This window comes from Paenibacillus sp. NPDC056722 (genome assembly GCF_042790635.1).
Taxonomy (GTDB): domain Bacteria; phylum Bacillota; class Bacilli; order Paenibacillales; family Paenibacillaceae; genus Paenibacillus_AQ; species Paenibacillus_AQ agri.
This window is the reverse complement of record NZ_JBHTYV010000013.1, coordinates 27417-85087: the sequence shown is the minus strand read 5'-3', so window position 1 is coordinate 85087 and position 57671 is coordinate 27417. Positions and strand designations below refer to the sequence as shown.

Here is a 57671-nt window from a genome sequence, read left to right as displayed (position 1 = left end):
AGTTCATCCAGAGAATAGTTGCTACGCTGTGGCTCCAGCCATCTAGCCAGCATCATCGTATCCAGTACACGATGGGTTAGCTGAACCTTGGAGGTTTTCCACAGGGCTGCATTTAGAAAAGCTTTGTCATGCGCACTGGCATGAGCCACCAGCACCCGCTGCCCTACAAAGGACATGAAGTTATGAAGCCCCTCCATCAGAGGCGGCGCTGTCTTAGTCATTTCCTCCGAGATTCCTGTTAGCTCTGTAATGTTACCCGGAATGGACGTCTGACAGTTGACCAAGGTATAGAAGGATTCCTCCTCCTTGATCTCCTCCCCTACTACCCGAATCGCGCCGAAGGACATAATCTCGTCACCATGCTGGTGAGAAAAGCCTGTTGTCTCCAGATCAAAAATCACCGTTTCCAGCTGTGACAGCGGAGTATGCAGCACCTCAGGCCGCCGTTTCTCCCGCATCAGAGAGCGGATAAAAGCCATCTGCTGGGCGGTCTGCTGCGCCGTTTCTCCGCCCCGCATGGAAGCAATGGCGGACGGCATTCCACCCTGTCTCAAGTTGCTCCAGAATCCGCCGCCCTTATTCGGCTCCTTCATGACTGTCTCCTCTCCGCTGCTCTGAGCTGTCTTTGCAAGGCACGGTGAATACGCCTGACCAATAGCAGACTTCCACGCAGCTCCGACATTAACTGTTTGTTCTTCAGGTCCTGCTCCGAAATATAATCACTGCTAAGCAACAACCCATCCTGGTTGATATAAGGTGTATTCGAACGCATTCGTAGTGCTGTCAGGAAGGCTGTACGGATATCAACAAGATAATCATACTGCCCAAGTTGCTCCAGTTCCGTAAGCCGATTCAAAGTAGCACTCTCCTGAATTCCGTGCGACAAAGACAAATGTCTTACACTGTTAACCAGCGGGATATACATCCCGTATTTAATGTCGAATCCTCCGGCATAGTCCCCGAAACGTTCAGTAAGCACTTGACCCAGCAGATTAAGCGTCGCCTTGTGACGGACTGTGTTGCGCAATACGGCAGTGCTGAGTTTCTCATTGTCAATGAATCCTTCATGATAGGCCTTCAGCCATTGTGCCGACAATTCAGCGTTCCCGGCAACATGACGCATATCTGATGCAATGATGAGATAGCGGACTGGCTCCCATTCCAGCTGGCTTCTCCATCCTTCGAGCTGTTCCTTCCATTCCTGGAGTGTCTTGCGCCACATTGGCTCGGAACACATGACCTTGCCTTCGCATTTCTCATACCCTGCTTCCTCCAGCACATCGGATAGCAGCGTACCGAAGACTTCAAAATACCGATTCTTGGCCCCATCCGGTTCCCCATCCACAATTAAACCGTTATCCTGGTCGCTCCATAAAGTAGCTTCCTGTCGGCCCGCACTGCCGAATACGATAAAAGAATAAGCGCAGGGAGGCGGGCCGTAGCCCGCCTCTCTCATCTGCGCCTCGCATATTTGCACTGCGGCCTTGGCAATGAGGTCATGCATGGCATTCACGCGTGACAGCCATTCCCCAATCGGAATCATGTTCAACTGCTGGAGAAGCACATTTTGACAGGCGATGCGCCTTATCTTAAGTTCATGCGGCGAACCGGCCGTTGCGATGGAAGTATAGTAGTTCTCATTGACCCATCCTGCAGACTCCATCGAAGCCACTCGGTTCGCCTCCCTTATAAGTGAAGTTATATTAATGCTTGGCAGAATTGGATTCCGAATCTGTAATCAACTTCATTTGCTCAGGGTAGCCATAGGTACCATGCTCACTGATATCCAGTCCCATCAACTCTTCCTCTTCCGTTACGCGGATTCCATTCACCAATTTCATAACATACAAGATGATGAAGGACAGCACAGCTACGAAGACGAATGTTCCAACTACGCCAAGGATTTGAACACCCAGCTGATGGAAGCCACCGCCGTAGAACAAGCCCGCTTGACCAACACCCACCGTCTCAGCCAATTCAGGTGTTGCGAACAAACCAGTGGATACCGCCCCCCACACTCCGGCGAGGCCGTGAACAGAGAAAGCATAGATCGGATCATCCAAACCTGCACGCTCCAGCCATTGTGCTGTCATGAAAGTAAATGCTCCCGCTACAAAACCGATCAGAATTGCAGCCCAAGGCTCAACGAAAGCACATGCTCCTGTAATAGCTACCAATGCTGCCAACACACCGTTCAGCATCGCTGGAATATCCGATTTACCGAAATACAGCCAGGAAGCAATCAGCGCTGCAAGACCGCCTGCTGCCGCTGCAATGTTTGTAGTCACTGCTACGTGTCCGAAGAAACCACCCATTGGTGACAGAGCACTACCAGGGTTAAAGCCGAACCAGCCGAACCAGAGAATGATAACGCCCAGGACAGTAAAAACTTGGTTATGGCCCGGGATGATGACCGGTTTGCCTTCTTTATTGAATTTGCCAAGTCGCGGCTTCAGCAATATTGTAGCCACTAATGCCGCAGTTGCGCCCGTCAGATGGACTACAGTGGAACCTGCATAATCTTGCATTCCCAGGGAGGACAACCAGCCACCGCCCCATACCCAGTGGGCAACTACCGGATAAATGACTACCGAGAAAATAATACCGAAGATAATATATACGCTAAGTTTAGCACGTTCAGCCATACCACCAGATACGATAGCCAGCGATACCGCTGCAAAGGCCATTTGGAACAGGAATTTAATATTCAAAGTTACATCAGAGCCAGCCAGGGAATCAAAGGAAGCTGCTGTGCTGTCTCCTCCATAAAGGAAGCCCGTTGTACCGAAGAACCCGTTACCATTTCCGAAACCGAGTCCGAAGCCGACAGCCCAGAAGCAAAGGCTTGCGATCGCCAGCGTCAATACCGTTTTACCAGCAACGTGACCCGCGTTCTTCATTCTTACCGAACCAGCCTCCAGCAGTGCAAAACCGGCTTGCATAAAGAAAACCAGAATAAAGGCTAAGAAGGTAAATGCTGTGTCGAGCCCGATTTGCAATTGCGGACTAGTCGGACCATCCGCTGCAAACGCGCTTACCGGATAAATCATCAGTGTTATCATGGCTAACACCAAAACCAGCCATTTCTTTCTCATTGTTCCCCACTCCCCTAATGTTATATTTTCTAACAAGTTGTGAAACTCTTAATGTCATTATAAGCAGGAGTAAGGTAAATTGACAAGGGTATTTTTAAACTTTTCATTATTTATTTTAGAACCGGCTTTTAATGCGCTAACTTAAGATATGGAGATCACGCAACCAATAATGTTTTAGAATAACGCGAAATATACATTCGTCTTTAATGTAACCGCATCCAGTAAATTGCTGTGTCTGATCAACAATTGAAGTGTTTTTAATGAATATCACGATTAATAAATCTGCATTGTTCGTGTTTATATATCCACCCCCTATGACGTTCATCACCTAACATATCATGTTACATTAACACTGTTTCTATACATTTCTATAGAAGTAAGCGATGCATCCCTTCTCTTCCTTCAAAGCTGACATAAGAAGAATTGAACAGCTCACCGCTTTATTCATGTCAGGTATTTTCGTCTCACGGCACGCATATACTTTAGGTAAGCATCACGTTTGACTGTACGGTTTACAGTTTGTTATCATTGTAGAGACAGGTTTGAGATTGCCAAATATAAGGAATGACTGCCACAACACGGTTGTCTGATTCCCAGCAGCGAGGTGAGTTAACATTGGGGATATGACCCTGTATCGAATTGGAGAGTTGGCCAAATTTGCCGGCATCAGTGAACGTACGATTGATTATTACACCAAGTTAGGGCTTATTTCTCCGGAGTCGCGGAGCATGAAGAATTATCGTTTATACAGTCATGAAACCTTGGCCGCTTTGGAACGTATTAATCAATTGAAGCATGACAAGTATACATTGGAAGAGATCAAGATCATGATGAGCAAATGGAAAACGGCCGCTCCAGAAGCGGATGTATCCGATAAGCTTGTTGAGCTAGAGCTTCACATGCAGCAGCTAGAACGCGAAGTCAAAGCCCTTGAACCAATGATCAGTGGATTGAAGCCCGGGCAGGCGAACAGAGCGTTGTCCGCACTTCTCCCGCAGGGCGTGGCCTGTATTGAAGCAATACGACTCCTTCTGACCCACGGACCGCCAATGTAAGTAGCTTGTTCACACAACACTCTGGAGGAATGACATATGATGATGTACTTATTAGTAATTGTTGCTTTTCTATTCTCGTTATGGGCCCAGTTCAGGGTCAAAGGCACATTCAACAAATGGTCTAAGGTGGCTACCTCCAACGGAATGACAGGATACGATGCCGCGCGCCATATGCTGGATTCCAATGGACTCAGCGATGTTCCTATCGAACCTGTACGCGGCGCTCTATCCGACCATTATGATCCGATCAACCGCGTTGTGCGTCTGTCGGAACCTGTATACTATGAAAGCTCAATCTCCGCCGTATCGGTGGCTTGCCACGAGGTTGGCCATGCGATCCAGCATAAAGTGCACTATCCGATGCTAGCCTTGCGTCACCGGATTTTCCCGGTAGTTAACTTTGCTTCCGGCATCGCTCCTTTCATGCTGATCGCCGGTTTCCTCTTCAGCTCTTTCAATCTGATTGGACTTGGCATCATTTTCTTCTCGGCTTCCGTAGCTTTTCAATTGATCACCTTGCCGGTCGAATTCAACGCCAGCAACCGCGCCCGTCAAGTCATGGTCGAGCAAGGCTACATCCGTAACGATGAGGAACACGGCGTTGCTAAGGTTCTAAACGCCGCAGCTTTAACGTATGTGGCGGCAGCACTGGTCTCCCTGCTTGAATTGTTCCGCTTGATCACTGTCTTCCTCGGCAATCGTGACTAATATCTGATCTGCCATCCTTTTAAGGGGTGTCCCAAATACCGCATTCGCGGTAGGGGGCACCCCTTAATTATGTTTATCAACACACAAAAACCTCTCTTGTGAAATGGTGCGTCATCAACCATTTTCTAAAGAGAGGTTTCTTTAATTCTTCTATACTACTCAAGATACAAAATCAGCCTACTGGCGCTCCCGAATGCTTCAGCCTAAAATAGGATAGCAAGAAGGTACGGAAGGAGCGAGCCACAAGCGGCAGCTTGCCGTCAGTCCGGTGAATCAGGCCGACTGTTCTAGTAACAACGGGTTCAACCACCTTCACCTGTGCCGGCTGAAGCGGATTCGTCTGGAAGAGCGCCATCTCCGGAAGCAGACTCACACCCATTCCAGCCGCGACAAGACCGCGTATAGTGTCCGTCTCACCACCCTCAAAGGCTATCTGCGGCTTGAACCCTGCCTGAAGGCATGCCTGCCAGACAATTGGCCGTAGAGAGTACCCCTGACTGAACAGAACGAACTTGTCATCCTTCAGCTGATCCAGCCGAATGACCGATTCCCCGGCAAGCGGATGATTTTGCGGAAGAATCGCGAACAACTCCTCCGTCATTACGATATCTCCTGCCAGATGGTCATTGCTCTCCGGGAAAGGCGAGATAAAGGCCAGATCCACTTCACCCATCAGCACATCCTTGATTAGCGACGGGTACGTCCCCTGCTTAAAACGAAACTTGACATGGGGATAATGCTTGCGGAACTCCGCTACAATACTCGGGATAAGATGCGTGCCCAGGCTATGTGGAAATCCTATACGAATCTCGCCCCGCTCCGGATCCAAAAACTCGTGCACCTCCGCCACCGAACGCTCCAGCTCCTTGAGTACGACCTCTACCCTCTTGCAGAATAACTGGCCCACCGGCGTTAGCTGCAGGTTGCGCCCTTTCTGCATGAACAAGTCCACACCCAATTCCTGCTCCAGCTGATGAATCTGGCGGCTGACCGCAGATTGAGCCACATGTAGCTCTTCCGCCGCGCGGGTGACGTGCTCCTTTTGAGCAACCTTGAGAAAATATTGCAGCTGTCTAAGCTCCACGCTTGTCATCTCTCCTGTCTTCGGCTTCTTTTAAATACGCGAATAATCAGTCCATAGAGGAAAAAGCCGGCGACCAAACCGCCGATATGCGCGACCCAATCTATCTTAGGAACCGCAAACGTCATAATAAGACCCGTCAGCAGAAGCCCATAGAGCGTCTTACGCGATCCTTCATCCATCATTGTTCGCTGCATAAGGGCAATGTAGAGAAATGCCCCATATACAGCGTAGATTGCGCCTGAGGCCCCCACGGAGACTCGCCACACATTGTCATTGGAACTGCTCAGTACGATCGACATTACATTGGCCAATACACCTCCGCCTAAATAAAGCAGCGCATACCGCCACCAGCCAAGTAGCCGTTCCAGTGGAGGAGCAAACACCAGCAATGCAAAACTGTTAAAGAATAAATGAGAAAAACCGTTGTGCAGGAAAATCGCAGCTCCGTAACGCCACCACTCTTCCCTGTAAGGTCCATTATCCACGATTGCTCCATAATGCACCAGGGTATCCAGATTCGTTGATCCCCCATTAGCTGTTAAAACTATGAACATGACTACATTCGCCAGAAGCAAAAGCGTAGTCACCGGATAATACCGGATATAGCTTCGCCAATTCTCATACCGTATGAAAATCATAACCATCCATCCTTTTATACAAGTTATCCTGTTGGACATTCTCCCTTTAAAAAGATTATAATTTATTGTGGCAGTAACATTCCAATATGCCCATTCGAGGAGGAAACAAGGATATGACGCAAGAAAGAACAGGCGTGGCCACTTTAAAGGGCAGCCCCATCACACTTATCGGACCCGCACTGAAAGCCGGCGATCAAGCACCGGACTTTGTACTCAGCAAGAATCTTCTAGAAGAGGTATCCCTCAGTGATTATGCTGGCAAAATCAAGCTAATCAGCGTTGTCCCTTCTCTGGACACTGGTGTGTGCGATGCACAGACCCGCCGGTTCAATACGGAAGCCGCTGAACTTGGCGATGATGTCGTCATTCTCACTGTCAGCGTAGATCTTCCATTTGCCCAAGCCCGCTGGTGCGGCGCTGCTGGTATTGATCGTGTAATCACGCTTTCCGATCACAAGACTGCTTCATTTGGTGAAGCTTATGGCGTTCTCATTAAGGAACTCCGTTTGGACATGCGTTCCATCTTCGTGATCGACCATAACGATAAGTTAACTTATGTAGAATACCTGAGCGAAATGGGCGAGCATCCAAACTATGAAGCTGCTATCGCCGCTGTTAAAGAGCTTCTGTAAAGCTTAGCGCAGGACTAACGCACGTATGCACTTTATTATTTGTGAAAAAAGCGGCAGAAGGCCTCCCTTCTTCCGCTTTTCTTATGCGAGTATCTCTCGAAAACGCATACAATCCCCAAATGGAATTGTTATTCGGCTATGCCGCTGTTCTCAATCCACTTTATATTTGCCAAGCTTCTTGTCCAGCGATCCATAAAGGCGCTGAATTACGCGGTAATTGCCGCCGAGGTCACCCAGAGAACCTCTGGAAGCGGAATATATATCAACTGCACAGCGCACCGGCGTCGTATTGAGTACCGAGACGGTGATATCAAGCGTACGGCCTAAAGCTGTTTTTTTCTCTAAAATAATTTCTCCGACGGACTCCACCTCATGCAGCACTTTATAACCCGGAATTTTTTTTAGTGTTGCAGATACTTCTTCCCAAGCCTTGTCCTTCTGCAAATTGTAGTAACGCGTCTTCAATGCCGGATCTTTTGCGCGGTCGCTTGTTCCATCATGGCTGCGGAACAAGCCGACCAAGGTTCTTTTCAACGACAAAATACTTCCCCCTCTTCAAGTCCCATGTTCATTAGTATAAGTGTAACACTCTTGCCTCAGGAACAAAAGAGCAATACTCACTTTCTGAATGTTCGCACAAGACAAGAAGGCGCCCTATCCGCAAAATACGGAAAATAGGGCGCCTGTCATAACCATTGGAAAACCCGCCTATGCCGTCCGGCCACAGTGTCTTCTGAACCTGCTAGAGCAGGTGGGTGATCGCAGAACTCGCTTTTGAATTCCCCAGGCCATATAGGCGGGGCCTTTCAGCCACGTTTCAATTTTGATCTCCCGAGACATTGTCATTGGTTCAAAACAACGAGCAGCCATAACGTACATCGCAGGATTTAGAACTATTATATTGCGTTTTGACGAAAATGTAAACCTGTATGCGCTTTAAATTATAATGGTTTAGAAATTTCGCCAGTTTTCCGCAGCGTTAAGCGATATTGACTTAGATCCGTTTGGTATCTCTATCGTCTTCGTCATCAAGCTTATCTGCCCCGGATTCGCCCTCTTCTTCAAGCTTACGGGCTTCTTCCGCTTCTTGCTCCTTCAGCTTACTCTGCTCAACTTGCATTTGCAGCTTGTTATAGGTTGCATAGAAGTTAAAGAAAGCAAGCATGGCTATTAGCGTAGGAATAGCAATAAAGTACAATGCAGGATACTTCAGACCTATATAAGCCAGTAACCCCGCTCCGATCAAAGTCATGAACACACGAATCGGACGAGCGACGGTCAGCAAAAACGAGTTGATGACAACTTGTTTGAAGGTCATTTGGTAGTGAACTACGATTGAGAAGAAATTAAACATGGACACAAACAAAATAATCATCAGCACCAGCATCAAAATGCCCACAATTTTGAAGTTGGACATTTGCGTCATGTATACGGTCACATCAACGTACATAATGACGATCAGCAGCGTATAGATCAGGCCGCCGAGCATGCTTTTTACATAATTCTCTTTATAACCCTGGAAGAACGTACGGAAAGTGCTGACATCCGTATTTCCCATTACCCATTTGCGCACAACCGTGAATAATGCGGCCGTAGCCGGAAACACAGTAAACGGTGCGAAAATGCCCATTGCCCAATTCAAGGTCAGCTGTTCATTGGGACCGCCTGTGCCAGTACCCAACATAATAATTTTCATAACAGCTGCAAACAGAAACGGAATTGAACAGAACGCCCATAAAATATTACTGAACGCAATCCGTGAAATCCATTCTGTGATGCGGTATAAACCACCCATTGCTCCTTTAAACTCCAATTTCCCTTCCTCCTGTCTGTCTCGCGCATACTGCGTATCTTAACTATACCCTATTTGCCCCGTTCTTTTCCAGCGCCCAAGTTTTTGATTGATAGGTTATGGTCTATACCTTCAAGGTAATAAGTCCATATATTAGAGACGTAACCAATTTAATCAACATTTCAAAGGAGGTATTCCTATGTCCTCACCTGTTGGCTACGGCGGCTGGACTTCCACCGGCACAATTCTGGTTTTGTTCATTCTGCTCGTCATCATCACTCGCACATTCATCTAACCTGTGCCAGTTGATTCCTTGGAGCGTCTATTTCGTCTAGCGGACAAATAGCCGTTCTCCTAACAACGATAAACAATCCATTACCACAAAACTCTTGCTTATACAAAAAAGACGGGACCCGCGTAGCGGTGTCCCGTCTTCTTCATATATTCAGTCATCAGCGGTTGCTGGTGACCTGGTCAGCTTAAGCGTCAAAGGAAGAATCCTCACGTTTTACAGCTGGACGTGTGCTGGTAGTGCTGCTGCTTGGACGAGTAGAAGGTCTGCGCTCACCGCTGCGGGATGCCGAGGAATCACGGCCTGCTGCGTTGTCGCGGTTGCCTTTGTAGCCGCCGCCGTAGCCGCCATTGCCACTACCGTAGTTACTGCTGTAGCCACCACGGCTGCTTCCGCCGCCGTTGTTGTCACGGTTGCCACGGTATCCACCGCCGCCGCCGGAACCACCACCGTAACCGCCACGGTTGCCGTAGCCACCGTTAGGCTTGCGTCCGCTGCGAATATCGTTCTTGCCACCGCGACGTTTCACGCGGATCGGATCTTCCGGAGTCAATTCGATTTCGGAATCCTTCTTCTCTCCAGTCAGAAGCTTCATTGCTGCAGACAACAATTGTACGGAATCGTATTGCTCCAACAATTGAATAGCAATGCCTTTATATTCATTCAGCTCCCCATTCTCCACCATATGAAGTAGACGCTCTGCAGTAATGCGTTGCTTACCTTCAATTGCCTCAGCCATAGTTGGCAATGGCTTGCGGGTAATACGGTGACGAGTAACACGCTCAATCAGGTGCAGGTGATCCATTTCGCGTGGAGTCACGAAAGACCATGCTGTACCTTCCTTACCTGCGCGACCAGTACGGCCGATACGGTGTACATAGCTCTCAGGATCTTGTGGAAGGTCAAAGTTGATTACATGGGTTACGCCGGATACATCGAGACCACGTGCTGCCACGTCTGTAGCTACCAGTACATCAATGCTTCCGTCACGGAATTTACGCATAACGGCATCACGTTGATTCTGGGAAAGGTCACCGTGAAGTCCATCAGCGGAATATCCGCGCTTCTGGAGAGCTTCAGCCAATTCATCAACCCGGCGCTTCGTGCGTCCGAATACGATAGCAAGGTCAGGAGACTCCATATCGATCAAGCGGCTTAGCGCTTCGAACTTTTGACGTTCAGGAACTTCGATGTAGGCCTGATCGATCAGCGGTGCGCTGATTTGCTTAGGAATAACCGACACGTGCTGCGGATTCTTCAGGAATTGCTGAGCAAGACGTTGGATGTTCGGGGGCATAGTAGCAGAGAACAGCATAGTTTGACGCTCTTCCGGAACAAGCTTGAGGATGGACTGGATGTCCTCCATGAAGCCCATGTCCAGCATTTCATCTGCTTCGTCAAGGACAACAGTCTGTACATCGTCCAGACGGATGGTTTTGCGGTTAATGTGGTCCAGGAGACGTCCTGGGGTACCGATAATGATCTGAGGTTTCTTCTTCAGCCCACGGATTTGACGGCCGATATCTTGTCCGCCATAGATCGCCAGGGAACGAAGTCCTTTGAAGCGGGTCAGTTTGCCGATTTCCTCAGCTACCTGGATAGCCAGTTCCCGCGTCGGGGTCATTACAAGTGCGAGAATCTTCTCGTCTTCACGGTTGATCTTGGAAATGAGGGGAATACCAAATGCAGCAGTCTTACCAGTACCTGTTTGTGCTTGACCAATTAGGTCCGATCCGGTCAATGCCAGGGGAATCGACTGTGCTTGAATAGGTGTTGCTTCCTCAAATCCTAGCTCTGTGATTGCCTGGAGAACTTTTGGCTCCAGGCCGAATTCTGCGAATGTTTTCAAATTATTCATGCTCCTTCTATACAGTGGACATTCCACATGCTTGTCTGTATTCTTAAGTAGCGGTAAACACATTTATAGGCTGTCCAATCATGCCAGAATCTCTGCATGGTTAACGCGTACCTGGGACGAAAAGCCGTCCTATCATCAGGCGCTTCAAAATCACCTGAGCAATTGTAGCTTCACATCCGAAGCAATGCAAAAGTACCATTGTAACGTCCTACTCAAGAATATCCTATACATTATATCACAAACATAAAGGGGAATACCAGTGTATTCCTTTCTTTCATGGTTTACAATACACACCAGAGGTGAATTTGCTTGTTAAAACGTATTGGGAGTTATGCAACAGTCATATTTGGATCTGCATTGATCGCCAGCGGCTTCAATCTTTTTTTGATACCGCACCGTTTGCTAAGCGGCGGCGTGTCAGGTCTGTCGATGCTCGTGGGGTATTTCACCCCATTGAACATCAGTCTGCTGTATCTTTTGTTCAACATTCCGCTGCTTGTGGCAGGATGGTTTCAGCTCGGACGACGATTCATCGTTCTCAGCATCCTCTCTGTCGCCTCCACCACATGGATGATGACACTGATTCCAGTAAGAGTGGTACCTTCGGATATGCTGCTTGCTTCTGTATTTGGCGGCGTGATGGTGGGCATCGGGAGCGGGATTTCCTTCCGTGCTGGCGGCTCGTCCGGCGGCTTCGATATTCTGGGCTCCATCATTACCCGCTACCGTGATTTTCCGGTAGGCACTATTATCGCGGGAATGAACGGTCTGGTCATTCTGGCCGCAGCTTATTTTGACAACAATTGGAACCTCGCTTTGGCATCCATGGTTTCGATCTATGTTACCGGCAAGGTGGTCGACATGATTCACATCAGCCATATCAAGGTAACCGTATATATTGTAACCAATCGTACGGAAGAGCTACTCAAGCAGTTGCTCGTTCTGCAGCGCGGAGTTACGAAGATTCGCACCGAGGGCGCTTATTCTCACGTGGAAAAGGACATGCTAATGACAGTAACTACACGGTATGAACTTGCAGAGCTGAAACGCATCATCAAAACAACGGACCCGCAAGCTTTTGTTAATATCGTGGAGACTGTAGGCGTCATGGGTTCATTCCGCAAGAGGTAAATTGAGAAACAATGCACATGCTTTAAATCTGTGGTATATTATAGTCACGCAGGACCCTTTATAATTTCATGAAGATTGTGCTTTACCTTCTTACTTCCAAGCATCTCGTTTTTCTGGGTGAACCCTGAATTCAAGTTCAGTACCATTCGAAAAAGGAAGGGTGATTGTTGTGGAAATGGAAACGGTAAAATTGTCAGCAATCGTCATGAGATGGTATCCCGATATGATGCCGTTTCTCAAGCAGGACGAACTGAATTCGGTGATCGTGCTGCGCGACGGACTAAGTATTTTGGAACCGGCAGATGCCATGGACATCATCCATTACAGCATCTGTGAGCATCAGAACTCTGCGTATCTTCACTAAGCAAGCCGCAAGAACATTTTCTTGATTGTTGCCGCTCTGGATTTGGCCATGTGCTGAACCCGGGCGGCATTTACTTTTTAATCTTCCGTTTAAAATTAGTGCATCCCGTTTATAAACAGAAAAGGGTCACTGCACTAGGAACACATTGTCAGCAAGTTTATGACAAGTCTGTTCTTTTTGGGAGCAGTTGTTCCTGTATAATTCTAAGGAACGTACATAAAGGGAGAGAATGAAGAATGAACATCACCTGGGCTCTATTGATGATGACACTGGGAAGCGTAGGCATTCAGCAGGACCAGCATTCAGCCAATGTGACAGCCGCTTTGCAGGCCGCAGCTAAGAATCCTGCCATCATTGCACAAAACAGCACCAATCCGAGCCAGAATACCACAGGCGGAGACAGCGTTGCCGCGTCGGCTACACCAGCACCACAGACCGGTGGCCAGAATAGCGCCCCCCTTGCTGATCCTCAACCGGATGCGCCTAAGGTGAAAGGCATATATGTCACTGCTTACAGTGCGGGCGGCGCCCGTATGGAGCAGTTGCTTAACCTGATTGATTCCACGGAGCTTAATTCCATGGTTATTGATATCAAGGATGATGCCGGGTATATCACTTACAAGACGGACAACCCGGAGCTTCAGCAAATGGGCGAGCCTAAGCCATTCATCGGAGATATCAACAAACTCATGGAGCGGCTGAAGCAGCACCAGGTCTATCCGATTGCGCGGATCGTTGTATTCAAGGATACCGTGCTCGCCAAGAAACACCCGGAACTGTCTTTTGTGAATCCGGACGGCACCATCTGGAAGAACAAGGGCGGCGACAGCTTCGTTAACCCTTACAATGAAAACGTGTGGAAATACAACGTGGATATTGCAAAGGAAGCAGTTAAGCTAGGTTTCAAGGAAATCCAGTTCGACTATGTCCGTTTCCCCGAAGGCTTTGAGAAGCGTGCCGACACGCTGAAATACACCAAGAGCGATAAGGCGCGCATTGATATCATTGCGGATTTTGTAAAATATGCCAAGGCAGAGCTTAACCCGCTTGGTGTTCGCGTCTCTGTTGATATCTTCGGCTATGCCGCTTCCGTCCCTGCAGCGGAAGGCATCGGTCAGGACTTTGTGAAGATCTCCAAGAATGTCGATGTTATCAGTCCGATGGTCTACCCAAGCCATTATACGACCGGTTGGTTTAGTGTTAAGGACCCGGACAAAGACCCTTATGCAACTATCAAGGGTTCTATGGTGGATACACATAAGAAGCTGGATCCGCTGGGAAGTTACAAGCCTGTGATCCGGCCGTGGATTCAGGATTTCACAGCCAGCTGGCTTGGAAGCGGCCACTATGTGAAGTACGGCAAGCAGCAGGTAGAGGATCAGGTACGTGCCTTAAAAGATCAGAATGTTGATGAATTCCTGCTCTGGAATGCCAACAACCGCTACACCGCTGATGTAAATTACGGAAAATAAGCTTACGGCCATTATTTTTTTATACGGAATCTGAATCAATTTTATAATGCGGATTTCAATCCGAAATGGATTTATGAAATTGACTCAATCTGATAGTATATTCTTATTAAGGGACCCGGCATCCGCCGGGTCTTTTGCCGGGCAGTTTGGCAAAATTAACCAAAAAAATTATAGAACCCGAGGCAAATAACAATGATTCAAAGTAATTCTATCAAGCAAAAAATGGGACAATTCCTGCACATTCTGTTTCCGATTCTGGTCACCCAGATTGCGTTGTCCGCCATTACCTTCTTTGACACAAACATGTCCGGCAAGTTCGGTACAGCCGACCTGGCAGGCGTTGCTATCGGCACAAGCCTCTGGATTCCGATCCAGACCGGATTGAACGGTATTCTGATGGGGATCACTCCCATCGTTTCACATCTTGTCGGCAGCAAAAGAGACAGCGAAGTCGCCTATAAAGTTACACAGGGCATTTGGCTATCCTTAATTGTATCTCTGCTTGTCTTGCTTATCGGCTTCTTATCGCTGTCACCGATTCTGAACTTCATGAATCTGGAGCCTGCCGTTAGAGATATCGCGGCCCGCTTCCTGGGAGCTATTTCTTTTGGCGTGATTCCTCTCTTCGGTTACACCGTCCTGCGGAGCTGCATTGATGCGCTCGGTCAGACACGAGTATCCATGTTCATCACACTGATTGCTCTGCCCGTTAATGTAGGCCTTAACTATCTTCTGATCTTCGGAAAATTCGGCTTTCCGCAAATGGGCGGTGTCGGAGCCGGTGTTGCATCTGCGATCACATACTGGGTAATATTCCTTGTTGCGCTGGTCTTTATCTACCGGGCTGAGCCGTTTGTCGGCCTTAGACTGTTCCGCAAGTTCCATTTCATGTCGCTGTCTACCTTCAAGGAATTGCTTAAAATTGGTGTTCCTATTGGCTTCTCGATTTTCTTCGAGACTGCGGTCTTCTCAGCAGTGACACTGCTGATGAGCCGATTCGATACGATGACCATCGCCGCCCATCAGGCAGCGATCAATTTCGCTTCGACCCTGTATATGATCCCGCTCAGTATCTGCATGAGCCTTACAATTCTTGTTGGCTTCGAGACCGGCTCCGGGCGGCTCAAGGACGCTCGCCAGTACGGCATTATCGGCATCGGCGCAGCGGCGATACTTTCTTTTGCAACGGCACTGGTGCTGCTATTCGCTGGCAATCATGTCGCTGGACTCTACTCTGATGAGCCAGCGGTTATCTCGTTGATCCAGCATTTCCTGATCTATGCGATCTTCTTCCAGATCTCGGATGCAATCGCCACTCCGACCCAAGGCGTGCTGCGTGGCTATAAAGATGTGAATCCCGCCTTTATCATCTGTTTTATCGCTTACTGGGTCATTGGCCTACCAGTAGGCTACGTGCTGGCGACTTATACCGATTTGGGTGCTTATGGCTACTGGATCGGACTGATCACCGGTTTGGCAATCGGAGCGATACTGCTGATGTCAAGACTCGTTATTGTGCAGCGCCGTTTTGCTGCCAAGGTGAACGCAGGCGAAGCGTAAGCCTGCTAGAAATGAATGTAAAATGCAGCGATACACGTTGATAGCGTGCTCGCTGCTTTTTTTGCGTATGATGATAGTAACTTATATAACCTGATTGCTTGCTACGTACAGGAATGGTTCAAAAGCAAAATAGAAATCAAGTTCGAATACAAGTTCGAATGCAAGCTTGAATGCAAGTTCGAGTGCAAGTTCGAGTGCAAGTTCGAGTGCTAGTTCGAGTGCTAGTTCGAGTGCAAGTTCGAGTGCTAGTTCGAGTGCAAGTTCGAGTGCTAGTTCGAGTGCAAGTTCGAGTGCTAGTTCGAGTGCTAGTTCGAAAGGCTGAGGAGCTTTCCCCTTTTGCAATAGATAGTTAACTCAGGGAGGAGAAGTTGTTGATAAATGTAGTCCAATTCATCCCCATACCCCCACACGCTCAACTTCGGCACCCTTGCCTCCACCTTGGGTATAGTAGACAAACTCATCTCGCAGGGTACCAAAAAATAATAAGGGCAAAACTGTATCTTAATTTTAGATGTAAACACACCAAACGGGAAATAAGGGCAGAAATGTATGTTAATTCTACACTTTTGCCTGAAAAGAGGCTGCACCTATGAAATTAACATACAATATTGCTCTTATTTGCAAAATAATATGATTCCGCAGGAAATTAAGGTACAGAATTGCCCTTATTTCGATGCACACGTGCTCCAGCCAGCTATCTGCATTCTGCCACCTATCGGCAGCTATTGGGCCACAAACTACAATCATCTTCTGTCAGCACCTCAAGATAGGGCAAATACTTTGGAGTATGACTTAGTATCAGCCACACAACACTCTAGCCATCAGATCCCACTACCTATATTTTCCACCGCCTTCCTATCGGCTCTTACGGACATCGTCTTGTCTTTTCCATCGCAGTGGTCACATTTTTTTGCATGGTGTGGTTTCCTAAACCAATAAAAAAGGGCAGGCTTCGCTCATCCCACAAACAAATAATTTCTTATACGTAAAAAAAGGAACAGCACAACTGCTGTCCCCTCCGTTTAAACTCTTTGCTACTTAATCGCTTAGCTTCTAACCCTTAACTACCTGGCTACCTAACTGCTTAGCTTCTAACCCTTAACTCCTTCGCTACCTGGCTACATTGCTTCTAACACTTTATTACCCGACTACCTAACTGCTTAGCTTCTAACACTTAACTACCTGGCTACATAGCCGCTTAAAATCTATCCCTTACTAATTCGCTACGGCTGCTTAGTTCTAACTTTCCAACCCTTCGCTACCTGCTACTTAGTTTCTAAATTTCCTGGTCTCCCCTGGGCTCCTTAACGCTCGCCTTGGTCCCTTATCTACTCTTAACAAGCAGCTCTACCGCTTCCTTAATCACCTTATCCGGCGAATGGCCCTGCTCCAGTTCTTCTTGAATACAATGCTGCAGATTGGAACCGATCACGGTTCCTACAGTGCGGTCGACCGCTGTACGGATGGCCGTCAGTTGGGTAACAATCTCGCGGCAGTCCTTGCCTTCCTCCAGCATCCCCAATACACCGCGAACCTGGCCCTCGATCCGCTTCAGTCTGTTTTTAATCGCGTTATCATACTCCATTGCTTCACACATCCTTTAAATAAACAAGTTAACGCCTGCATCGTCGGCAGCGCCGAGATAACTGGCTACACCTCCAAAATCCACACCGTCCAGCAGCTCTTCCTTCTTAATCCCCATAATATCCATACTCATCGTACAGGCAATCATCCGCACTCCTGCGTTCATTGCTCCCTGCATCAGTTGCTCCAAGGAGTCTACATTCTTCTGTTCCATCGCATGGCGGATCATCTTCGGCCCCAGCCCGCCCATATTCATCTTGGACAGCGGCAGGGATTTGCTGCCCTGTGGCATCATGAGTCCGAACATCCGCTCCATGCCGCTCTTCTCTACCGCAGGCGCCTGTATTTTTCGTAAAATGTTTAAGCCCCAGAAGGTAAAGAACATCGTCACTTGCTTGCCCATAGCCACAGCTCCGGTTGCAATAATGAAGGAGGCGATAGCTTTGTCCAAATCACCGCTGAACACAACCATGGTAGAACCATTCTTGTTCCCAGAACCTGATTCAGGGATCATTAACCGTCCATCGTGATTCCGAGAAGTATCCCGGCCTTTGCGCAGCACAGCTGTTACCTTCCCCTGAGACACATCCAGCGCTTCAAGTGTATTGCTTGTTTTGTGGCACCACTGCTCAATATCTGCTGCAAAACCAAAGTCTGTTGAGGTAACCTCCAGCTGGCCGCCTTCTTCCAGTGATTGTACCGTTTCGTATACCTTGAGTATAGGCCCCGGGCATTGCAATCCGCAAGTATCCAGCAAGGTCAACTGCGCATTCGTCCCTATTGGATTATGGGTTACTGGAACCTCAGAGGGGTGCTCGGGTCCTGGCTGTTTGCTCTTTGCTTGAGTCGGACCACCGCCAGTCGGGCTACTACCTACTTCTGGGGATTGGGTCAGCCGCCCGGCTCGCAGCATTGAAGCATAGTTCTTGTAGCCGCCATCTACATTACGAACGCGATAACCATGTTGGCTTAACAAGCGTGCCGCGATATATCCACGCAGTCCAACCTGACAAGAGACCGCGATCTCCTGCTCGCGCGGAATCTCAGCCAACCGGCCGCGTAGCTGACCAAGTGGAATATGAATGGACCCTGAAATAGCCCCCGCCAGCAGTTCAGCCGCATCTCTGACATCAATGATCAGCCCGCCATTCCTGTGAAAAGCATCCACCTCATGCCACTGCAGCGTATCTACGAGGCCATCCATCAGGTTGGAGGCGATATAACCCGCCATATTGACAGGGTCCTTGGCCGATGAGTATGGTGGCGCATAAGCCAGTTCTATGTCGGCTAGTTCCTGCACATCCAGTTTGCCGCGGATGGCTGTGGCGATAACGTCGATTCTTTTATCCACTCCCTCCGCTCCGACGGCCTGTGCGCCATAAATTTCCCCCGTCTCTGGATTGAACAACAATTTCATAGAGATTGGCGAGCTTCCAGGATAGTACCCTGCGTGGGAGTTCGGGTGCAGATGAACCGCCTTGTACGGAACGTTAAGTCGGCGCAGCGTTTTCTCGTTGTTGCCCGTCGAAGCCGCTGTCAGCGCAAAGGTCTTGATGATTGCCGTACCAAGCGCACCCTCATACGCTATGGGCTTACCGTTGATATGATCAGCTACCAGTCTTCCTTGGCGATTCGCTCCCCAGGCGAGTGACACCATCGTAGCGAATCCATGATTCCAGTCTTTGACCTCGATGGCATCGCCCACTGCGTAAATGGTAGGGTCGCTGGTTTGAAGCTGGGCATTCACCTTGACCGCCCCACGGAATCCAAGCTCAAGCCCACAGGATTGAGCAAGATCGTTCTCTGGACTTACCCCGATTGCCATAATAACCATGTCCGTGTGCAGCAAATCTCCAGAGGTCAGATGCAATTCACGACCTGCAGACTTGAATTCCTTCACACCTTCCTTCAGCCGGATATCCACCCCATTAAGGCTCATGTGTTGCTCCACAAGGATCGCCATTTCAGGATCTAGCGGATTCAGCAGTTGTTCCCCCCGATCAAGAAGTGTAACCTCAACACCGCGTTCGCGCAGATTCTCGGCCATTTCCAGCCCAATGAACCCTCCGCCGATAACCGTCGCATGTCTAGGGTGACGCTCATCTACAAAGCCTTTAATCCTATCCGTATCCTGAACATTTCTTAGCGTGAACAAGTTAGCGGCATTTTCGATTCCCGGAATCTCTGGCATTATAGGCCTTGCACCCGGTGATAGCACAACGAGATCGTAAGCCTGTGTCCCTTCTTCACCCGTGACTGTATTGCGGAAGCGAATAAGCCTCTGTTCGCGGTCTATTAACGTCACCTCGGTCAGCACGCGTACATCAATGTTGAAACGGTCTTTAATCCCCTTAGGGGTCTGTAGGAACAATTTCTCCCGGGAATTAATGCTGCCCCCAATATAGTAAGGCAATCCGCAGTTAGCAAAAGAAACATGCTCGCCCCGCTCGAACATCACAATCTCGTCTTGCTCATTCAAACGCCGAAGCCTCGCTGCAGCGGAAGCCCCTCCGGCCACGCCCCCAATGATTACAATTCTTCTATTCATCTCTCATCCTCCTCGTATATACCCTATGGGGTATATAATATACGGGTGGGGGTATATTGTCAAACGTAAAATATCCAGTCCTCTTCAAGCGTTCTCACCAGAATCGCTGAATCCAACATCCTTAAGGGGCCTCACCAAACATCGCCGAATCTAACAACTTCAAACGTCCACTCTGGAAATCAGCAGATTTCCCAACATAAAAAGCCCTGCGATCACCGCAGGGCTCATAAACTTCATAATTTCAGTACATAATCATTGCCGTTCTTATTGAGAAAGACGGGAAGCCAATTCATACAACTCAACGTTGAAGTCCTTCTTGCTATTGACCACGGTGTCAATGTCAGTCAGAACAAGCTCACCTTTGATGATACCGCAAGCTTTACCGGATTCGCCATCCAGCAGTTTGCGCACAGCGAAATCACCCAGGCGGCTTGCCAGGTTGCGGTCCGCTGGTGTCGGTGTACCGCCACGTTGAATATGTCCAAGCACAGTAACACGCGCATCCAAAGAGGAGTGACGGTCCTTCAGTGCCTGAGCAACATCTTCGCCCTTACCTACGCCTTCAGCTACGATCACAATACTGTGTCTCTTACCGTTGACAAAGTTATCGCGCATACGATCGGCAACTTCATTCAAATCATAAGGCATTTCAGGGACAAGAATGGTCTCCGCGCCGGAAGCAAGACCCGCATGCAACGCGATATCGCCGCAGTGACGACCCATAACTTCAACGACAGAAGAACGTTCGTGAGAGGACATTGTATCGCGGAGCTTATTGATCGCATCCACAACTACACCTACTGCAGTGTCAAAACCAATGGTGTAGTCTGTGTAAGAAATATCATTGTCGATCGTTCCCGGCAGGGCCATCGTCTTGATCCCAAGCTTGCTCAGCTTGTTGGCGCCATGATATGAACCGTCGCCGCCAATAACCACCAGGCCGTCAATCCCCATCTCGTTAAGGATGTCCGCACCCTTCTGCTGGCCTTCCGGCTTTACGAACTCCAGACATCTTGCCGACTGCAGGATAGTACCCCCGCGCTGGATGATATCGCCGACGCTGCGCAGGTCCATCGGGAAGATATCCCGGTTCAGAAGTCCTTGGTATCCGCGTTGAATGCCGAACACTTCAATACCGAAATAAAGTGCACTGCGAACTACTGCGCGAACTGCGGCATTCATCCCTTGCGAATCCCCGCCGCTGGTCAAGACTGCGATCTTTTTAACTGTTGCCATTCTGATGTTCCTCCTTAAAATTGTGCGAAGGCCGTCTCTCTTGCGAGAAACTGCTGCGCAGCATTCCTAATACATGTGCTTGCGTATCCAGCGGCTGTTCACGAAGAAGAAGAGCCTCGTCAGCGGGCTTCCCTTCATCAGCCGTTTCGATACTGAGCGAACTTCCCGCTGTTCGCTAACTTTCGGATCGGATAAATACAATGCCAGCAAACCTTCGATGACCATGCGATGCATCGAGGTCTCGGGAAGATTCCGGACATCCTTGCGGGCCCACTCCACGATGGAAGCGATCCGATTCAACATGGTATCAGTGTCGTCATAATAATTGCAGAAATTGAGATCACCGCCGGCCCTATCTTCATCCTGATCGATGAGGTAATCCAGCATAATGTGCAGACCGCACACATGCGGGAAATACGCGGCACGAATGGACGCCGTCTGTGCCTTACTCAGCTTGGGATCACATGAGGCCAGAAAAAGCATGAACACACCCAGAGTAGATCCTGTAGCCGCTGCAAACTCATTCCAATACAAATGAGGTGCACGGCTCCCATGCTCCTCCCACCATTCCTTCAGGGCAGCTTCCCTGAGTTCCGGGCGAATGTGCTTGTACACCTGCAGATCCGTATACAATACAGCCAAATCGGCAATCTCATCCGCCGCAGCCGCATAACCTGGCAGCAGGGAAATCATCTCCTGGCATTTGCGGACCAGCCTGTGCAGATAACCTCCATCATTCTGTTCGGTGCGAAGCGCATAATAATTGACAAGCTCCGCCTCAGGATTGATAGCATCCAGCATCGATTGATGAAGCAGCCTAAAATCGGCAGGATCTTGCGAGGTACTACGGTCACATAAGTTGTCCAGATAATCGCTGATCGTTTGATAAGCAACAATAAGCGGAATAAGTATATGTCTCATCGATAAATTACCGGCCGCATAAATACCGCCGCCCTCGCAGTGAAACTGTTTAGTCTCAATGCTGGCGAGCGCTTGCTTCCGGAGCTCGGGATCGGGAATCCCTTCCGCATCTTGACGCCAGAAGCCCAGGCATGACCTAACTTCCGGCAGCACGTACTTGTAGACCCTCTTCATAAGTCCTATAGGACCTTTCGGGCTTAGGTAACGGCCTTGCTCAAATTCATTCAATGACAGTGCCTCCACATTGTTGTCTCCTTATCCAAATCATCATTATTATAATATGATCATCGTATTTGTACAAACAACAAAATCACTTTCGCAAATCCTTGCAAGATTCAGAAATACCGCCATTTTCGTAAACATAGCTTCCTTCCTTTGTGCTATACTACTCGTATTTGATATTCGGAGGAGTGCAAAACATCATGTTTTCAGAACGGAGCGGCAGCGGTTCAGGTGACCAGAACTGGCTGCGATCCTTTATGTTTACGGTTTTCGGCACCAGTGTCCTGGTTGTATCTTATTTCCCATTATTCTATACCCATCTCGGCTTCAGTAGTTCGCAGGTAGGATACCTCTACTCTCTCGGACCGCTTATTTCAATTCTCTCCAATTTGTTCTGGAGCATGATCAGCGACCGGCTGGGTACGATCAAGAAGATCATGGTCATCCTGCTGGCAGGTCAGCTTGTTCTAGCGCTTCTTTTGGCGAGGGCAACGGAGTTTTCATCGGTTATGATTATTTTATCCCTTTTCTATTTCTTCTATTACCCTGTTTTTCCACTTGCAGATACGATGGCTATCAAAACCGCTACCCGATATGGACGAAATTTCATCACAATTCGGGTCTTCGGTTCTCTCGGCTATGCCTTTTTCGCATTAACAGTAGGCTACTTATTGCGCGCTGTAGGCTCCTCCTGGAGCATGGCTGTCTGTATCGCTATCGTCATCGCTGCCCTGCTGATCACCATTCCTTTAAAAGATGCAAAACGAGACCCGGCAGCGCTGAAGAGCAAGCCTGAGAAGAGTCATAAAGGCGACAAAGGCAGTGGATTGAAAGAAATTTTGCTGCAAAAAGAAGTACTGTCGTTCTTTGGCATCGTCTTTTTACTTGCCCTGGGGCATCGGATGAATGAGGCTTTTCTGACCATCAGTCTAAAGCAGCTTGGAGCCGGCGAGGAGATTATCGGCTGGGCGCTGCTTGCTTCCGCGTTAAGTGAAATTCCGGTATTCTTTCTTCTTAGCAAATATGGAGAGCGATTCAAGGAGCTGCCTCTGCTTGTCTTTGCCAGTCTCATGTACGCCCTGCGCTTCCTGCTCATGTCCTATGCTCATGCTCCATTAGCGATGGTGGCCATCCAGGCCATGCACAGTGTGACCTTTGGTGTTTTTTATGTCACCTCGGTTCGTTACATCACACGGATGATACCCGATCATCTGCGGGCCACGGGCATGGCGCTCTTCACCATCGTCTGGTCGAGTGCTTCCGGGTTGCTCAGTGGGGCCTTCGGTGGGATCATTTATGAAAATGCCGGGCGTTCCACCTTCTACATGGTTGCAGCACTCTTCTCGATCCTTGCGTTTGGCGGATTTTTGGTAAAATACCTGCTGTCCTCCAACACAAAGGTTGCACCGGAAGCTTCCCTCAAGAAGCAGGCTGTCCAAGCTCAGGACTCGCAACCACCAGGAACCACTCCTGCGGAGAATTCCACACTATAGGGGCGTTCCTATTGAGGAACCGCCTATCGACAAACAACCATACCCTGTGTCCTTCCATGAAGGGCGCAGGGTTTTTAACAAAATATAAGAATTTGTATGTTCTACGCTATAAATTATCCTTATATTTCTCGCTGAAACGGATACCGCCCCTTAGCGGACGGCAACGCCGTTTCTACTTGTCAGGATATATAACAAAAAAACACAGTCCCCGAGAGAACTGTGTGTTGTGTAATTCGTTGGTTACCACTTTTACAAGAGCTAGCCAAATTGATATATATTTCTCAGCAGACAGCCAGGCTGTCAGAACCGATTCTTATAGTTTTACTACGTTAGCTGCTTGTGGACCACGGTTGCCGTCAGTGATGTCAAACTCAACAGCTTGACCTTCATCCAAAGTCTTGAAGCCGTCGCCTTGGATTGCTGAGAAGTGAACGAATACGTCTTCGCCGCCTTCTACTTGAAGAAAACCGTAACCTTTTTCTGCGTTAAACCATTTTACTGTACCTTTCAAATGAACAACCTCCTAAAAATAGCGCCATATATGGCGTATGCTTACATTATACTCCATTTTATTGTCCAGTGCAATCCATCTTTCCCTCGTATCCCTGAATTAATTTGCTTTTCCCTTCCCGGGTGCGTTATCATTGACCCAAAAGCCAAAAATCGCCAGGGTGGTAATGAAAATGATCAAAAAACACGAAATATACAAAACAGACAAATGGAACATGATGACGGTTGAGGTCCAAGGCCGCTATATCATCCTTCGGGAAATTTCCGATCAATGGGGTGAGGAAACTCATACCTTCATGAGCCGTCCGGCCATGATGCAGTGGGTGGGCAACCGCTTCAACAAAGAATCCTATAAAGACAACGAAGAAGAGTATAAGAAAATCATGGAAGCTTTCAAGCAGGTATAACGAGGATGAACACAGAGAATCTCACGATTTATACAATCGTTGTTCTATGTCTCGGCGCCGTGCTAATTATGTCCAGGGACCGGGTACCGCAGCGATTGAAGCGGGGGATGGCCCTGACAGCCGCCATTATGATTTTCCTGGCTTTTGTCTTCATTATTTACAGCTTCCTGGCATAACCTGCGCATAAGCGACGCTGAGATTACATAATCATGGTCAAGCTGGGCATATTAGGAACACCTTTTATTATAAGGAGGCTTCCGCATTGCCTGTATGGACCCGCTCTCTCTCGTTACTACTTGCGCTCTCTATTTTGCCGGGTGATTTATCATCCGCCATGCTGCCGCAGGAATCAGCACCTGCATCATCCCATCATTCGAGGAGGATTTCCATGGAACAATTACTAAAAAGAAGTGAAGTGCCTGCGGAGAACCGCTGGAAGCTTGAAGATATGTTTGCTTCGCAGAAAGACTGGGATGACGCTTACACCGAAACCAAAGGTCTCATTAAAAAAGCTGCCGACTTTCAGGGCAAGCTCGACACTGCTGGAGCACTAAAAGACTGCTTCGAACTGGATGACAAGCTCTCCTTGCTCACTGAACGGCTCTATGTCTATGCACATATGCGTCAAGATGAAGACACTGCTAATCCGGTCTATCAGGCGCTTTCCCAAAAAGCAAAGCAGCTTAGTGTAGAAGCCGGCGAGGCGCTTTCTTTTATCACACCGGAAATTCTGGCTCTGCCGGTCGAGAAGCTTGACCAGTTCATCGCTGATTCCGAGTTGTCCGATTATACCTTCACGCTCACGGAGATGAAGCGCCAGAAAGCGCATATTCTCACCAAAGCCGAGGAGGCACTGCTGGCCCAAGTGGGGAACCTGTCCCAGGCGCCGCAAAACATTTTTGGCATGCTGAACAACGCCGATCTTAAGTTCCCGAAGATTAAGGACGAGACCGGCAAAGAAGTAGAGTTGACGCATGGCAGCTATATTAAGTTCCTGGAAAGCCCGGACCGTGAGGTCCGCAAGAACGCTTTTAAAGCCGTGTACGAGACTTACGCCAAACAGAAAAATACAATTGCAGCCACGCTGAGTGCCAATGTGAACAAAAATGTGTTCTACTCACGCGTGCGCAAATATCCATCGGTGCTGGAAATGTCCCTCTACGGTGACAATATCCAAAAAGAGGTATACACCAACCTGATCGATACGATCCATGAGAGTCTGCCGCTGATGCACCGCTATATGAAGCTACGTCAGAAGCTGCTTGGGGTTGACGAGCTGCATATGTATGACTTGTTTGCTCCACTCGTGGACGAATACAAGCTGGACATTACCTTCGATGAAGCAAAGAAAATTACCAAAGAAGGCCTTAAGCCGCTGGGCGAGGACTATCTGAAGGTTCTGCAAGAAGGCTATGATAACGGCTGGATCGATGTCTACGAGAATGAGAACAAACGTACAGGTGCATACAGCTGGGGAGCTTACGGCACTCACCCTTACGTGCTGCTGAACCATAACGACAACCTGAACAGTATGTTCACGCTGGCACATGAGATGGGTCACGCCCTTCATTCCTACTATTCGGACAATACGCTGAAGTATCGGGATGCACAGTACACGATTTTCCTGGCGGAGGTTGCTTCCACTACCAACGAAGCACTGCTGATGGATTATTTGCTTAATAAGTCCACAGATCCGAAGGAAAAAATGTACCTGCTCACCTACTATGCCGACCAGTTCCGTACGACTGTATTCCGGCAGACGATGTTTGCCGAATTCGAGAAGATTGTCCATGAACGCGCAGAAGCCGGTGAGTCCCTGACTCCGCAGGATCTGTCCGCTATCTACTATGATCTGAACGTGAAATACTACGGCAAGGACATGGTCGTTGACAAGGATATCGAGATGGAATGGGCACGTATTCCCCATTTCTACAACAGCTTCTACGTTTACAAATACGCCACAGGCTTCTCGGCAGCCACGAGCTTTGCGAAACAGATTCTGGAGGAAGGCAAACCGGCGGTGGATCGTTACCTCGGCTTCCTGAAGAGCGGGGGCAGCGATTACTCTATCAACATTCTGTCCAAAGCCGGTGTTGATATGTCCTCCCCTGCACCGATCCGTGAAGCGATGAGCGTGTTCGAAAGCGTGATTGAGCAGATGGAACAGTTGACCAAGTAAAAAAGAACGTTTAGTATAAAGTTAATCCCTTGCCCGGTCGCGGGCAGGGGATTTATACTGTAGCCCTTTAAGGAGGAATACCCTCATGAAATTACAATGGTCATTGATCGCAGGTCTGATCTTCGCGCTGCTTACCGCAGTTTTTGCGGTGATTAATGTCGATCCGGTACAGGTCAATTTCTTCTTCACTGTCGTCAGCATGCCGCTGATTCTCGTCATCTTGGGCTGCGCCCTGATCGGCGGGATTATCGTCGGGTCCTATGGCATTTTCCGTCAGTACAAGCTGCAGAAGCAGATTAAACAGCTGACCGCCGAACTTGCCAAGCTGCGTGAAAACAGCACGTCGCTGGATAGCTTCACGCTGAGCGATGAGAGTGTGTCAGCAGACAGCTCTACACAGGTGTAAAATACATAAGGGCATCGGCTTCTGCCGAGGGCCCTATTTTCCCATGAACTGGAGGCTTTAATCCATGCTTACGATTCAACCTAATGAAGAATACATTCTATCCATTCTTAAAAAATTACTCGATACTCCCAGCCCCAGCGGCTTTACCGCTGAGGTGATGAACCTTGTAGCCGAAGAGGCAGCTGCGCTGGATATCCCGTTGTCCTGGAATGAGAAGGGCGGCGTGGTCCTGACCGTTCCCGGCCTCGATCCTTCCCGTACGATAGGCATTAGCGCACATGTGGACACTCTGGGCGCGATGGTCCGCTCCATTAAATCCAACGGCACCTTGCGCCTAACTTCTGTAGGCGGCTTTACGATGAATAGTATCGAGAACGAATACTGCATTATTCACACCCGCAGCGGCAAGACCTATACAGGCACGATCCTGACGAGTCACCCTTCCGTCCATGTCTATGCCGATGCACGCGACTTCAAGCGGCAGGAAGAGAACATGGAGGTCCGTATTGATGAACTGGTGTCTTCCAAGGATGATGTGCTTAAGCTCGGCATCTCCGTGGGAGATTTCATTTCCTTTGATGCCCGTGCGGTGATTACGCCTAGCGGCTATATCAAATCCCGTCACCTCGATGACAAGGCCAGTGTAGCCGCTCTGCTTGGTCTGCTGGAAAGCATCAAACGCGAGGGCTGGAAGCCCCTGCATAATCTCTCCCTGCTGATCTCCAACTATGAAGAGGTTGGACACGGCGCCTCCTGGATTCCTGGCGAGATCAACGAGATGATCGCTGTAGATATGGGCGCCATGGGCGATGATCTGAGCTGCAAAGAGACGGATGTCTCCATCTGTGCGAAGGATTCTTCTGGCCCTTACGATTATGCTATGACCGGCCGCTTGATCGAGCTGTCTCAGGCTTTGGCCATCCCTTATGCCGTAGACATCTATCCGATGTATGGCTCTGATGCCTCCGCCGCGCTGAAAGGCGGCAACAATATCCGTGCAGCCCTGATCGGTCCGGGCGTACATGCTTCTCACTCTATGGAACGTACACATAAGCAGGCTGTCTTGAATACGACGAAGCTTCTTGCTGCTTATGTCGGAGCCAACTGAGAGCCTTGTCGTCCGTGAGGAACGGTTATGGAAACGTAGGCCTCGGCTGTTCTTTACCGTCCTTACGTTATCAATCGCTCTGATAGCCATTACCTGGATCTTGCTGGACAAAGAGGAAAAACGGGAGGTCTTTAACGGCCTCCCCCACGCCTACACGTTCCGGGAGACCGAAAGTTCAGGCAAAGTGGCTTTGCACATGATGTCCCTCTCCCCTGACCGTGTTGTTCTCCGTCCCGCTGGTGTGCCGCTACGGCAGATTGCCGCCTATGGAATCAACGGCGGCTTCTTTTATGGCAAGGATCTGTTGTCCATTGCCATTATGAATGACAATCCGGTCAGCGGCGGACGACATGATTACGGCTCAGGCTGGTTTAATGCCAAGTATGCCCGTGGCACCTTAGTCTGGGACGGTGCGAAGCGCCAGTTCTCGGTCCAGGTGGTATCCAGCGGTGATGAACTGGCGGTCAGCGACCGTAATCATTATTTTGCACAGGGTGGCATCAGTATGAACCTGGAGCATGAGGAGCAGTGGGCAGTGACGGCGCAAAACGAAAATTTGCCGTACGCCAATGAACAACGGATGCGCTCAGGTATGGTCTACGATAAGGCCGGAGCGTTGTGGCTGATCGTGACCCCGACACTCTGCACGGCGGAGGCGTTCCGGGCAGCTATCCTGGAGAGCGTGCCGGGAGAAGGCCGGGAAGGTATCTTTCTCGACGGGGATGGCTCCTCGCAGATGAATGCCGATGAGGCCGTCTTGACCGGTGATCAACGAGCGGTCGTGCAGATGATCGCCGTGTCGCGGGAGTAGAGAAATCTAGATAGTATGGATTTAAAGAATGGATTTAAAGAACGGATTTAAAGAGCACGTCTAAAAATCACGTCTAAAAAGCAAACAAGGCCAAGAAAAGAGAGAGTCTATATTAGGGATTCAACTAGACAATTCCACTCTCCGTATGGATACACACGTCGTTGGGATTCCCGAAGTACAATTAACAGCATTTTTGTACCCTAAATATTCTGTAACTAGGGGTTAGCGGGAATTAAGTGCAATATTGTACCTTAAATCTTCCAGAATACCCGCCAAGTGAGCTTTCTAGAGAAATTAAGATACAAAAATGCTCTTATTTCCCTTATTTGCCTCTTTTTAATAAAATTAAGGTACAAAAATGCCTTTAGTTGGGGAGACGTACCCTCTTTCTCACTATAAAACGACTAGTGAAGGGGATGAGAGGTTTGCGTCCTAAAACCCTAACTTCACAGGGTAACACCTGCTTTTCTGTGTGAATCTTACTCTCACTTCATAGAAGTAAAAAGTTAAAATGAGCACCTCTGAGCCTCACTCAGTGAGGCTTTCACCCAAGAAACACAAAGAAGCTGACGCCGGTAACGGCGTCAGCTTCTTTATGCTGTGTATTAATCTTATCCATGCGATCTCTAATCACGGAATCCATACTCTACAGGAGCTCAATCCCAAGTCTGTTCCAGCTTATCGGCATAAAAGGCAATGGCCTTACTGTAGCTGCGGATTCCCTCGTCTGCCGAAGTGTCCGCGAGTTGCTCCAGCAGGATGCCCATCGCCTCGCTATGGTCCCCCAGATTATGCAGCGCCATCGCGTAGAATACCGGAAATTCCCGGCGATCCGGGAATTCAGCCATGCCTTGGGCCAGAATGGCCTTAGCACGCTCGTATTCGCCTAGCGTTCTGTAGGTGCTTCCCAGCCCAAGCAGCGCACCCGCCTGGTCCTCTGGCGGGAGAGCTAGCGCTAGGCTTTTCTCGTAATAAGGCACTGCCGCTCGTTCCAGGCCCAGTACATCATGTGTCCAGGCCAGCTGATAATGCAGCCTGGCATGCTGCGGGTGACCTTCAAGCTGCTCTAACAGCAGCGTCCTGGCCTGCTCTGCCTGCCCAGCACTCCTGAGGGCCACAGCGGCTTCTATGATCCCCTCTATCACTAGCCCTCATCCTTTCCAGTTGCATAATCCGCTCTAGGATGAAGCATACAACATTAAGCTTTGCCTGCTATCTTCTCTGCCAGCTCGTTAAGATACGTCCAGCGTTCCATTAGACGCTCCAATTCAGCCTCGCCTTGGCGCTGCTGTTCCACCAGCTCCTGCAGAAGCACAGAGTCGGCGAAGGCTGCTTCCATCTTCACACTGATATCGGCCAAATGCTGCTCTGCCAGCTCAATCTGCTCGTCAATGCCTTCAAACTCACGTTGTTCCTTGAACGTGAATTTGAGTTTTTCCTTGGCTTGAGACGGTGCAGGATTATCCGCTGCGGAGGCTTGAGGTGCACTGCGTTTTGCACCACCAGCACCAGCATCACCTTTGCTCCCTGCCCCACTCCCCGGAGCAATATTCTTGGCAAGCCACTCTTCATATTCACTGTAGTCGCCAACATGAATCCGGATCTGACCGTTCTCAAAGGCGATAAGCTTGTCGATCGTCCGGTCCAGAAAGTACCGGTCATGGGATACTGTAAAGACTACACCCGGGAATTCATCCAGATAGTCTTCCAGAACCGCCAATGTACCAATATCAAGATCATTGGTCGGCTCGTCCAGCAGCAGCACATTTGGAGCTCCCATCAAGACACGCAGAAGATATAGCCGTCTCTTCTCCCCGCCGGAGAGCTTGGAGATCGGCGTCCACTGCGCTGCCGGAGGGAACAGGAAGCGTTCCATCATCTGCGAGGCCGTAATGACGCTACCGTCCGCTGTGCGGACTACCTCAGCCTCTTCCTTCACATACTCGATGGCCCGCAAGCTTAGATCCATATCCTGATGCTCTTGCGTGAAATAACCGAGCTTCACTGTAGCACCCAATTGAACTTCACCGCTATCCGGCTGCAATTTCCCGGCGATCAGGTTCAGTAGCGTGGACTTGCCGCTACCGTTCGGCCCGACAATCCCCACTCGGTCCTGCGGAACAGCGATGTAGGTCAGATCGCTAATTAGCTGCCGTCCATCCAGTGATTTGGACAGCTCTTGTATTTCAATAATTTTACGCCCCAGCCGGGTCGAAGCTACGGACAGGTCAAGTGTACCGCCGGAGACATTGCCGGTCGCCTCCTTGAGCTTCTCGAAGCGATCGATTCTGGCCTTCTGCTTCGTAGTACGCGCCTTCGCCCCGCGGCGAATCCAGGCCAATTCTGTACGCAGCAGATTTTTACGCTTCTGCTCCTCTGACGCCTCCCGCTCTTCACGCTCAGCCTTCAGCTCCAGGAAGCGGGAATAATTTGCTTCATAGCGGAACAAACGTCCACCATCCAGTTCCAACATGACGCTGGCGACCCGGTCCAGGAAGTACCGATCATGCGTAATCATGAGCAGCGCGCCGCGCCGTTTCTGCAGATACTGCTCCAGCCAGGCTACGGAATCCGTATCAATATGGTTGGTAGGCTCATCTAGAATCAGCAGCTCTGACGGTGTAATTAGCGCCGCGGCAAGGGCCACACGCTTGCGCTGTCCGCCGGACAGATTCTCCATAAGAGCATCGAAGCGGGTGATACCAAGCTTGGTCAGAACACTCTTCGCTTCACTTTCAAGATGCCAAGCATCAGCAGCGTCAATAGCTTGCCCTATTCCGGCCAGCTTGCGCTCCAGCGCAGTATTCCCAGGATCAGCTTCCAATTGCGCCACTACATCCATATACTCACGGGTCGCAACCAGCGCCGGGTCTTCTCCGGCAAAGACCTGCTGAAGAACCGTATTACCGGGCTCGTAAGGCGGATTTTGGGCCAGAAATTGTACCCTCACATCGTTACCGATGGCTACTTGTCCTTCATCCGGTGTGTCCAGACCGGCGATGATACGTAAGAATGTCGATTTGCCTGTACCATTTACACCGACAATACCGATCTTATCCCGGTCATCCATCCCGAATGAAGCGTCTTTGAACAATATTTTTTCGCCATAGCTTTTGGAGAGATGCTCCACGGTCATAATATTCATGCTTTATCCTCGCTTGCCTTAGTTTATATTTGAAGCTGATTGCAATCTGGAGAAAACCGCCCGGAACCCGGACGGCCTTATCTTCTGGCGCTTCGTAATTTCCAGCGGGTACACTCCCAACGCCTCTCAGCCCGGTGGTGCTTCTGCTTCTGGTATATGTAAAGCGTTCATCGCCCCGTTAATGAACAGACTCGCGGCAAATCGCGACCGCTTGCGGGCATCGTCAGCCGTGAAATCCGGCTGGAACAGAATGTCCATCTTAAGTCTGTCCAGCATGCCAATGTAGGACTGCGCCATTAACTCCGGCTCCGTAGCTCCACCTTCCAGTAGCACCTTCATGACTGCCTGCTTGTACTGCTCCATGAATTGAGCCATGTAAGCCACGAGCTCAGGGTTATTGTTAGGCGCCCGAAAGAACAGTTTCGTGTGCTGCTTGCGGTCATAATAATAGAACAAGTGATGATCCGCTATAACCGCCAGCTTGCCGCTCAGGTTGTTCTCGGTACCCAGCCTCTCTTCCAATTGCTCCAGAAAGCCTTCGCAGTCACGCTGTGTGACAGCCATGAATAGCTCTTCCTTGCTCTTGAAATAGAGATATATCGTTCCTTTGGCAATTCCCGCCTGCTCCGCTACCTGCGACATCTTCGTCTCGTAGAAACCGGCGGAGCCAAAAAGTCCGTAAGCAGCATCGAGAATGGACGTATGTTTATCATTGGATGCGCTGCCCAGGCAGTCCACCCCCTTACTGTATATTCACCAGGCCAGTCCAACCAGCAGAGCCACGATCCCGCCAACCGCCGAGCTGATAGCATTAACTGCATCATTGGTCATCCAGCGCCAACCACGGGCGTGTACGGCAGGAACGCCGCAGTGCTGCGGACTCTCTACCTCACGGCCGCAGACTGTGCAGCGATTCATTTGCTGTACGGTTGCACCGAGGAACGAGTCGGCAAAAGCACCTGCAAGCCCGCCTAACAGCCCGGCTAGCACCAGTGCCCAGAAAGCCTGATCTGCCATTCCGGCACCCTTCTGAAGCAGCCATGAGCCCGCACCGATCAGGACACCCCCGGCACCAGCCGCCAGTGTTCCCAAGGGCGACACTCCGCCAGAGGCACCTGCAGGCAGCACTTTGCCCGTGAGCACGGAGCGTGGCTGCTTCTTGCTAAGCGTGCCAATCTCTGTAGCCCAAGTATCTGAGGTTACGGTAGCCATTACGCCGATGAACAGAAAGCTCCACAGTTCCAGCGGATACAAGGCATTCAGCAGCACAACCAGCATACCGATCCCGCCATTGGCGAATACCTGTCCGGCATCGCGGCGGCCCGTCTTGGCATACGTTTCTTCCAGCTCTGCCTTGTTATCGTGCTTAAGCTTGGACAACAGACTTGAGGTAATAAAGAATAACAGCAGAACGCCAAACCAGAAGACGTTGCCTGCTCCAAAATAAATCGTGCCCATCAGCACTGCCGCCAGCATACCCGAGAAGCTTAGCGACTGTCTCCAATACGCGGCTCCCGCGACCAGCAGAGCACCACAGGCCCCGATTAAAAGCTGCATGATTTCAACTCCTGCCACTATAGGGTTGCTTCCCGCACTAGCCGATCAGGCAGGTACCAAGCAGCCTTTCTCCCCAATATAATTCGAAGGAATCACCAGTGACTGCTGGTCCTACACCCGCAGGGGTTCCGGTGAAGATTAGATCATTTTTGCCCAGCCCGTAGCGGGAAGCAATAAAGTCAACGATTTTCTGGAGGGAGAAAATCATATCCTTCACGTTGCCGCGCTGCACTTCCGCACCATTTTTCAAAATCACAAAATCCGTAGCCTCCAGCTCATCCTGGTCGGGAAAAGCAATATACGGGGTCAATGGAGCCGAATTCTTGAAGCCCTTGGCTGCAGTCCACGGCAGACCTTTCTTCTTCAGGTCATTCTGCACATCACGCAACGTGAAGTCCAGTCCCAATGCCATCACATCCACCAGTTCCTCCACACTCATTCCCGGCACATAATCACGCGCGATCCGCAGGACAAGCTCGCCTTCAAAATGAATCTGACCGGCATCCTTCGGAAGCTGGATAATGGCTTTATCAAGGGGGACTGCCGCATGAGAGGGCTTCAGGAAGATCAGCGGCTCAGCCGGGACCTTGTTGCCCAGTTCTTCTGCATGCAGCAAGTAATTTCGTCCAACACAATACAGATTATTTATAGCCGCGCACATGGATAGATTCAGCTCTCTTTCCTGTTGATTGTTAAATTCATTACTTTCCAATGAACGTATCGCCCCATAAATCAGGACGGTTCGTACAAATCATTATATCAGAATGCATGGCCGCCAAGCGACGCATCTCCCGTGCTTTATTCACTGTCCAGGCCATTACCTTGATGCCTTGCTCCGCCAGCAGGCTGGCCATAAGCGGGTTCAGTCGTGAAAAGCGGATTGAAAGGAAGGAACATTGCAGCTCCTGCAACTTCGAAACCGGGTCACCCGATCTGGAATCATAGATCAGCCCCGTTCTGAAACGGGGGTTCAGCGCCTTGATTCTCTGCAATGCCCCATGATCAAACGAAGTCAGGACAACCTCATCGCGCATATTGCGGGCGTTAACCTGATCGATGACCGCCTGCTCGAGACCGGGGTACATATCGTTTACGGTTTTGAGCTCAATATTGAGGCGTAGCTTGCCAGATACCAACGCCAGCACTTCATCCAGCGAAGGCACTTTCTCGCCACGAAAAGCCCTTCCTTTCCAGCCGCCGGCATCCAGCCGACGAATCCCCTCCCAGTTCATCTCCCTGACCTTGCCGTGCCCGTTGGTGGTCCGATCCAGCGTGTAATCATGAATGACCACCGGCACGCCGTCCCGTGATAGCTGAACATCAATCTCCATCCAGCGCACAAAGGGGAGCTCTAGCGCCATCCGAACAGCGGCCATTGTATTCTCCGGCGCCTTACCGGAAAATCCCCGGTGTGCCACACAAGGGTTCTTCATCCCATTCCCCCTCTGACCATTCGCTTCTCAAGCGGCTGCTATTTATGCAATTTTTCCAGTTCCGCGCTTAACCTTTATTATTTTGCCTTCTGAGTCACTTTGCCGTCAGCACCAATCCGCACAAGACCGGAAGACAAGGACTCGATTCGCTTCAGGAGAATACCTCCTGCCACATCATTCATTGGGACAGGGCGGGCCAGCTCAGCATCCATCGGTTTGAGTTGCATCGAGCATTGCCCTTTGATAGTACACTCAGCCTGAAAAACCGCTGTCTCCCAGGTAGTGGGGATAGAGCCTTTGGTGAAAATAAAATTACCCGTGCTGTAGGCGATCCATTTGCCTTTATAAGGCTCTATGCCCTGCAGCACATGGGGATGTCCGCCAATGACGAGATCCGCCCCTGCATCTATAAAACTGTGGCCCAGCTTCTGCTGAACACTGTCGTACTGATCTACACGTTCCTTACCCCAGTGCACAACCACAACCACCAGGTCCGCCTTTTTCTTGGCAGCGGCAATCGCTTGCAGTCCTTCTGCACTGTCATAAACGGAGGCAACACCCGGAGTATTCGGTCCCGCCTTCCAATCCATAACTGGCATGACTCGTGTGAATCCCAGCAGCGCAATCTTGATTCCATTGCGTTCAAAATATTGCGCGCTATAAGCCTCCTTGCTATTGAGGCCTGCTCCGACATAGGGAATGCCTCTCTTACCCAGGTGAGTCATTGTATCTCTAAGGCCTTCCTGTCCCTGATCCAGGGTATGGTTGTTAGCGAGGTTCACAGCGTCAATGCCAGCTGCCTTGAGAGCGTCCAGAGCCTCGGGCGCGCCCTTAAACACAAATTGTTTATTCTGAGCGCCAACTCCCCGGGTCGTGATCGGCGTCTCCAGGTTCACCACGGTAAGATCATCCTTCTTGAACATGCCGCCAAGCGCGGAATACGAATAATCATAACCTTTCTGCTTGAGCAGTTCTCCAGCTTTGCCGGAGAAGATAACATCCCCGGCAAAGCTCAGCTTAACCGTACGTTCCCCTGCCAGGCCTTCAGGCAGCCCTGCGATGAAATTACTGTCTATGCCCTGCACATCTCCCGTCTTGCTATCAGAAGGGGTCTTACTGCCCGTTCCGTTCTTCCCTCCGGTGTCAGTAGGTGAGGAACTATCCCCTGCAGAAGTCTGCCCTTCAGCCGTACCCTTGTTATTCCCGGTAACTCCATCGTCTTCCGGGGGGCTGCTCGGTAGAGGTGTGGCCGTTGGCACTACTGTTGCCTCAGGTGTTGCTGTTATTTCAGGTGTTGGCGTTGCTTCTGGTATTGCCGTAACTTCGGGTGTGACTGCCGCTTCGTCTTCATTGTTCGCCGAGGTAGGCGGGTCACTCTCCTGCACCGCCGGATCCGGGGAAGGGGAGTCCGTAGCCTGTGCCACTGGAGGCGGAAAGGAAGATCTATAACCATGTTCGCTGGTAAAACCATAAGTCAATAAGGCGGTGATCATCAATAGTAAACTTACATTAATCCAAGCCCAGATCGTTCTACGACGACGTCTGTTCGGTTTGTCTTTGCGTCTGGAGCTTGATCGCGGCGAATACATGGGTACAATGGTTCTCCTTTGTGTTTAAAATTGTTTCTATTATATCATATCACGTGCTTGTCCCCGCAAATGGTAGAATTGCCAATTACATTTAATAGGACCTTAATTAATGTTCAAAAAAACGGTGAGGCGTTAGAAGTACGCCCCACCGTTCCTAAGTTCTATATTTATATAGAACTTATAAAATAACAAATAAAGAAACCAACTATTCCTTCAAGGCACCCGCAGCGGCTTCGGCCAGAAGCTTGGCCTGCTTGATGCAGTCCGGCATGCCAATGCCGTCATATCCGGCGCCGAAAGCATACACCCCCGGAAGGCTCTCGGCCATTTCGCTACGGAGCCGGGCAATCGCGGCTGGATGGCCTACCGGGTACTGTGGCATCGAATGCCGCAGACGGGTGATTTCCGTAAACAGAGGCTTCGCGGTAATGCCCATGATCTCACGCAAATCCTTGCGCACCAGTTCTGCCAATGCGTCGTCGGGCAGTTCCACATTCTGTTCATCACCGGAACGTCCTACGTAACACCGCAGCAGAACCTTGTCATCAGGGCTGGTATGCAGCCATTTGGACGAAGTCCAGGTACACGCCGTAATGTTACGACCTTCCTTACGCGGAACGAGAAAGCCGGAACCATCATACTCGCCGACTGTATCTTGCTTATTGAATGCCATGACCACATTTGCCACGGAGACATAGTTCACTGCATCCAGTGCTGATACATCGACATGCGGACGCAGCAGTTCTGCAGCGGCAAAATTTTGCGTCGTTACGTATATATCATCCGCTTGCAAACTCTCACCGTTATCTAACACAATTTCATAGCGGTGAGTACGATCAGACCCACTATGTACTTTAATGGAAGCTGCTGCAACTTCTGTGCGCTGCTCCACATCATGCAGTTCATGAATCAATCCGTGCACGAGGCTCTGTAGTCCCTTGGTGAAGGTCAAAAAGGCACTTTTCTTAGTTCCGGTATGCGTCTCAGCCGGCTTGCGCCCAGTGGTCATCCCGCGAATCAGGCTGCCGTACTGCCGCTCCACATCGCCGAACTGCGGAAAGGTCGCCTGCAGGCTGATCTTGCGCATGTCCCCCGCATAAATCCCGGCAAGCAGTGGCTCGGTCATGTTCTCCAGGACCTCTGTTCCAAGCCGGCGCTCAATTAGCGACCCAAGGGATTCATCCTCTTTGCTGCGCTTTGGCGGGAGGATAAAGTCCATCATTGCCCGAGCCTTACCGCTGAAGGATACGAGCCCGCTTTTCAGAAACGGTCCAATCTCTGTAGGAATACCGAGCACCAGGCCCGCCGGCATTGGATGAAGCTTGCCACGTTGCAAGATGTAGGTTTTCTTGGCATTGGGATTGGTGGTAACCAGTTCATGGTCAAGCTCCAGTTCCTTTGCCAGATCGCTCATCGCCGTTTTGCGGGCCAGGAAGGAATCCGGGCCTTTCTCGATGACGAAGCCATCCCGGTGCAAGGTCTCAATCTTGCCGCCTAACGTCTTATCCTTTTCGATCAATACGATATCGGGGATTACCCCAGTCTCTTTATAGAACTTGCGCACATAAAAAGCGGCGCTGAGGCCGCTCAGGCCTCCGCCGATAATGACGATCTTCCTGGGGGAAGCGGTCATGGCTGGGTCACCTTCATCTGGTTCACCTGGCTTAATACGACATCGCTCAGAACAGACATGTAAGCCGGATCGCTGTTCAGCGATTCAGTCCGCGTAAAACGCATATCCAGCTCGGCAGCGATTGCCGTTGCTTCGATATCAAGGTCATACAAGACCTCCAAATGATCAGACACGAAACCGATTGGTGCAGACAGCACGTATTCCACCTGTTCCTTGCTGAGATCGCGTAATGTGTCAAGGATATCCGGGCCCAGCCAAGGCTCAGCCGTGCGCCCTGCACTTTGCCATGTGAATTGCCATGAAGCCACACCTGCTTTGTCCGCGATGGCCTTGGATGTCTCCATCAACTGGTCAACATACGGATCACCCATGGCCAGGATGCGTTCCGGCAAGCTATGAGCGCTGAACAGAACACGGATCTCGTCACGTGCCGCCCCCGCTTCCACATACTGATCCATCTTGGCTGTCACTCTCCGGCTCAGCACATCTATAAGTTCAGGATGCATATGGTAACTCTCGACGAACGACATGTTAACGCCGCATTCCTCAGCCTTAGCCTGTGCCCGCTTGATATAGGTACCTACACTCATAACCGAATAGTGGGGCGCCAGCACAATCCCTACAGCTTGTGTAATGCCTGCCTTCGCCATCGCTTCCACGCCATCCTCAATAAACGGACGGGCATGCTTCAAACCCTGGTAACAGACGAATTCCAGATCACGCCCGCCTTTATCCTCATTCAACTTGGCCTCCAACGCCTCAACCTGACGGTCCGTGTTCTCTCTCAGTGGAAATACACCACCGACAATCGCTTCATAACGATCCTTCAGTTCTTTGAGCTGTTCTGCTGACGGCGCATTGCCGCGACGAATATGCGTATAGTAAGCTTCTACATTATCCAGGCTTTCAGGAGTGCCGTACGACATGACTAAAACACCAATTTTTGTTGTCACGTTTTCCATCCCCTTTAGTAAGTTTTAGATCCGGTTGTTCGGGAACGTTATTTGCCAGCTCCCGCCAATACACCGGCCGAATACTCGTGAATATATTCTGTCAATTCCCTTAGCTTGTCCAGTGAAGCCTCGGGGAATAAGCCATGACCCAGGTTGAATACATAACCCGGCTCCAGCACACCTTCATCAATCAGGTCTTTGGCCCGCTCCTTGAGCAGATCCATTGGCGCCGTCAGCAAATAAGGGTCCAGATTGCCCTGTACTGCGAACTTGCCGCCGAGTCTACGCCGTCCTTCGGTCAGACTTACCCGCCAGTCCAGGCCGATTACATCTGCTTGAAGTCCCTGCAGGCTTGGCAGCAATTCACCCGAGCTCACGCCCGGGAAATAAATTTTCGGTACGTCCAGATCAGATAACTCGGCAAAAATGCGCTGAATCGTCGGCAGCACATAGATCTCGAAATCCCGAGGCGCCAAGGAGCCTACCCAGCTGTCAAACAACTGGAACGCCTTGCCACCGCTACGGACATGACTGCGCAAATAAGCAATGACCATATCGCCCAGTTTGTTCATCAGCTTTTCCCATACCTGGGGCTCACTGTACATCATCTCTTTAGTACGGATATAGCTCTTCGACGGTCTACCTTCAATTAAATAACTCGCAATCGTAAAGGGTGCGCCAGCAAACGTGATCAGCGGCACATCCAGTTCCTTCTCCAAAATAGAGATCGTTTCCAAAATGTGGCTCAGGTCGCCCTCAATGTCGATCGGCTTCAGCTTGTCCACATCAGCTGCGCTGCGGATCGGATTCTCGATCACTGGCCCGATGTTTTTGACAATGTCAAAGTCCACCCCGATGGAAGCCACAGGATTCATAATATCCGAATATAAAATCGCTGCGTCCACGCCCAGCTTCTTCACAGGCATCATGGTTACTTCCGCGGCCAGCTCGGGCTGTCTGCAGATCTCGAGGAGCGAGTATTTCTCCTTGATTTTACGGTAGTCGGGATCATAACGACCGGCCTGCCGCATGTACCATACGGGAACGTGTTCCGTGTTCTGCTTCCTGCAGGCACGGATAAAAGTATCATTGTAGGTCATGATAATATCTCCATAAGATTTAATAAAATCTAAAATTCACATATTACCTATTATGCCCTTTTTGCAGGGATGTAACAACCGCCACACCCCCTGCAGAATGACAATCCTATGACATTACTATGACAAGTGTTGCACCGGAGATGTCGAAAAATGTGATATACTGATAGAATGTCAATTTTTCGTGAATTTTTATTCCTATGATTTCCCTGAAAGGAAGTGAAGCACTTTGAAGAATTGGGAGACTTGGAAAGTCAATCTCATGGTGCTTTGGTTTGGACAATTCCTGGTCAACGCCGGGATGACAATGATCACACCATTTCTGACACTGTACCTTGCCAAGGATCTTGGCGTGCAGGGCGAGCATTCGATCGGAATCTGGGCCGGCCTTATTTTTGCCGCCAATTTCCTGACCTCGTTTCTGTTTCAGCCCCTGTGGGGCAAGCTGGCCGACAAATACGGACGCAAAATCATGCTGCTGCGCTCCAGCTTCGGTATGGCGATTGTCATCGTGCTAATGGGCTTTGCCCAGACCCCGATGCAGCTGCTGCTACTGCGCCTGTTGAACGGTACGATTTCCGGATTCAATCCCGCCTCCATCGCCCTCGTCTCCGGCACAACGCCGAAGAACCGCATGGGCTTTGCGATGGGCCTCATGCAGTCCGGTTCGGTGGCAGGTACTATTTTGGGGCCGCTGATCGGTGGTTTGCTGGCAGACTGGATTGGGTTCCGCCCGATTTTTTATGTCGTAGGCGCATTGCTCTTTATCGCCTCATTACTGGCACTCTTCCTTGTTAAAGAAAAGTTCGACCGGCAGGAAGCCGCACATGTACCGCAGATTTCAGTACTGGCTGGCTTGAAGGAGCTTACGAAGGTTCCTCAATTGCCCGCCTTGTTCGGTATTACGTTCCTGCTGCAATTCGCCATGATCAGTCCCATGACGCTGCTGCCTTTGTATGTAGAGAAGCTGAATGGATCTGCCGTCAACATCGCCTTTTGGGCCGGCATGGTCAGTGCGGTCACTGGCGTCTCGAATATGCTGGCGTCTCCCGTCCTAGGCAAGCTAAGCGACAAAATTGGGGCACACCGCATTCTAACTTATGCCCTAATCGGAGCCGCTGTATTCCTGATCCCGCAGGCTTTTGTAACGACTGTTTGGCAGTTAATCATCATCCGCTTCCTGATGGGTGTGTTCATGGGTGGACTGCTACCCAGTGTCAACGCTCTTATCCGTACTTACACACCTGACGGCAAGGAAAGCCGCGCCTTTGGCTTCAACAGCAGCACTCTAGCCCTTGGCAATATGCTCGGCGCCATGATCGGCGGCTTCCTCTCCGGATATATCGGGATCGAGGGACTCTTCATCATTTCAGGCAGTCTGCTTCTGATCAATATGTTCTGGGTACGAATAAGGCTGTATAAACATACCACCCCGCGGCTGTTCCGTTGACGCTATTTAACGACTGCCAGGGCCAACCCGTCGTAAGCAGGCAGCAGTGTGCTGGTCAGCCGGTCATCACTGGCGATCATTTCATTGAAACGACGCATAGCCTGCACGGCAGGTCCGTTCTTCTCGGTGTTCAGCGTACGACCGCGCAGGAAGATGTTATCCCCGGCAATAATTGCTCCCGGCTGTGCCAGCCGGATGGCATATTCCAGATAGTTCGGGTAATTCTCCTTATCGGCATCTATGAAAAAGAAATCGAATGAGGCACCCTCGGCTTCGAGCTGCTTGAGGCTGTCAAGGGCCGGGCCCACTCTGTACTCTACAGCTTCGGCCCCAAAACCGGCCTGCTCCAGATGACCACGCGCCAGTTCGGCGTATTCGGCTTTCAGTTCCAGCGAAGTCAGCTTGCCGCCAGGCGCCAGTCCGCGGGATAGGCAGATCCCGCTGTAACCGCCAAGTGCGCCGATCTCCAGAATCCGCGATGATCGGGAGAGGCTAACGAGCATACCAAGCAGCCGTCCGTAACCTGGAGCAATGGAAACCTCCGGCATCCCTGCGGCGACGATCGCTGTTTTGACATCCAGCAGCAATTGATCTTCTGTATATAGCTGTTCACTGTATTCTTCCTGATTAAGCATGTATAATCTCCTTTGATCGACTTGCCGATATCTCCTTAAGAGAGTCCGGTAAGTGTATTGTTTATTTTTTACGGAGTGACGGTCATTGTGAACTGCCGCGCATTCCCCTATACTTGATTGTACTGGCTTTATGTATTTATCTACAAGTTAAATGGAGTTGAGACCTTTTTGAGCAAATTACAATTAATCGCTACGGCACCGATGGGCCTGGAGGCCGTCGTGGCCCGCGAACTGAACCAACTGGGCTATGAGACCACAATCGAGAACGGACGAGTCCTCTTCAGCGGAGATTACATCGACATCTGCCGCTGCAATTTGTGGCTACGCACCTCCGACCGTGTTCTGGTCAAGATGGGGCAGTTCCCGGCGTCCACCTTCGATCAGTTGTTCGAAGGCGTCAAGGCACTGCCTTGGGCCGACTGGATTCCTGAACATGGAGAATTCCCTGTGGAAGGCCGTTCCCATAAATCACAGCTGACAAGTGTCCCTGCTTGCCAGGGTATCGTCAAGAAAGCGATTGTTGAGAAAATGAAGCAGTCGTACGAGACGGATTGGTTCCCGGAGAATGGACCACGTTACGTCATTGAAGTGATTCTGCTGAACGATATCGCTTTAATCACGTTGGATACGACAGGACCAGCGCTACATAAGCGTGGCTACCGCAGACATGCTACCGAAGCTCCGATCAAGGAGACGATGGCGGCAGCGCTGCTGCAGCTCAGCCGCTGGAACGGCAGTCGTCCGCTATATGATCCGTGCTGCGGTTCCGGTACCATTCTGATTGAAGCCGCGATGATCGCTTGGAACATCGCCCCGGGCCTACGCCGCTCTTTCCCTTCCGAGCATTGGCCGGTCATTCCGAAGTCCCTCTGGGAAGAAGCCCGCGAGGAAGCCTTCGACGCAGTGCGTGATGATTACCCGCTGCAGCTGTTCGGTAGCGATATTGATCCTGAGGCTATTGAGATTGCCGAAGCTGCGGCCAAGAGTGCGGGACTGTCCGGTGAGATTACTTTTACCGTTCAGGCTGCCGCAAAGGTCAGACCTCACGGAGAGTACGGCTGTATTATCACCAACCCGCCTTACGGTGAACGGATAAGCAGTGATAAGGAAGTAGAGAAACTGACTCGCCAATTCGGCGAGATGATGGTCTATCTGCCAACCTGGTCCTTCTTCGCCATCAGCCCTTACAAAGAATTCGAGCAATATTACGGCCGTAAAGCCGATAAACGCCGCAAGCTTTATAACGGGCGCATTGAATGCCAGTATTATCAATATCTAGGCCCATTACCGCCGCGCAAGCCACAGTAAATAACGAGCAACGGACACTCTCCTGCCAAGGAGAATGTCCGTTTTTTAATGGTTCTGCTCACTTTCCTGCATTCTCTGCACCGCAATAAAACAGCCTTAAAGGCTTGTGAATCACACGTATTAAGGCTGTTTGTTTATACTTGTTTCTGTAGAATCGATCTAGAAAAAGAGCTTATCCGGGTTCGTTCCGATTCGCTCGTCCGCATTCAACCCAGTAATCGCGTTCAGTTCTTCCCGGGACAATTCAAAATCGAAGATCTCACTATTTTCCTTAATTCTGGAAACCGTCACCGACTTAGGAATAATGATGATTTCATTCTGCAGACCCCAGCGCAAAATCACCTGCGGCACTGTTTTCCCATGTCTTGCCGCAATCTCCGCGAGCAGTTCATTGTCCTGAAGTCTGCCTTTCATCAACGGCGCCCAGGCTTCGATCTGTATCTGGTGAAGCTTGCAGAAATCATGCAGTTCCTTCTGTATGAAGCGAGGATGCAGTTCCACCTGATTAACAGCAGGTACAATTGAGCTCTCTTTCATCAATTCCTGCAGATGGTGAATCTGAAAATTGCTTACCCCGATCGCACGTACCCGCCCTTCCTCGTAGAGCCGTTCCAGCGCACGCCATGTATCTTTATATTTATCTTGGCCCGGCCAGTGTATCAGATAGAGATCAATAACATCCAACCCCAGCTTGCGACTGCTTAGATCAAAGGCTTTCAGTGTAGTATCGTAGCCCTGATCTGTGTTCCATACCTTTGTCGTTACAAAAAGACTGTCACGCGATACGCCGCTTGACGCAATGGCTCGTCCGACTTCTTCCTCATTTCCATAGATCGCCGCAGTGTCAATGCTCCGGTAACCCAGCTCCAGCGCTGCCGTCACCGCCTTGGCGACCTCTTCCCCCTCCGCCTTGTACGTTCCCAGTCCAAACCAAGGCATCGCTATTCCATTGTTTAATATCGTTACATCGGTAATATGCTTCATACCTGTCTTCACCCCTCTGAAATAGTCGGATTTCTAACAACGCTGCTATTATAGCATCATAACCTCACTCAAGTAGAAACGGCTTTGCCGCCCTCCAAGAGGCGGTATCCGTTTCAACGAGAAGTATAAGGATGATTTATAGCGTAAAACATATACACTCTTATATTTTCACAAAAACCGCCCTGCAAAATGCAGCGGCGGCCGGATGTGCGTCATATTATTATTGCTGGGCAACGGGCCGCTTGACGAAAGTTTCCACTTTCTTCAGCACTTCATCTTCTGTCGGAGCGCTGATATAGCGTCCGTTAATAAAGACGAATGCCCGTTTGCCGCAAGGTCCGCAGTAGGACTTGCAGCCGATCTTTATCTCGGCATCTGGCGCCATCTTCTGCAGCTTAGGCACAATGCTTTTGAGACTGGTAAAATTACACTTGTCGCATACTCGTATATCGTTAGCCATGGAGCAACCCTTCTTTATGTCTGAAAATCCGGGGCGAATGCTTAGTGATCGCCGTGATTTCCTTTAGACGGATTAGTGATGACAAAGCCTTCTTCCGGGAAATACAGATAGTCAATCTTAACGCCGTCAAGTAGCGGCTGTCCTGCTTCCAGAATCACGTCAATTTCCTTGTCTGTAGAAACCACAACATCATTTTCTTTAGGCGTGTCCAAATCCAGGCCGTAGTGGGCATGGTCGCCATGGGCATGCGTAATCGCAACGCGCAGTTTCAGTTCACTGTTGCCTTCCAGCTCAATCTGCTTCTTTATGACTTTAGCCGCATTGCGGGTAATTTTGACGTTCATCTGCAATCCATCTCCCAGCATCTATAGTTTAAATACTCAATAATCTATTTTAAAGGAACTAAGCTGCTAAAAGCAACCATATTGACAAAATAGACACGTCTTCCGGACGCTAAAATAATCTGTACATTCATCTTCCGTTACCGGAGTTCAGGATATTTACGATCCATTCTGGATACGAACCAGCCGGCCAGCAGCATCGTTACCCCGATATCATCGATAGGCACAAATGGCATAACATCCGGTAGCACCCAATACAACAGCACGGGAATCGTAAATAACAGCTTATCCCCCAATGTGACCTGAGAAGATACAATGTATCGCCAGGAAGCACGGAAGATCTGGGACCACATCTTAAGCGAAAACCATCTTCTCCATTTCATCGGATGTCCCTCCATGTTGTCCAAATCCCATATAAAAAGGATACAGCCGCAGGTAGTTTGAACAGCGGCCATACCCTACAACATATATTACTCAAAATTACTGAAAATGTTTCAGTATGATTTCACATCTGACAAAATACTTCCCAGAATCAGCCCGGTTTCCAGTGCCATATCCTCAAAATCACTCAGCGGCAGCGGATTCTTGCCGATGCCCAGTTCCACCGTAAAGCCCGGCCGGCGGAATCGCTGGATGAACCAGTCCTTGTAGCCAGCATCACTGCCCGTCAAATGCACCGCCCGATAACCGCTGGCTGCAGCCAGCTTAGCTGCGAGAGCCTTGCTGTCCGGGGGCTCATAGCCCCGGTAGTTCCAGTAGATCTCCGCCCCCTGGCTGTGGAGTGACACCGCAGCATGCCCTGGCACCTGCTCTGCTACTGTCACCAGCGCCGCGGCTTCAGGCTCGCTGAGCGGGGCGCTGCCACCATAGTCGCGTGGCCCCGGACCCAAGGTACCCCGGCGCGCCGCCTCCTCTTCCCAGTGGGCCGGAAACTGATCGCCTAGATCCACCCCCCGGATGTTGGCCTTCCAATGGCGGAAGCTGCGCCGTCCGCCATTCCATTCCATCAGCTGATCATAATAAGGATGGCCTGGTAAGACCCCCTCTTGTACCAATTCAACCCCGTCCGGATTAGCCATAGGTACCGCCCATATCGTCCAGTCTTTGAACCACTCGGCGGGACGGTGGCCGTTCCACTGCCGGCCTTCGGCATAAGCGGCCGCATATTCCTCCAGAAATGCCATCAGGCAGGGCGAGGTCAACCATTCATTAGCATGCAGTGCCGCATTGACATGCAGATGGCGCGGCCCTGCTCCGAGCCGGAGTAGATGCAGAGGCTTGCCCAGCACACTGCTGCCGATCGTCTCCTTCATGATGAAGGGATAACGCTCCACCAATCGGTCAATATCTGCCCCTACCTCGGTTGGGCCGTACTCTCCCCGCAGGTAGACAATGCGCTGCGGTTCCGGTGCAGGAATCACCAATACTTTGCCTGGAATACAACAGCGCCCGGATAGGAAGCCGGGATTCAACTGCTCCAGCGCCTCCGGGCTGACTCCGAACAAAGTAGATATTTTCTCTTCATGATCCTCATCCTGTACCGCATACCTTCTGCGGGGCGCGGAGGGGAGAAACAGAATCTGTCCGGGATACAAATATGGCTGCCTGGATGCCCACGGGTTACCTTGAATGACATGTTCCGGCGTTAGTCCATGCATGGCGGCAATTCGGCTTACGGTATCTCCCCTGCGTGCAATGTATTGCTGCATATGCCTCATCCTCTCGGCCATCATTTGCCGTTGCCCGCTGAAGGAGTTCACCTGGCGCGTGGCCTGGATCACAGCGGGACACAGCCCTCTGCTTTATTGTATGCAGCCCCAGCTGTCCCACATGAGGACACCAGGAAACTTCGTGTAGCCGCTTTCGGTACACGATATGAAAAAACGGGTATCACCCCAAGTAGGCGATACCCGTTTTTAGTTGTCGACCGATTAAGGAATCCTGAAGGTTGTCCCTGTTCCAAACTGCAGCAAACATAACTACAGCGTGGACACCTGCCATACGACCGGTGTGCGCTTGATCTGCTCTCCAAGCCAGTCACGGGCGATTTTCTGAAACATCTCTGCATCCCCGCTGCAAAAAAATTGGTGGATGGGACTCTCGTCTCCACTGGCCAGCTTGCCTTTGTCATATAGAATGGTGCTAACTTCCCGGGCCGTCTCATCTGCTGAGCTGATCAGCTTGACGCCCGCTCCCATGGTCCGTCCGATAGGTTCCACTAAAAAAGGATAATGAGTGCAGCCTAGAATCAAAGTATCAATATTACTGTGCCTAATGCCTTCCAGCGCCTGGCCCACAACCTCCTGGCTTTCATCCGAACGGAACATCCCCTGCTCCACAAGCGGGACCAGAGTCGGGCATGCTTGGCTGACTACCTGTACATACGGAGACAACTGCTGCAACGCAGCCGTGTACGCTCCGCTTCCGATCGTTCCAACGGTACCGATTACACCGACCTGACCGCTCTTGGTGACACTGATCGCTGCCCGGGCACCCGGATGAATGACACCGATCACTGGAATGGTAACTTTGGCCGAGATATAATCAAGTGCCGCCGCCGTGGCTGTGTTACAGGCGATGACGATCATTTTAGGATTGAATTGAATCAAATAGTCCACGATTTGCTCGGTGAACAACTTCACTTGCTCGGTCGAACGGGGTCCGTACGGGGCTCTGGCAGTGTCTCCGAAATAAATGATTTTCTCCCTTGGGAGCTGTCTCATCACTTCCTTGGCAACCGTCAATCCTCCCACACCTGAATCCAATATTGCAATAGCTTGCTGCACGAACACACCGCTTCCTTCTACTTGTTTTGTGTAGCTTATGTAAGGCGAAAACAAAAGGTACCTATCTGTTACCCTAATTGCAGATATTACTCCTTTTCCCGCTGTAGTTCAAGACAGTTTATCGAAGTAATCGATCATTCCTGCGTGCTACGGACACAGAAAAGCCGCTCTCCGCCCCCTGCGGAAACCGGCTCTGCTTAAAGATAAAAACCTTTTGATTCCAGACTATCTGTAGGTTATTAAGCCGTCTTTAGTTATACCACTTCGTTGTTTCCGGTTTCATTGGTAACGGTGGACTCACTACCGTCCTTGGAGACAGCTTCAGCCTCTGTAGCAACACTGTCTGTCTCTGAAGCTGCGGCAACTTCATCGGCAACAACAGCCGTGATTACAGCCTCTTCAACTTCTACTGCTTCTACTGCTTCTACTGCTTCTACTGCTTCTACTGCTTCTTCAGCAATTATTGCGTCTGCGGCATCTACACCACCGACAGCATCTGCAGCTTCTTTAGTATCCTCAATAACAGTAATACTTTCGCTGACCGCAAGTTTCTCCTCTTCATCCGCTTCGGTATACTGTTTACTCCATTCCCGTACCTCGTGCACCACATTGCCTACTGCATCTTTTGCTTTTCCGTACAATTCCGTACTTTTATCGCCTACCTGTGTAGCCAGTTCTTTACTCTTCTCCAGGGTAGCCGATGCGCCATCAGCAATATCCTTCCGCAGCTCTTTCCCTGGCTTAGGGGCAAAGAGCAGGGCGGTTACCGAACCGATGACACTTCCTGCAACAATACCCCACAGCAAGTTTTTCGAATCTTTTTTCATCGCGTGATCTCTCCTTTTAATTTAAGATGTCCTCCGGTTCCGAACAAGACATGTCCGGGCTACTTGCGCTTGTTCCAGGCTGTCCAGAGGGTCAGACCCGCATCTAGTGCACGCAGAGCATGATCCAGTCCTGGCTCATTACGCTCCCGGGCCCGCTCCAGTGCATGGTTCGCAGAAGCTGCTGTCTTGCGGCTGAGCGTCTTCAACTGTTCCCCAGCCTCGTTCAAAGATTCTCCGACGCAAGCCAGCCCTGACGCAAGCGGCTCCAATTCCCTTAGTCTTGCTTCGGCAGTCTCCGCTGTAGCCGCTGTACGCTGCAGAGTCTCCGCAGTGTCAGCAGCAAGTGAGGTGCCGACAAGCGCAAGTTGGCTCACCGTCTCACGCAGCGCAACCAAGGTCTTCATGACAGATACGGTCAATAGCAAGGCAGCAGTGGCCAGAATACCTATCCCAGTCACCAGAACCGCAGCCAGCCAGCCGTCCATGGCTTCTCCTCCTCCCCGCCCTACCGGGCAAGTGCCTATTTCTGCTTTATCATAAGCAGAGGGAGTTCGTCCTGTGACTGACTGGCTCAACTTTTTTTCACTTCAATACTTCGGCTCCCAGTTCCTGGTCCAAATACTGGTGAACCTCTGCTGCGAAACGTTCAAGCGCCTGAGGCAATTCTTGCGTCAGCGGGTGCAGTTCACTGCGTTCCCAAGCAAAATAATCTTGAACCAGCGGTTTACGCAGCCCAACCAACCGGATCAGCGTGTCGAACAACCCGTCTTCACCGAATACCTTTTCCTCATGGATAATAGAAATGATATCTTCATAGCTTCCTGCATCGCGCATAATAAATCCGTCAATCAAGCAGCTTCCGACATCTGTGACGACCTCGATGGCCAGGTGAAGACTGCGTTCCTGTACAAGACCAAGCAGTGTTCCTCCGTCCCAGGAATCCGCAGCCGTGCGCAGGCCGAAGTTAATATCGGGAATCTGCCCCAGAATGGTTTCGATCTGTTTTCGGTTGACATAATACACAGCAAGCCCTCCATATCGGTTATAGTCAAGTACCTATTCGGATTGAAATCCGCATTATGAAATTGATTCATTTTAAAAAGAAAAACTCCTTTCGGAGTCTTTCCACAGATCATACGCCCCAAGTATTCTACTTGCTTCGCCGGCCGCGGCGTTTCAGCCAGAAGAACATAATAAAGCAGGCCGCAAGAAATACAACCAAATAAGTTAACGCTTCCATCGGATATTCCAGCTCACGCATGCCTTCACCGCTTTCCGGTAGATTGTAGTTTACGTTACACTTACAGACCTGCTAATCTTACAGCTCGTAATCTACAGCTATGGACAGTTCTTTTACCTCATTGATATAGGCAATAACCTCTTTGTGCGCCGGATGAACTTGATAGGCTTGCAAATCCTCAAGAGAAGCCACAGTCGTTACAAGCGCCAGATCAAAGGAGCGTTCGGAATGAATGATATCGGTGCCGACCTCAATTGAAAGTAGCTGTGGGATTTTTCCTTCCATATTCCGTAGTACGACAGCTGTTGCCTCCACACTTTCTGCCGACCGGTCTTTCAATTTAAAAAACACAATATGCTTGATCATGCTATTCGCTCCCTGTCTCTATTAATTGTTCGTTGAATATTAAAAATATATCATAAGACCCGTGGTTCCGAAAGCAAAGAGGTCATGATAAGAGGAATCAAGTCAAAAAGTTCCATGCCCTCATTTCATCTAGACGAAACCATTATTGAAATGTTAAAGTCATAGAAGACTAAAAAAGCTCTCCAGAAGCTGAATCACTATGGTTCATTCCATAAGCGGAATTATTTGGCGGGACTGCGATGCATGGCCTGTTCAACAGCTAAATGTATGTCATTCAATTCACTGCATTTTTTACTACTCTTATAGCCTCCGGCACGGGTGATATTTCAATGTAATCCAAGCGTTTCGGAGCTAACTTAAACATCGGAGGAAGTATGCCTAATAATCAACCAGACTCTCATAATATCCAGGCGTGGTCTCTGATCAACCGCAAATATCTTGGACAAGGCGTTCGGGTGAAAAGATTCCGTCGTCCCCAGCGCAGCCAGATCCGCAACCGGGTCCTGCTCGCCATCCTGATGGCTAAAGACATCAAGCTGTCACGTCTAGCGGAAGAGCTTCCCGTTTCTTCGCGCAGCGTTAGCGCTTGGGTATACGAAGGCCGTATTCCTTCCCGCAAAAACTTAGAGAAGGTCTGCCGTTTTCTAGGGTATCCGCCCCATGTCCTGTTCAACGAAGCTCTGCTGCGGCAAAGTCCGATTCTATGCCAGCCAACACCTTCCCGGTACATGAAACGAACGTCGTCCCATTCCCCTTCCAGCAACACGATTCTGACCGGACTTTGCATGGTCTATGATCTTTCCGTCACAGACGTCAGCATCTGGATTGGTGTCCATCCCGGCACGTTCCGCAAATGGCTGCATTTCAGTCATCTGCCTAGCCCGGCCCTGCAGGAGAAGGCGGAAGCGTTCTTCCGGATTCCCCGGAATATTTTATTCGCCGATTGTGAACCGGAATAAGCAACCCGTTTACATAGGCAAGGACACAACCAATAACTCAGGACCTTTCTTGTCATGCCCTGCATGAACAATGAAAGGTTTTTTTGCCGTTCTCTCTTTATTTTGGATACATTAGGGCAATGCTAAGGCAAAGCACCGGCTCTAACTCGAAAAAAAGAATCAGGAGGCGCACTATGAACTTTAGCGGTATGCTGGCTTCCGGGCACACGGAGCTTTGGGAAGTAGCTCCCGGGGTTATTGGACTCCGTACATTGTTTGTGAATGTTGCTTTTATAGAGCTTAACCCATCGGACTGGATACTGGTGGATACAGGCCTTGGTATGTATGCCGGGAGTGTTCACAATACCGCCATGGAACGCTTCGGCAAGCCCCCGCGCGCCATTATTTTGACGCATGGGCATTTCGATCATGTTGGGGGCCTCACGGAGCTGCTAGACGTATGGGATGTTCCGGTCTATGCACACTCGCTGGAGCTTCCTTATCTGACGGGAAAAGAGGACTATCCCCCTGCCGATCCCGCCGTTGGAGGTGGCCTCATGTCCATGGCTGCACCGCTGTATCCTTACCGCGGCATTGACCTTGGAACCCGTGTGGTTCCATTGCCGGCGGATGGTAGCATTCCCGGTACCCGCGAATGGAGATGGGTACACAGTCCCGGCCATAGTCCGGGACATATCTCCCTGTTCCGAGACAAGGACAAGGTCCTGATCGCCGGAGATGCTTTTCTGACTGTTAAGCAAGAGTCTGCGTTTCACGTGATCAAACAGGATCAGGAGGTCCATGGCCCCCCTGCTTATTTCACTACAGACTGGGAAGACGCCGAGAAGTCGGTCCGTCAACTGGGTCTGCTGGACCCGCAGATCGTGCTGAGTGGACATGGAGCTCCTATGCATGGCATAGACCTCTCTCAGCAGATAGCTCACCTGTGCCGTTACTTCAAGGAATTGGCCGTGCCAGGTCAAGGGAAGTACGTATAGTTGAATGACAGAAGTTGAATGACAGAAAACAGGGCAGTATCTGACCGCTATGTAGTGGCCGGCGACTGCCCTGTTTTTATTTTCATATATAAGCCGAATATAAGCCAAATATAGGCCGAACAAAAGAAATTAACAAAGAGCGAAGATGAAAGAACGGGAAATTTGGAGCTCTGTAAGGGCAAAGCGTTCACCTGGAAGCTCTCCACATCCACAGGAAGCTAGCACTCCTCCATAACATAGACTGTCGACAGATTTCAGCCACTAGAAGCGGTATATTCCCCTTCACCAGTCGTCTTAACAGTGGAAAAAAGAGACCATTTCCCCAACTAACAGCATTTTTGCACCTTATTTTTCTTCATTATAGGAAAATAAAGTAATTAAGGTCATTATTGTATCTTATTTTCCGAAAAAGCACGCTGGACGGGGTATTCTGGAAGATTTAAGGTACAATATTGCACTTAATCTCCAATAACCCTTAGCTGCAGAGGATTTAAGGTACAAAAATGCCGTTAATTACACTTATTAATATAAGCCCTCTTTTTTCTTGGCTATGTTTTTTTAAAAGTGTTCTATATAGAATGTTGATTGTTCTTGATAGCTTCGTATTCATGTTCGTTCATAAGTTCGTGCTTAGCTTCATTTTAAGTGCGTACCGAAGAACGTTTGCTGCGCATGGCTAGAAGTAACTTCACACCCTGCCCGCCGGAGATGAAATCGTCATATTCAGGAGATTCCTTTCCGTAGATTGCGATTTTGCCCCCGCTGTTGAAATGGACGCCCCAGCCGTATTTCTTAGGAAGCATGGAGGCTCGCAGACATGGGTGTTTTTTTGAAAACAGCTCCTTCCAAATCTCTTCACGACGATCTGTGCGATCTTCCAAAGGAACCTGTTTATGACGTACGTGCACCTCATAAAGCAGCTCCTCATGAGTATAGGTATAGGGCTCACTGGAGAGAAGCCCCTACTGGATTACATGCGCTGGCGGCAGCGGACGGGAAGATACGGGAGGAATCCCGGTCTCCACAGGACAATCTTCGGCAACACGGATGAACGTATCGGTATAGCTCAAACTTGAACGCCTCCTGAATATGACATGCAAACATGTTTCTTCTATTATATAATTCACACTTCCTCCAAACCATAGCAAAAAGGCGCATCCCCCTTCAGGGAACCGCCATTTCTGATAAGAATATACCTTGATTTCAATGGTAACAGCATATTACCAGCTGGATTTCGTTATGCCGGGGATCTGGCCCTTCAGCGCCAGTTCGCGGAAGACAATCCGTGAGACTTTGAATTTGCTCAAATAACCTCGCGGTCTGCCGGAGACTTCACATCTGTTCTTGAGGCGGGTGGCAGAGGAATCGCGCGGCAGCTTTTGCAGGCCCAGATAATCACCTTTAGCCTTCAGCTCTCTTCGTTTCTCCGCGTATTTAGCCACGATTTCCTGTCGCTTCAACTCTTTAACTACTTTCGATTTTTTCGCCATGTATCGTTCACCCTTTCAATGGTTGTTTATCTTCCTTATTCGTTCAGTGCTATTTTCAACGCTTCCAGGTTCTGGCGCATGATGCCCAGATAATCGAGATTATGGCTGCGGTCCTCTTCAGTTAGACCTTCAATCGGATTCAGCACCGCAGTTTTAGCACCAATTTCTTTAGCAATGGTATCAGCTACACTAGAGGACACTAAGGTTTCAAAAAAGATCGTCTTCACGTTATGCGTTTTGGCAAATTCCACGATCTCGGCCATTTTCGCCGCAGAAGGCTCTTCTTCAGGGGACAGTCCGGCAATCGGCACCTGGGTTAGGCCATATTCCTTAGCAAGATAACCGAAGGCCGCATGCTGGGTAATGAAGTCCTTGCGCTTGACCTCTTTGGTAGCTTCCCTGAATTCCTGGTCCAAGGCTTCCAGCTTGGAGATATAGGCATCGGCATTGGCTTTAAAAGCTTCCGCGTGCTCCGGGGCAGCAGCTGCCAGCGCCGCTTCAATGTTCCGCACTTCTTTGACCGCCAAAGCTGGGTCGAGCCAGACGTGAGGATCTAGCCCGCCATGATCATGATGATGATCTTCTCCTTCCTCATGGGCATGCTCATGGGAATGTTCATGCTCATCTTCTTCCTCTTCAGCCCCCTCCATAATATCAAGCCCCTTGCTGGCCTCGACGGCTACTAGCTTGCTGCCAGAAGCACTGTCCAGCACCTGATCCACCCAGTTCTCCATGCCCGCACCGTTATAGACCAGCACATCGGCCTTAGTGATTTGGGCCATATCCTGTGCCGTTGGCTCCCAGTCATGCGGCTCAATACCAGGCGGGATGAGGGCTTCTACATCGGCGAGATCACCTGTAATATTTTTCGTGAACTCATACATCGGATAGAAGCTGACCTTAATGTTCAGCTTATGGGATGCAGGCGCAGTAGGCGCTTCAGCTGTAGCTGTGGCTGATGTATTAGTAGAGGACCCTGTGTTAGTAGATGCGTTGTTATTGCCGCAGCCCGCAGCAATCAACAGAGAGGACAGAGATAGAACAGCTAGATGACGGATACTAAATTTCATAATGAACGTGGACTCCTTTTCTTGAACAAAGATTGTTATGAACTATGAATGCTTTTTTCTATTCCGGCGCCGGATCAGCTTCTGTATAGCAATAGCCATTAGAAGGAAGACCAGCAAAATCAGTGCAATCGTGCCACCGGGCGGAGTGTTGACATAATAGGAAGCCGTCAGACCGCTGAAAACACCGATCAACCCTGTACCGATCGCAATTATAATCGCAGCGGTAAAACCGGAGGCAATTCTGAGAGCGATGGAAGCTGGAAGCACGATCAGTGCAGAGACCAGCAGAACGCCGACCACTGGCATTGCTGCAGCCACAGTCATTCCTGTCAGCACCGCAAAGGAGAAGGACAACAATCCGACATGCACACCGCCAATAGCCGCGGTCTCTTCATCAAAAGTCAGGTTATAGAGCGGCCTGCGCAGCACGATGAAGAATACAAGGCCCACAGCCGCCACCACTGCAATAATGCGCAGCTGAGTGTCACTAACGGCCACAATGGACCCGAAGAGATAAGAGCTGAAGCTCTTGCTCAAATTCTGCTTCAGGCTCATTAGTACAACTGCCAGCGCCAGACCTGAGGTCATAATAATGGCCACCGGAAGCTCGCTGTATGTACGGTATGAGCGGCGGAGCTGCTCAATGACAAGGCCGCCAATGACGGCCACGGCAAAGCCGCTAAGCGCCGGATTAAGGTGTAACACTGAGCCTAGGGCAACTCCCGCCAGGGAGACATGTGATAGCGTGTCTGCCATCAGCACCTGACGACGGAGCATCAGGTAAACACCGAGCAGCGGACCGATGATGCCTATCAGACCTCCGGCCCAAAATGCGCGCTGCATGAATTCGTAACCAAGCATTTCCAGCCCTCATTCTCCTTTCGCTCCAAGCTGATGACAGTGTCCAGGTAAGGACTCGTCTCTTCCAGACCGTGCGTAACCATGATCACCGTCCGTCCGTGCTTGCTGACATAATGGCGCATGAGCCGGTACAGACCTATGCGGCTCTCCAAATCCATACCGGTAGCCGGCTCATCAAGTACCAGAACCTGCGGTTCCTGGGCCAGTGCGCGGGCGATGCAGATCCGCTGCTTCTGCCCTCCGGACAGCTCGCCGATCCGGCGGTTCCGATACTCCCACATGTCCACCTGTTCCAGACTGCGCTTCACAATGTCTTCCTGCTCAGCAGTGAATCGCCGGAACAGGCCCAATCGTGGGTAACAGCCCGAACGGACCAGTTCGATCACCTTGCTCGGAAACCCGGCATTGAAGGAGGCTACCTGCTGAGGAACATAACCGATAGTCAAGCTCCCGTTCCCGCCCCCTTCTTTATTCAGCGTCACCGTGCCGCTCCAGGGACGAAGCAGACCAAGCATTAATTTAAGCAGCGTCGTCTTGGCCGCACCATTCGGCCCGGTAATCCCAATGAACTCTCCGCTATGAATGTCTAGCGAAATATGGTCGATCACAGGCTCATTCCCGTAGCCGAACACGACATTCTGCATAGATGACAAAATCATGGTAGTGCAACTTCCCCTCTGAATTGCTTTTCTGAATCAATGTAATGCGGCCGACATAATTGATTAACGTAATCGAATTAACTAATCGAATCGACATAATCGAACCGAAATAATCGTAATTATTACGTTTAACTTTTACGATAATATCGTAATAATTACGATTTGTAAACCGTTATTATAAAATAAATCGTAAAAACAACGATTAACCCCCTCACTATAATGCCTTAACTTAAAGAACACATTAAAAGCAAAGCCTAGAAAATGAGAGTTTTATGCAATCAGGATGATATTTTGGAGAATAGTGGGTTTCGATTGGGTTTTTGATTGGGTTTTTGATTGGGTTTTCGATTGGGTTTTCGAAGTATAATTAAGTGCATTTTTGTACCTTAAATACTCTGCAACCAAAGGACAATGGAAATTAAGTGCATTTTTGTATGTTAAATCTTTCAAAATCGGCTTTTCAGGGCACTTTCCCAAAAATAAGGTACAATATTGCTCTTATTTCCTTCATTTGCCTGTTTTTAAGAAAATTAAGGTACAAAAATGCTCTTAATTGATGAGGTGAAGTTATTTCTCACGGTTACGAAGACGTAAATCGGGCAGGGAGGATTGCTGGGTTACTGGGTTACTGGGGGTTACGGGGGTTACGGGGTTACGGGGTTACGGGGTTACGGGGTTACGGGGTTACGGGGTTACGGGGTTACGGGGTTACGGGGTTACGGGGTTACGGGGTTACGGGGTTAGT

General features: G+C 50.0%; 58 protein-coding genes, 1 other RNA gene and 1 pseudogene (1 of these 60 only partly in view). 19 read left to right on the top strand and 41 right to left on the bottom strand.

Annotated features, from left to right (window positions below; all coding sequences use genetic code 11):
• The 3 genes in view from ACFRAM_RS23830 to ACFRAM_RS23820 are tightly spaced (at most 31 nt apart) and all read right to left on the bottom strand, a layout consistent with a single transcriptional unit that may run on beyond the window.
• A protein-coding gene (locus tag ACFRAM_RS23830) for an exonuclease domain-containing protein (protein ID WP_379468743.1) crosses the window boundary here: on the bottom strand, positions 1–593 show its 5' portion. The gene continues 157 nt to the left of window position 1, outside the view; only the first 593 of its 750 coding nucleotides appear in the window; the start codon lies at positions 591–593; its stop codon lies beyond the left edge, outside the window.
• Positions 590–1672, bottom strand: a complete 1083-nt coding sequence (locus ACFRAM_RS23825; protein WP_379468741.1) for a DUF294 nucleotidyltransferase-like domain-containing protein — start codon at positions 1670–1672, stop codon at positions 590–592. The genes ACFRAM_RS23830 and ACFRAM_RS23825 overlap by 4 nt, the downstream gene beginning before the upstream one ends.
• A 31-nt stretch (positions 1673–1703) precedes the next feature.
• The gene (locus tag ACFRAM_RS23820; protein ID WP_379468739.1) at positions 1704–3095 is read right to left on the bottom strand and encodes an ammonium transporter; all 1392 of its coding nucleotides are present in this window, start codon (positions 3093–3095) and stop codon (positions 1704–1706) included.
• 623 nt (positions 3096–3718) lie between these two features.
• Here ACFRAM_RS23820 and ACFRAM_RS23815 point away from each other — a divergent pair.
• Positions 3719–4150: a MerR family transcriptional regulator gene (locus tag ACFRAM_RS23815; protein WP_379468737.1), complete on the top strand. Its 432-nt coding sequence runs from the start codon at positions 3719–3721 to the stop codon at positions 4148–4150.
• 36 nt (positions 4151–4186) lie between these two features.
• Complete coding sequence (locus tag ACFRAM_RS23810) at positions 4187–4858, top strand: zinc metallopeptidase (RefSeq protein ID WP_379468735.1); 672 nt, start codon at positions 4187–4189, stop codon at positions 4856–4858.
• A 172-nt stretch (positions 4859–5030) separates the two neighbouring features.
• Here the strand turns inward: ACFRAM_RS23810 and gltC are convergent, their stop codons facing one another.
• Both gltC and ACFRAM_RS23800 read right to left on the bottom strand, forming a co-directional pair.
• On the bottom strand, positions 5031–5942 hold the full coding sequence (gene gltC, locus ACFRAM_RS23805) for a glutamate biosynthesis transcriptional regulator GltC (RefSeq protein ID WP_175374360.1): 912 nt from the start codon (positions 5940–5942) through the stop codon (positions 5031–5033).
• 5 nt (positions 5943–5947) lie between these two features.
• Positions 5948–6580 carry a rhomboid family intramembrane serine protease gene (locus tag ACFRAM_RS23800; protein ID WP_379468733.1) on the bottom strand — a complete coding sequence of 211 codons (633 nt, stop codon included), beginning with the start codon at positions 6578–6580 and terminating at the stop codon, positions 5948–5950.
• A gap of 113 nt (positions 6581–6693) precedes the next feature.
• On the opposite strand from ACFRAM_RS23800, the gene tpx reads away from it, so the two are divergent.
• Entirely contained in the window at positions 6694–7212 is a 519-nt protein-coding gene (gene tpx, locus ACFRAM_RS23795; protein ID WP_379468731.1) for a thiol peroxidase, read from the top strand.
• Positions 7213–7362: 150 nt separating this feature from the next.
• On the opposite strand, the gene ACFRAM_RS23790 is transcribed toward tpx, so the two are convergent.
• The 3 genes from ACFRAM_RS23790 to ACFRAM_RS23780 form a co-directional block, all read right to left on the bottom strand.
• Positions 7363–7752 (bottom strand): DUF1499 domain-containing protein, encoded by a 390-nt coding sequence (locus ACFRAM_RS23790; protein WP_066371822.1) that lies wholly within the window; start codon positions 7750–7752, stop codon positions 7363–7365.
• Between the two features lie 157 nt (positions 7753–7909).
• Positions 7910–8102: non-coding RNA, 6S RNA (gene ssrS, locus ACFRAM_RS23785), on the bottom strand.
• A gap of 104 nt (positions 8103–8206) precedes the next feature.
• Positions 8207–9025, bottom strand: a complete 819-nt coding sequence (locus ACFRAM_RS23780) for a YesL family protein (RefSeq protein ID WP_379468729.1) — start codon at positions 9023–9025, stop codon at positions 8207–8209.
• A gap of 178 nt (positions 9026–9203) precedes the next feature.
• Between ACFRAM_RS23780 and ACFRAM_RS23775 the strand changes: the two genes are divergently transcribed.
• A complete protein-coding gene (locus ACFRAM_RS23775; RefSeq protein ID WP_042186834.1) occupies positions 9204–9299 on the top strand; it encodes a hypothetical protein in 96 nt (31 codons plus the stop codon).
• A 184-nt stretch (positions 9300–9483) separates the two neighbouring features.
• Here ACFRAM_RS23775 and cshA read toward each other — a convergent pair whose 3' ends face one another.
• Complete coding sequence (gene cshA / locus ACFRAM_RS23770) at positions 9484–11145, bottom strand: degradosome RNA helicase CshA (RefSeq protein WP_175374356.1); 1662 nt, start codon at positions 11143–11145, stop codon at positions 9484–9486.
• A gap of 318 nt (positions 11146–11463) precedes the next feature.
• On the opposite strand from cshA, the gene ACFRAM_RS23765 reads away from it, so the two are divergent.
• From ACFRAM_RS23765 to ACFRAM_RS23750, 4 genes are all read left to right on the top strand, one after another.
• Positions 11464–12285: a YitT family protein gene (locus ACFRAM_RS23765; protein WP_379468727.1), complete on the top strand. Its 822-nt coding sequence runs from the start codon at positions 11464–11466 to the stop codon at positions 12283–12285.
• Between the two features lie 175 nt (positions 12286–12460).
• Entirely contained in the window at positions 12461–12649 is a 189-nt protein-coding gene (locus ACFRAM_RS23760) for a hypothetical protein (RefSeq protein ID WP_175374354.1), read from the top strand.
• Positions 12650–12885: 236 nt separating this feature from the next.
• Positions 12886–14121, top strand: coding sequence for a putative glycoside hydrolase (locus tag ACFRAM_RS23755; protein WP_379468725.1), 1236 nt, complete (start codon positions 12886–12888; stop codon positions 14119–14121).
• 192 nt (positions 14122–14313) lie between these two features.
• On the top strand, positions 14314–15681 hold the full coding sequence (locus ACFRAM_RS23750) for an MATE family efflux transporter (protein ID WP_379468723.1): 1368 nt from the start codon (positions 14314–14316) through the stop codon (positions 15679–15681).
• An 81-nt stretch (positions 15682–15762) separates the two neighbouring features.
• Here the strand turns inward: ACFRAM_RS23750 and ACFRAM_RS23745 are convergent, their stop codons facing one another.
• The 5 genes from ACFRAM_RS23745 to ACFRAM_RS23725 form a co-directional block, all read right to left on the bottom strand.
• Complete coding sequence (locus tag ACFRAM_RS23745; RefSeq protein ID WP_379468721.1) at positions 15763–16023, bottom strand: hypothetical protein; 261 nt, start codon at positions 16021–16023, stop codon at positions 15763–15765.
• A gap of 982 nt (positions 16024–17005) precedes the next feature.
• Positions 17006–17266 (bottom strand): metal-sensitive transcriptional regulator, encoded by a 261-nt coding sequence (locus ACFRAM_RS23740; RefSeq protein WP_066371850.1) that lies wholly within the window; start codon positions 17264–17266, stop codon positions 17006–17008.
• A gap of 15 nt (positions 17267–17281) precedes the next feature.
• Positions 17282–19813 carry a CoA-disulfide reductase gene (locus tag ACFRAM_RS23735; protein ID WP_379468718.1) on the bottom strand — a complete coding sequence of 844 codons (2532 nt, stop codon included), beginning with the start codon at positions 19811–19813 and terminating at the stop codon, positions 17282–17284.
• A 264-nt stretch (positions 19814–20077) separates the two neighbouring features.
• The gene (gene pfkA, locus ACFRAM_RS23730; RefSeq protein ID WP_379468716.1) at positions 20078–21049 is read right to left on the bottom strand and encodes a 6-phosphofructokinase; all 972 of its coding nucleotides are present in this window, start codon (positions 21047–21049) and stop codon (positions 20078–20080) included.
• Between the two features lie 66 nt (positions 21050–21115).
• Positions 21116–22198, bottom strand: coding sequence for a tetraprenyl-beta-curcumene synthase family protein (locus ACFRAM_RS23725; RefSeq protein ID WP_066372943.1), 1083 nt, complete (start codon positions 22196–22198; stop codon positions 21116–21118).
• A 194-nt stretch (positions 22199–22392) separates the two neighbouring features.
• On the opposite strand from ACFRAM_RS23725, the gene ACFRAM_RS23720 reads away from it, so the two are divergent.
• Positions 22393–23685: an MFS transporter gene (locus tag ACFRAM_RS23720; protein ID WP_379468714.1), complete on the top strand. Its 1293-nt coding sequence runs from the start codon at positions 22393–22395 to the stop codon at positions 23683–23685.
• A 313-nt stretch (positions 23686–23998) separates the two neighbouring features.
• On the opposite strand, the gene ACFRAM_RS23715 is transcribed toward ACFRAM_RS23720, so the two are convergent.
• Positions 23999–24196, bottom strand: a complete 198-nt coding sequence (locus ACFRAM_RS23715; protein ID WP_019911834.1) for a cold shock domain-containing protein — start codon at positions 24194–24196, stop codon at positions 23999–24001.
• 172 nt (positions 24197–24368) lie between these two features.
• On the opposite strand from ACFRAM_RS23715, the gene ACFRAM_RS23710 reads away from it, so the two are divergent.
• The 6 genes from ACFRAM_RS23710 (at position 24369) to ACFRAM_RS23685 (ending at position 29106) form a co-directional block, all read left to right on the top strand.
• Positions 24369–24602 (top strand): hypothetical protein, encoded by a 234-nt coding sequence (locus tag ACFRAM_RS23710; RefSeq protein WP_066371860.1) that lies wholly within the window; start codon positions 24369–24371, stop codon positions 24600–24602.
• A 5-nt stretch (positions 24603–24607) separates the two neighbouring features.
• Positions 24608–24778, top strand: a complete 171-nt coding sequence (locus tag ACFRAM_RS23705) for a hypothetical protein (RefSeq protein WP_175374346.1) — start codon at positions 24608–24610, stop codon at positions 24776–24778.
• A 212-nt stretch (positions 24779–24990) separates the two neighbouring features.
• A complete protein-coding gene (gene pepF, locus ACFRAM_RS23700; protein ID WP_379468711.1) occupies positions 24991–26781 on the top strand; it encodes an oligoendopeptidase F in 1791 nt (596 codons plus the stop codon).
• Positions 26782–26866: 85 nt separating this feature from the next.
• On the top strand, positions 26867–27187 hold the full coding sequence (locus ACFRAM_RS23695) for a LapA family protein (protein ID WP_379468709.1): 321 nt from the start codon (positions 26867–26869) through the stop codon (positions 27185–27187).
• 64 nt (positions 27188–27251) lie between these two features.
• On the top strand, positions 27252–28295 hold the full coding sequence (locus ACFRAM_RS23690) for a M42 family metallopeptidase (RefSeq protein WP_379468707.1): 1044 nt from the start codon (positions 27252–27254) through the stop codon (positions 28293–28295).
• Positions 28279–29106 carry a hypothetical protein gene (locus tag ACFRAM_RS23685; protein ID WP_379468705.1) on the top strand — a complete coding sequence of 276 codons (828 nt, stop codon included), beginning with the start codon at positions 28279–28281 and terminating at the stop codon, positions 29104–29106. Before ACFRAM_RS23690 ends, ACFRAM_RS23685 begins: the two co-directional genes overlap by 17 nt.
• Before the next feature lie 656 nt (positions 29107–29762).
• Here ACFRAM_RS23685 and ACFRAM_RS23680 read toward each other — a convergent pair.
• The 10 genes from ACFRAM_RS23680 to hemE form a co-directional block, all read right to left on the bottom strand.
• Positions 29763–30248 (bottom strand): tetratricopeptide repeat protein, encoded by a 486-nt coding sequence (locus tag ACFRAM_RS23680; protein ID WP_379468883.1) that lies wholly within the window; start codon positions 30246–30248, stop codon positions 29763–29765.
• A 56-nt stretch (positions 30249–30304) separates the two neighbouring features.
• A complete protein-coding gene (locus tag ACFRAM_RS23675) occupies positions 30305–32251 on the bottom strand; it encodes an ABC-F family ATP-binding cassette domain-containing protein (protein WP_379468703.1) in 1947 nt (648 codons plus the stop codon).
• A 126-nt stretch (positions 32252–32377) separates the two neighbouring features.
• Positions 32378–32989: a TetR/AcrR family transcriptional regulator gene (locus ACFRAM_RS23670; RefSeq protein WP_379468701.1), complete on the bottom strand. Its 612-nt coding sequence runs from the start codon at positions 32987–32989 to the stop codon at positions 32378–32380.
• 15 nt (positions 32990–33004) lie between these two features.
• On the bottom strand, positions 33005–33808 hold the full coding sequence (locus ACFRAM_RS23665; protein WP_379468699.1) for a DUF92 domain-containing protein: 804 nt from the start codon (positions 33806–33808) through the stop codon (positions 33005–33007).
• A 37-nt stretch (positions 33809–33845) separates the two neighbouring features.
• On the bottom strand, positions 33846–34469 hold the full coding sequence (locus ACFRAM_RS23660) for a fumarylacetoacetate hydrolase family protein (protein ID WP_379468880.1): 624 nt from the start codon (positions 34467–34469) through the stop codon (positions 33846–33848).
• A 40-nt stretch (positions 34470–34509) separates the two neighbouring features.
• Positions 34510–35241, bottom strand: coding sequence for a glycerophosphodiester phosphodiesterase (locus tag ACFRAM_RS23655; protein WP_379468697.1), 732 nt, complete (start codon positions 35239–35241; stop codon positions 34510–34512).
• Positions 35242–35318: 77 nt separating this feature from the next.
• Positions 35319–36830: a CapA family protein gene (locus ACFRAM_RS23650; RefSeq protein WP_379468695.1), complete on the bottom strand. Its 1512-nt coding sequence runs from the start codon at positions 36828–36830 to the stop codon at positions 35319–35321.
• 205 nt (positions 36831–37035) lie between these two features.
• Positions 37036–38463: a protoporphyrinogen oxidase gene (hemG, locus tag ACFRAM_RS23645; RefSeq protein ID WP_379468693.1), complete on the bottom strand. Its 1428-nt coding sequence runs from the start codon at positions 38461–38463 to the stop codon at positions 37036–37038.
• A complete protein-coding gene (gene hemH / locus ACFRAM_RS23640) occupies positions 38460–39416 on the bottom strand; it encodes a ferrochelatase (protein WP_175374334.1) in 957 nt (318 codons plus the stop codon). Before hemH ends, hemG begins: the two co-directional genes overlap by 4 nt.
• A gap of 47 nt (positions 39417–39463) precedes the next feature.
• Positions 39464–40516, bottom strand: coding sequence for a uroporphyrinogen decarboxylase (hemE, locus tag ACFRAM_RS23635; protein ID WP_379468690.1), 1053 nt, complete (start codon positions 40514–40516; stop codon positions 39464–39466).
• A gap of 226 nt (positions 40517–40742) precedes the next feature.
• Between hemE and ACFRAM_RS23630 the strand changes: the two genes are divergently transcribed.
• Positions 40743–41963 (top strand): MFS transporter, encoded by a 1221-nt coding sequence (locus ACFRAM_RS23630; protein ID WP_379468688.1) that lies wholly within the window; start codon positions 40743–40745, stop codon positions 41961–41963.
• 2 nt (positions 41964–41965) lie between these two features.
• Here the strand turns inward: ACFRAM_RS23630 and ACFRAM_RS23625 are convergent, their stop codons facing one another.
• Positions 41966–42598, bottom strand: a complete 633-nt coding sequence (locus tag ACFRAM_RS23625; RefSeq protein WP_379468686.1) for an O-methyltransferase — start codon at positions 42596–42598, stop codon at positions 41966–41968.
• Between the two features lie 168 nt (positions 42599–42766).
• On the opposite strand from ACFRAM_RS23625, the gene ACFRAM_RS23620 reads away from it, so the two are divergent.
• Positions 42767–43906, top strand: coding sequence for a THUMP domain-containing class I SAM-dependent RNA methyltransferase (locus ACFRAM_RS23620; protein WP_175374330.1), 1140 nt, complete (start codon positions 42767–42769; stop codon positions 43904–43906).
• 159 nt (positions 43907–44065) lie between these two features.
• Here the strand turns inward: ACFRAM_RS23620 and ACFRAM_RS23615 are convergent, their stop codons facing one another.
• From ACFRAM_RS23615 to ACFRAM_RS23570, 10 genes are all read right to left on the bottom strand, one after another.
• The gene (locus ACFRAM_RS23615; protein ID WP_379468683.1) at positions 44066–44890 is read right to left on the bottom strand and encodes an aldo/keto reductase; all 825 of its coding nucleotides are present in this window, start codon (positions 44888–44890) and stop codon (positions 44066–44068) included.
• Positions 44891–45110: 220 nt separating this feature from the next.
• Complete coding sequence (locus tag ACFRAM_RS23610; RefSeq protein WP_379468681.1) at positions 45111–45350, bottom strand: YuzB family protein; 240 nt, start codon at positions 45348–45350, stop codon at positions 45111–45113.
• Positions 45351–45391: 41 nt separating this feature from the next.
• Positions 45392–45694, bottom strand: a complete 303-nt coding sequence (locus ACFRAM_RS23605) for a HesB/IscA family protein (RefSeq protein ID WP_175374328.1) — start codon at positions 45692–45694, stop codon at positions 45392–45394.
• A gap of 137 nt (positions 45695–45831) precedes the next feature.
• Positions 45832–46074, bottom strand: coding sequence for a hypothetical protein (locus ACFRAM_RS23600; RefSeq protein WP_379468678.1), 243 nt, complete (start codon positions 46072–46074; stop codon positions 45832–45834).
• A gap of 111 nt (positions 46075–46185) precedes the next feature.
• Positions 46186–47400 carry a M14 family zinc carboxypeptidase gene (locus ACFRAM_RS23595; protein ID WP_379468676.1) on the bottom strand — a complete coding sequence of 405 codons (1215 nt, stop codon included), beginning with the start codon at positions 47398–47400 and terminating at the stop codon, positions 46186–46188.
• 270 nt (positions 47401–47670) lie between these two features.
• Positions 47671–48477, bottom strand: coding sequence for a glutamate racemase (racE, locus tag ACFRAM_RS23590; RefSeq protein WP_379468674.1), 807 nt, complete (start codon positions 48475–48477; stop codon positions 47671–47673).
• Between the two features lie 254 nt (positions 48478–48731).
• Positions 48732–49304, bottom strand: a complete 573-nt coding sequence (locus tag ACFRAM_RS23585; protein ID WP_379468672.1) for a YtxH domain-containing protein — start codon at positions 49302–49304, stop codon at positions 48732–48734.
• Positions 49305–49363: 59 nt separating this feature from the next.
• The gene (locus tag ACFRAM_RS23580) at positions 49364–49789 is read right to left on the bottom strand and encodes a hypothetical protein (protein ID WP_175374323.1); all 426 of its coding nucleotides are present in this window, start codon (positions 49787–49789) and stop codon (positions 49364–49366) included.
• Positions 49790–49886: 97 nt separating this feature from the next.
• On the bottom strand, positions 49887–50327 hold the full coding sequence (locus ACFRAM_RS23575; protein ID WP_175374322.1) for a DUF86 domain-containing protein: 441 nt from the start codon (positions 50325–50327) through the stop codon (positions 49887–49889).
• A gap of 295 nt (positions 50328–50622) precedes the next feature.
• Positions 50623–50910 carry a Dabb family protein gene (locus ACFRAM_RS23570; RefSeq protein WP_379468669.1) on the bottom strand — a complete coding sequence of 96 codons (288 nt, stop codon included), beginning with the start codon at positions 50908–50910 and terminating at the stop codon, positions 50623–50625.
• 374 nt (positions 50911–51284) lie between these two features.
• On the opposite strand from ACFRAM_RS23570, the gene ACFRAM_RS23565 reads away from it, so the two are divergent.
• Both ACFRAM_RS23565 and ACFRAM_RS23560 read left to right on the top strand, forming a co-directional pair.
• Positions 51285–51869, top strand: coding sequence for a helix-turn-helix domain-containing protein (locus ACFRAM_RS23565; protein WP_175374321.1), 585 nt, complete (start codon positions 51285–51287; stop codon positions 51867–51869).
• Between the two features lie 173 nt (positions 51870–52042).
• The gene (locus ACFRAM_RS23560) at positions 52043–52846 is read left to right on the top strand and encodes an MBL fold metallo-hydrolase (RefSeq protein WP_379468666.1); all 804 of its coding nucleotides are present in this window, start codon (positions 52043–52045) and stop codon (positions 52844–52846) included.
• A gap of 641 nt (positions 52847–53487) precedes the next feature.
• Here ACFRAM_RS23560 and ACFRAM_RS23555 read toward each other — a convergent pair.
• The 5 genes and pseudogenes from ACFRAM_RS23555 to ACFRAM_RS23535 form a co-directional block, all read right to left on the bottom strand.
• Positions 53488–53790 (bottom strand): annotated as a pseudogene (locus tag ACFRAM_RS23555) (DUF6157 family protein); the annotation flags it as partial.
• Positions 53791–54066: 276 nt separating this feature from the next.
• Positions 54067–54336, bottom strand: coding sequence for a 30S ribosomal protein S14 (gene rpsN, locus ACFRAM_RS23550; RefSeq protein ID WP_066371979.1), 270 nt, complete (start codon positions 54334–54336; stop codon positions 54067–54069).
• A gap of 35 nt (positions 54337–54371) precedes the next feature.
• Positions 54372–55406: a metal ABC transporter substrate-binding protein gene (locus ACFRAM_RS23545; RefSeq protein WP_379468664.1), complete on the bottom strand. Its 1035-nt coding sequence runs from the start codon at positions 55404–55406 to the stop codon at positions 54372–54374.
• Between the two features lie 42 nt (positions 55407–55448).
• Positions 55449–56273 carry a metal ABC transporter permease gene (locus ACFRAM_RS23540; RefSeq protein ID WP_379468878.1) on the bottom strand — a complete coding sequence of 275 codons (825 nt, stop codon included), beginning with the start codon at positions 56271–56273 and terminating at the stop codon, positions 55449–55451.
• On the bottom strand, positions 56219–56926 hold the full coding sequence (locus ACFRAM_RS23535) for a metal ABC transporter ATP-binding protein (protein WP_379468661.1): 708 nt from the start codon (positions 56924–56926) through the stop codon (positions 56219–56221). The genes ACFRAM_RS23540 and ACFRAM_RS23535 overlap by 55 nt, the downstream gene beginning before the upstream one ends.
• Between the last annotated feature and the right edge of the window lie 745 nt (positions 56927–57671).

What these genes read in the sequence shown, in the direction of transcription:
- ACFRAM_RS23820 (WP_379468739.1), bottom strand. Translation starts at nt 3,095, where the DNA reads ATGAGAAAGAAATGGCTGGTTTTGGTGTTAGCCATGATAACACTGATG.
- ACFRAM_RS23815 (WP_379468737.1), top strand. Translation starts at nt 3,719, where the DNA reads ATGACCCTGTATCGAATTGGAGAGTTGGCCAAATTTGCCGGCATCAGT.
- ACFRAM_RS23810 (WP_379468735.1), top strand. Translation starts at nt 4,187, where the DNA reads ATGATGATGTACTTATTAGTAATTGTTGCTTTTCTATTCTCGTTATGG.
- ACFRAM_RS23800 (WP_379468733.1), bottom strand. Translation starts at nt 6,580, where the DNA reads ATGATTTTCATACGGTATGAGAATTGGCGAAGCTATATCCGGTATTAT.
- tpx (WP_379468731.1), top strand. Translation starts at nt 6,694, where the DNA reads ATGACGCAAGAAAGAACAGGCGTGGCCACTTTAAAGGGCAGCCCCATC.
- ACFRAM_RS23775 (WP_042186834.1), top strand. Translation starts at nt 9,204, where the DNA reads ATGTCCTCACCTGTTGGCTACGGCGGCTGGACTTCCACCGGCACAATT.
- ACFRAM_RS23760 (WP_175374354.1), top strand. Translation starts at nt 12,461, where the DNA reads ATGGAAACGGTAAAATTGTCAGCAATCGTCATGAGATGGTATCCCGAT.
- ACFRAM_RS23755 (WP_379468725.1), top strand. Translation starts at nt 12,886, where the DNA reads ATGAACATCACCTGGGCTCTATTGATGATGACACTGGGAAGCGTAGGC.
- ACFRAM_RS23750 (WP_379468723.1), top strand. Translation starts at nt 14,314, where the DNA reads ATGATTCAAAGTAATTCTATCAAGCAAAAAATGGGACAATTCCTGCAC.
- ACFRAM_RS23740 (WP_066371850.1), bottom strand. Translation starts at nt 17,266, where the DNA reads ATGGAGTATGATAACGCGATTAAAAACAGACTGAAGCGGATCGAGGGC.
- ACFRAM_RS23735 (WP_379468718.1), bottom strand. Translation starts at nt 19,813, where the DNA reads ATGAATAGAAGAATTGTAATCATTGGGGGCGTGGCCGGAGGGGCTTCC.
- pfkA (WP_379468716.1), bottom strand. Translation starts at nt 21,049, where the DNA reads ATGGCAACAGTTAAAAAGATCGCAGTCTTGACCAGCGGCGGGGATTCG.
- ACFRAM_RS23720 (WP_379468714.1), top strand. Translation starts at nt 22,393, where the DNA reads ATGTTTTCAGAACGGAGCGGCAGCGGTTCAGGTGACCAGAACTGGCTG.
- ACFRAM_RS23710 (WP_066371860.1), top strand. Translation starts at nt 24,369, where the DNA reads ATGATCAAAAAACACGAAATATACAAAACAGACAAATGGAACATGATG.
- ACFRAM_RS23705 (WP_175374346.1), top strand. Translation starts at nt 24,608, where the DNA reads ATGAACACAGAGAATCTCACGATTTATACAATCGTTGTTCTATGTCTC.
- pepF (WP_379468711.1), top strand. Translation starts at nt 24,991, where the DNA reads ATGGAACAATTACTAAAAAGAAGTGAAGTGCCTGCGGAGAACCGCTGG.
- ACFRAM_RS23695 (WP_379468709.1), top strand. Translation starts at nt 26,867, where the DNA reads ATGAAATTACAATGGTCATTGATCGCAGGTCTGATCTTCGCGCTGCTT.
- ACFRAM_RS23690 (WP_379468707.1), top strand. Translation starts at nt 27,252, where the DNA reads ATGCTTACGATTCAACCTAATGAAGAATACATTCTATCCATTCTTAAA.
- ACFRAM_RS23685 (WP_379468705.1), top strand. Translation starts at nt 28,279, where the DNA reads ATGTCGGAGCCAACTGAGAGCCTTGTCGTCCGTGAGGAACGGTTATGG.
- ACFRAM_RS23675 (WP_379468703.1), bottom strand. Translation starts at nt 32,251, where the DNA reads ATGAATATTATGACCGTGGAGCATCTCTCCAAAAGCTATGGCGAAAAA.
- ACFRAM_RS23665 (WP_379468699.1), bottom strand. Translation starts at nt 33,808, where the DNA reads ATGCAGCTTTTAATCGGGGCCTGTGGTGCTCTGCTGGTCGCGGGAGCC.
- ACFRAM_RS23660 (WP_379468880.1), bottom strand. Translation starts at nt 34,469, where the DNA reads ATGTGCGCGGCTATAAATAATCTGTATTGTGTTGGACGAAATTACTTG.
- ACFRAM_RS23655 (WP_379468697.1), bottom strand. Translation starts at nt 35,241, where the DNA reads ATGAAGAACCCTTGTGTGGCACACCGGGGATTTTCCGGTAAGGCGCCG.
- ACFRAM_RS23650 (WP_379468695.1), bottom strand. Translation starts at nt 36,830, where the DNA reads ATGTATTCGCCGCGATCAAGCTCCAGACGCAAAGACAAACCGAACAGA.
- hemG (WP_379468693.1), bottom strand. Translation starts at nt 38,463, where the DNA reads ATGACCGCTTCCCCCAGGAAGATCGTCATTATCGGCGGAGGCCTGAGC.
- hemE (WP_379468690.1), bottom strand. Translation starts at nt 40,516, where the DNA reads ATGACCTACAATGATACTTTTATCCGTGCCTGCAGGAAGCAGAACACG.
- ACFRAM_RS23625 (WP_379468686.1), bottom strand. Translation starts at nt 42,598, where the DNA reads ATGCTTAATCAGGAAGAATACAGTGAACAGCTATATACAGAAGATCAA.
- ACFRAM_RS23615 (WP_379468683.1), bottom strand. Translation starts at nt 44,890, where the DNA reads ATGAAGCATATTACCGATGTAACGATATTAAACAATGGAATAGCGATG.
- ACFRAM_RS23610 (WP_379468681.1), bottom strand. Translation starts at nt 45,350, where the DNA reads ATGGCTAACGATATACGAGTATGCGACAAGTGTAATTTTACCAGTCTC.
- ACFRAM_RS23605 (WP_175374328.1), bottom strand. Translation starts at nt 45,694, where the DNA reads ATGAACGTCAAAATTACCCGCAATGCGGCTAAAGTCATAAAGAAGCAG.
- ACFRAM_RS23600 (WP_379468678.1), bottom strand. Translation starts at nt 46,074, where the DNA reads ATGAAATGGAGAAGATGGTTTTCGCTTAAGATGTGGTCCCAGATCTTC.
- ACFRAM_RS23595 (WP_379468676.1), bottom strand. Translation starts at nt 47,400, where the DNA reads ATGCAGCAATACATTGCACGCAGGGGAGATACCGTAAGCCGAATTGCC.
- ACFRAM_RS23585 (WP_379468672.1), bottom strand. Translation starts at nt 49,304, where the DNA reads ATGAAAAAAGATTCGAAAAACTTGCTGTGGGGTATTGTTGCAGGAAGT.
- ACFRAM_RS23580 (WP_175374323.1), bottom strand. Translation starts at nt 49,789, where the DNA reads ATGGACGGCTGGCTGGCTGCGGTTCTGGTGACTGGGATAGGTATTCTG.
- ACFRAM_RS23570 (WP_379468669.1), bottom strand. Translation starts at nt 50,910, where the DNA reads ATGATCAAGCATATTGTGTTTTTTAAATTGAAAGACCGGTCGGCAGAA.
- ACFRAM_RS23565 (WP_175374321.1), top strand. Translation starts at nt 51,285, where the DNA reads ATGCCTAATAATCAACCAGACTCTCATAATATCCAGGCGTGGTCTCTG.
- ACFRAM_RS23560 (WP_379468666.1), top strand. Translation starts at nt 52,043, where the DNA reads ATGAACTTTAGCGGTATGCTGGCTTCCGGGCACACGGAGCTTTGGGAA.
- rpsN (WP_066371979.1), bottom strand. Translation starts at nt 54,336, where the DNA reads ATGGCGAAAAAATCGAAAGTAGTTAAAGAGTTGAAGCGACAGGAAATC.
- ACFRAM_RS23545 (WP_379468664.1), bottom strand. Translation starts at nt 55,406, where the DNA reads ATGAAATTTAGTATCCGTCATCTAGCTGTTCTATCTCTGTCCTCTCTG.
- ACFRAM_RS23535 (WP_379468661.1), bottom strand. Translation starts at nt 56,926, where the DNA reads ATGATTTTGTCATCTATGCAGAATGTCGTGTTCGGCTACGGGAATGAG.